This is a genomic window from Heyndrickxia sporothermodurans (assembly GCF_003055045.1).
GTDB classification, from domain to species: domain Bacteria; phylum Bacillota; class Bacilli; order Bacillales; family Bacillaceae_C; genus Heyndrickxia; species Heyndrickxia sporothermodurans.
The window spans coordinates 1-48,813 of sequence record NZ_NAZB01000026.1 but is presented as its reverse complement, the minus strand read 5'-3'; the positions used below and the strand labels follow the sequence as shown (position 1 = coordinate 48,813).

The following is a 48,813-nucleotide window of genomic DNA, read 5'->3' as shown; positions in this document are numbered from 1 at the left end:
ATAAATAGTATATTTTGAAAACAATTTACTTTGAAGCTAAATAATACTGAAAACCAAATTTTTGTAGTAAAAGTTATATGGTATTAACCACTGACGGTGCAATGATTGAAAGAATAAAAAAGGATTTTTGAAAACCAAAGAAAAAGAAAGAATAAGCCCCTAATCCCCACTAAATCAAAGATTTTGAAGGGGAATGCGGCGCTTCTTTTTGTTCAAACGTTATTTTAGAGCCTTCTTGCAAAATAAAAAAATAAAATTTTCAGAAATGCATAGAAAATTCAACCAATATATTTTATAATCATTTTTATATTATTTATCAAATGTTAGAAGAATATGAATTATAAATTAACATTTGAAAAATAATATCCATTTATTGATTTCATATTGTATGAAAATAATTGGATATTGCTTTCTTTTCACCAATTCTGTTTAGAAGTTTTTATCCGAATATTTTAAACCATTCATCAAAGGAGAAGATTACATGACGATTAATGAACCAGTATTTGCAGCAATGTTAATTCTCGCGTTAGTAGCTGTCGGTGAAATTATTTCTGTGGTAACTCGCGCAAGAGTACCTATGTTGCTCGTTGCTATTCTTGGATTTCTCGTACTTGTTTGGACAGGAATTTTCCCAAAAAATATTGTTGATACCTCATCCTTCAATGGTATTGGTACGTTATTAACAGGGCCATTAGTAGTCCATTTAGGGACGCTCATCCCATTATCTATGATGTCTAAACAATACAAAGCAGTCATAATATCCCTAGGGGGAGCGTTAATTGCCTTAGTACTTGTCCTTCCCATTATCACTTTACTGTTCGGTTATGAAACAGCAGTGGCCGGAATGGGCCCGATTGTTGGAGGAATTGTTGCTTTTCTCGTTACTTCCACGGAATTAAAAGAGCTAGGTTTCGAAAGTTTAGTAGCAATCCCCGCCTTAGTTTTAGCGATACATAAACTATTTGGTATGCCGGTTGCTTCTATTTTCCTTCGAAAATATGCTCTAATTTTACGCGATAAAACGGACCTTCTTGAGCGACACAAACAAACTGCTGCCACGTTAGAAACAACGATGAACCATTCAACCGCTTTAACGAAGAAAAAAAAGAAATACGAATTTAATACGGCCAATGTTCTACTATTTAAACTGTTTCTAGGAGCCTCTATTGCCACAGTTATTGGAAACGTAACGGGTGTGAGCTCAACTATTTGGTGTCTAGTCATCGGTGTCATAGGAGCAAGAGTAAAATTTTATGATGAAAATATTATGGATAAGGCAAAAGCTTCAAGTATAGCCATCTTAGGTACAATCTTTATCGTCATCGCTTCGATGAGTACCGTTAGTCTAAAAGAATTTTTACATTTCATCCCACAAATTCTAGCCATTATTGTGATTGGACAAATTGGCATTGTCTTAGGTGGATATCTATTTTCAAAACTAACAAAATGGCATCCTTACAAAGGGATGTCCCTAGCGTTAACGGCCATGTTTGGCTTTCCAGCAGACTATATTCTTTGTCAGGAAGTAAGTAGAAGTGTCGGACGAACTGAGGAAGAACAACAAATCTTGCTTAATGAACTATCACCACCTATGCTTATTGCAGGCTTTACAACTGTCACCGTCGCATCAGTTATTATCGCCAGCATTCTTGTAAAAACATTATAAAGAAAGAGGGGCTTTATCCCTCTTTTTTATTTTAGGCGGAAATTAGATGGATCTAATTTTGTCTACATGGAAATTTATGACGTCGCTGATTGTTTCATTTGCAGTTATGTTTGTTGGGATTCTTTATCTTGGAGCTCCTTCAACGATTGTTCTAATCTTTCCCGGTGTATCGGTGATTATTTTATCTGTTGTATGGGGAGTACGATGGAAAAAGATTGAAGATGATTTATTACATAATTTAAAGGCTATGCTTCAACCGATTCTCATCCTTTAGCAGTTGGCATGTTAATAGATACACGGATGATATCTGGAAACGATTCCTTTAATTGTTTAGTATGGGCTTTTAAGATTATCCCTATGTATTTTCTCATTCTTACAGCAGTTTATTTGTTCCATTATGTCGATAATTTTATATCCCACTACGTTCAGATAAAACAATATTAATGCTAAAGTTATCTCGCAAAATATGCTTGCTTTATATCCCACTACGTTCAGATAAAACTCAACAGGATATAATACACCTGAAGAACATTTTTATCTTTATATCCCACTACGTTCAGATAAAACATAAGTGTCTTTTTATATTAAATTAAAAATTATTAGGCTTTATATCCCACTACGTTCAGATAAAACAGAAACGCTCAATTGGTTATTAGAACAAGCTGAAACTTTATATCCCACTACGTTCAGATAAAACTGAACACCCTGCATTTATCAAAAAGAACAAAGGCGGACTTTATATCCCACTACGTTCAGATAAAACCAGGCACTAAGTGCCCATCTTTCTTGCGTGTACGTGAACTTTATATCCCACTACGTTCAGATAAAACCGTAAGGCAGGAAAGAGCAAGCGTATTCACATTAAGCTTTATATCCCACTACGTTCAGATAAAACTTAAAAATATCGATTTTTCAAGAGATAATAAACTTCTTTATATCCCACTACGTTCAGATAAAACTGGTTTTGGTTGCTTTGGCGCTTCAACTGGTTTGGACTTTATATCCCACTACGTTCAGATAAAACTTAAATGTTGTTGATCTTTTGCCTCCTCCCATATCCACTTTATATCCCACTACGTTCAGATAAAACTTTTCACCTACCCATGCTGTTTGCGCATGAGGTAACTTTATATCCCACTACGTTCAGATAAAACAAAGAAGGATTGGTACTATTCTCTGATTGGCACTTCTTTATATCCCACTACGTTCAGATAAAACTCAGTTGGTACCCACTTGCCATCAACTTTTTGACTCTTCTTTATATCCCACTACGTTCAGATAAAACTTAGCTGCTTGTGGTGATAGCGATAATGTAAGTACAACTTTATATCCCACTACGTTCAGATAAAACTGTTATTGAAATAGAACTTATCGAAGAATCGCCGGCTTTATATCCCACTACGTTCAGATAAAACCTTCGCTCATTCGCTTCATGCCGTTATCATAAGCATCTTTATATCCCACTACGTTCAGATAAAACTCGGAAAGTTTGATTCCTTTCATACGGTGGTTAACTTTATATCCCACTACGTTCAGATAAAACTTGCCGAATGCTTGAAAGGAAACGAAATCCCTAATCTTTATATCCCACTACGTTCAGATAAAACCCCTTACCAACAGACATCCTAAAAACCCAATAATAATCAGTATTAGAGACGACTTTATAAAACTACCTTTATTACAAATTTTGCAGTCAGCCCTCAATCATAAAATTTTAAAATTGGTAATATGTATTAATATACTATATATATCAAGGTTTGAGCTACTTTTTAAGCAAAATAGCTTTACTGCAAATTTATTGAAAGTGGATGGTCTTCCCTTCTAGTTATAAAAATAATTCGTCAAATCCTTTTTCTTGTCCCAATATTTTCTTTTGAATGTGATAAGGATTTTCCACTTGATATAAATAAACTGAGTCTTCCTCTGGATTCGTTATTTTTTGAATTTCATTCAAACATTTCATTAAATTTCCTTTTGTGATTTCCCCTTCAAAGACTGAATTCTGTGTCCATCTTAAATAAGCTCTTAATTTTTTGCAAACTTTACTAACTCTTTTTTCTCCCACGTCATAAGTAATAATTACAAACATGTTACCACCACGCTTTCAATGGTTTATATTTTTCATCCCCGATAAAATGCTTCATGAGCTTATAACACTCCAGTCGGATAAAATAACGATAAGAAACTTTTCGATTTAGGGAACGATGTTTAACAGTTGTTGACAATTTTCTTTCCCATTCAGAGATAAACTTTTTCTTTCCTTCTTCACCTAGATGGACAATACCATCCGTTTTTTTAAAGTCCTCAATTTTAATCATTCGATTATTTATTAGTGAGAATATCACCGGATCAACTAGCAAAGGTTTGAAAATTTCCGCAATATCTAAAGAAAGAGAAAATCTTCGGCTGGATGGTTCATGTAAAAAACTTATGGATGGATCTAATTGAGTTTTATAGATTTCAGATAATACAGCTGAATACATCAAGCTATTACCAAAAGAAATTAACGCATTTAATTCATCTAAAGGCGGGCGCTTGCTACGATTTTCAAAATAATATTCACTGCGGATTATTTCATTAAAAGATTTGTAGTAAACTTTGCGGATTTCCCCCTCAATCCCCATCAAACTTTGTACATTCTTCGATTCCTCAATTAAAGGAACAAAAGACATAATTGTGTCAAAATAGTGGTTAGTCTTCTCTTTATGTCTACGTAAATTTCTTAACATATGGAACGACGCTCCTTTAATAAAAGACTGCGCCAAATAGATTCTTTGATGGATATCCAAGTAATGGGCACTTTGATAAACCTTAACAACACCGGAAATCTTCTTTGCCCTTGGATAAAACGAACCAGAATAATACCCATAATAATTATAAAAATGTAAGACTATTTCATACTTTGCAGCAAAGTTTAGGAACATTGAATTCATATCAATTTGACCGAATACATGAAGGCTATCCATTTGTTCTACCGGTAAATACGTGATATTTTCTTCTTTATCAATAAAACAGATTGTATTATTTTTTCTTTTCAATCTTCCATTAGAAAAAATATATTGCTCCTTTTGCATTAATCCTCACCTCCAGCAATATAACAAAAATCATAATATGCACATTTATGACAATAAGGTAGGGTGGGAATTTTTGGTGGACTAGGCCTTGCTAAAATATTATTGATTTCACTTATACTGTTCTCAACATACTTTCGATTTTCATCGCATAATTCAATCTCTTCAATTCTTTTTTCCTTTGGATATTGAATTCTTCCTTTTTTCTTCACTCCTTTTTGGTCTAATTGGTATAAATAAAAAAGCATCTGCAACCTATCCGCTTTTTCCATTTTGCTAGAAATTTTAATTTCACTAATATAATCCCCATCAATCATATCTATTTTTGATCGCTCTATATCTATCTCTCTTTTTCTTTTTTGAGGGTATGATCTTTCGTGCAGTATTTTTCCCTCGAGCACTCGATCGTTATTCGATTCCATCGTTAATCCATTCGAATATAACCATAACTTTCTCTTACAAACTTCCAAATAATTCATTTGTAAACCGGTTATTTCCATTTTTCCATCTCCCATTCTTTTTACCTATTAGGATTTCCGAAAGAGATGTCTTTTATCCTATAAATTTATATACAAAATTCGAGAATCAATGTAGAAATTTGTAGGATGATTAATTCCTCATTTACAAAAAAAAAAGACCACACATTATCGTGTCGATCTTTCTATTATTTTCATTATTACTCTACTTTTTAAACTAACCCAATCTGTTCACTATATTCTCGGTCAATATAATACAAACCTTTAATCAAAGGAAAATCGGATAGCAATCCTCTATTTTTCTTACTATATAAATTCACTGGTACAGTAAACTGTTCAATAATATAGCGAGCTTTTCGCTTTTCCGTTTTTGTAGAAGCTTGTTGCCACTTTATAAATGCATCTTTAATATCCGCACAATCTTTATATCGAATAGGTATAGCTTGAACCTGTTGTATATCACGCAGCAAATCTTGTGCCTTACTTTTCCTAATCTCATATAAAGGCCTATCCCTTAATTGTTTTAATGTATCATCAAATTCCTTTTTAAATTTAGTTCCACTTAAAGACTCCTCATTATATAGTTCATATATCATCATTTGCTTCGTTGACTCTAGTATTACACCTTCCCCCTGTTGGTTTAGTATGGTACAACTTCTACTATAAATTTCATCATAATAAACATTGCCAATCCCACTGACATCTTTCATACAAACTAAAATATTCGGTTCGCTTATTGACTTCTTTCCTTTGCGATTACAACGGCCATAACGTTGAAACTGACTATCTAAAGAAGACATTTCTGTGATTAAAAAGTCAAAATCAATATCTAAACTAGCCTCAACGATTTGCGTTGTTATCCAAATTCCAGGTGTATTATGATTTTCTGCAAATAATAATAGATTATCTTCTAATTTATTGCGATCCTTTTTCGTAAATTTGGAATGCAGTAAACATACATTTTTATTTTTTTCAAAAATAGATTGATATACTTCTCGAGCTCGTTTAATCGTATTACAAATTATAATTACTTTTCGAACCTCCCCTTCCTTCACTGCTTTGTCTATGATAGTTGAATCGATAATAGATAAATCTTCAATTTTTATATTATGTCTTTTCTTCGAATCATCAATAAAGCTTTTATAAGCAATTGGGGTTCTAGGATCTTTCATTTCTCTTTGGAGAGCTTTAAAATAAAAATCCGGAAGAGTGGCGGTCATTATCATAAATGATCCACCGAATTGATCAATTATAACCATTGCTCTAATCAACATAGCAGCAATTCTCGGATTATAAGCTTGCAACTCATCCACAATAACTTTAGCTGTTGCCACTGTTGCTATTTCCTTTTCAAAACCTAAATAATAGAAAGGAAATTTTAAAATCTGATCTATAGTTGTTATAATTAACTTATTAGCAAATTCTTTGGATTGGGAATGTACTTTTTCTAACACCTGATCATTTGCTTCTTCTTGATCATATAAATAATCTAGACTTGTTGAATGTAAAAGACCTGTTGCCATTTCTCCATACTCTTCATTTCGTTTTGAAATAGCAATCTTTGTCGAATCAACGATTCGTTGATACATAGAATTAATACTCACGCGTAATGGTAAAGTAAAAAATCCTTTCCGATTCCCTAGCCAAAGCAGTCCTGCTTCCGTTTTTCCCATTCCTGTCTGTGCAATGACAACTACATGTTCCTTTTGATGGTCCTTTGTAAACTTTTGAAGTTCGTTAATTCCTAATGGAAAGGTCTTTTGAATAAAACTCTGAACGTATACACCGATATCCATCTCATTAGCCAATTCAATTGGAACATGTGCTGAAGCCGCATGATCAAGACGATGTAATAATCCTTTTAATAGTACGTACCGTTTAAATAATATTCCATCAATAGGCAAAATTCGTTTTTGATGTTTAATAAAATATAATTTACTTAAACGTATTTTTTCATCTATTACAATATGTAACTCTTTTTTTATTACATCCCTATAAGGTAAAATATTCAATTTGTAGTTTTTTTCAATTTCAGAAAATTTAGGTTCGCTTCCCCTTTCATGATGAAAAGCAATCACTTGCGATAAAAGCCTCCCTTCTTCTCCTGAAATTGCAAAATCTTGAAAAGGAATGGCTATAACGGATAAGAAATTATGTTCCACTTGGTAATTTGCTTTAGCCTCTAGTAATGGCTTGTTCAATTTTTTTCGTATTTTATTTTGAAACACGATATCCGTTTTTCCAACATCATGGTACTCAACAGCTATTTTTAATATTTCCCAATCTCTTTCACTCAATGGTAGGACATGCTTATACAATGATTTTAATGTCTCGTATCGAATGAGCAATTGGTCCGTATGTTCTTTTATTGTTTCAACTGGATCTGATTTAGCATAATAAATCATTTAAAAACCTCTCTTTCAATTAAAAAGAAAAAGGAGAAGACTAGACAATATCCTTCTCCATTTCATTCGGAAACAAAACACAATCTCCATATTCATCTATCAAAACATTATCGAATTCATCGATAGGTGAACCCGCTTCTACGTATCCGACTTTTATCCGATTCCAAGCACGAACACCATTTACTATTCGGTAAGTCCAATTTAATTGATAAGGAAAATAAGTCATTTCTCCAAGCATACTTTGCGGAACATATGCATTATATGCTAGTACAGGTTCATCTTTACATTCTTTAATTTCAACTAATTGACATTGTTCAATTTGAACAAGATCTTCCCAACGTCCTAAACTCAAATGTGAACTTAATGATTGTATTTTTTGATAGAGTTGTTCCAAAACCTCCTTATCTGCTTGTATATGAATAATTAGATTTACATCATAAAGCATATGTGTATACATTGGCATCGTTGTAATATTCTCTTGTTTTTGCTGTATCCCTAATCCATCCATCGTAATTGCTAGCTCAGTCATTTTATCTTTTTTATAAAAATAATGAGTTTGATAATCTGTTACTAATGTGTCATATTTTCCTTGTATACTAATTTTCATTGGAATAAACGAATTAGCCTTAAGTAATGCATGAAGCATTCCCTTTACTGTTGAATACGGAGGTAAAGGATATGTTTCGGAAACCTTGAAAGCAAAGGGCTTCTTATAACATGCAGTTTGTTGATATAACTGAAGCCTTAACACTTTTGTCATTACATCGTCACTCCAAAATAGGAAGAAATTTGTTCTTTTAATTTTTCAAAAAACTGTTCTACTGTTCCAGTTTTGACAGGCAATGAATTTATTTCCTCTTCGTTATGAAACATTCCTGATACATAACCAATCGCCGTATCTTCATTTATTTTATTTCCCAAAAAGGTTGTCTCCAGTACATCTTTTAAAGCATGTACAGAAAGATTCCATGTTTTTAAATTTTGTTCGATATTTACACGTCCTAAGAAAAATGGATTAGCGATAGAATAAACGCCACCGATAACAAATAATGGAGCTAAGCTTTCTTGTCGCCCACGTATATTTCTATTTAATAATTTGATGACGTCCAACAATTGATGGAGTCTATTCACCTTTTCATGTGTAGATAGTTCTAAATCCTGATCCACTCCTATACGAGTTAAATCAATTGTTACCGTATAAGCGTACAAACTCTCATGTTGTTCAATATTTGCTAAATTTGCTGTTTCGCCAATTCTTTCTGCAAGACCCATATTATTTAGAAATTCCATATCACTTCGATATGGTTCTAAAGAAATCGCATGTGATAATCGGACGACTGCAGCCCTTTTAATCGATTGTTTTCCTGTTTTTAAGTAGCCAAATAAATCCATTTCAACTGAGTCTTCAATAGTTACATCATCTTTAAATTGGAGCGTGCCTTTCGACTTATCAATTGTATTCAAATTCCACTCAAACCACTCATTTCCTAGGCGAACAATATCATAACGGAGACTTTGACGTGAAGCAAACGATAATACATCCCCATTTCCTCTATGTATTTTTTTTAACTCTGAAATATTCGCAATTCCTTCCCCATAGTTCAATGAATTCGCCTTAAAAATAATCGTAAATGTTAATCCCTTGCCCATTCTTTTATTCCCCCTCTGTTTTTTCTTTATTATTTCCTTGTTCTTCGCCAAGAAGACCGGCAATGAAGGCGCTTGAAATGGTTGTAAAATCTAACCCTTTTTCTTGATAGGATTCTATAAAAGTAGTCGGTATAGCAAGATTCGCAGTTAGATGAACACGAAATAAAGTATCCATAAAAGAATCCCTATCCCCTGCCTTTGATGCGTTTATTAACCGATAAGCAATACTTTCGACTTTTTTTCGTCCCGATGCTTTATAAGGACCACTTATGTCGGACCTAGACTGCGATAACTTATTTCTAAGCTCCGCCCCTCTGGAGTAAATAAACCAAATTTTTTTATCTTGACTTCCCACCTGTCCTTCACCCTTTCTAGCTTCAATAATTCTCCAGCGTTCTCTCGTCGCAATATATGCACCTATGGCATGATTCCCATTTAAAACAGCAATTCGTAGATAAGAACTAATCAATTCTTTCGGATCTAGCCCTTTTAATACCGTTCGTAAAAACTCTTCTCTGCTATCAAGTTGTCGCAACATTTTTAAAGAGTTCCCATAAATTCTTAAATAGTTAATTAAATATTCCGGCATTTGATAGTAATCCAGTAATGTTTTTTTAGTTTGATATTCGGAATAAAACTCAACAAAGGTGAAGCCTTGACTTCTCTTACTTGCTGTATATTGTGATTCACTTAATAAGCCAATGATCGCTTCTCCAAACGTACTTCCTTCATTTCTTAGCGTTTGATACGTATTATTGTCCTTTACTATTTCAGCAAATGGCTTCATTGAAAAAATTACGCTAAAATATCGATAATTTTTTGATACTGTTTCGTTCCCAACTTTCCTATTATAGGTGGTAAATCCAATAGGCGTAAGAAAAAATAGCAATCTTGCAACAGCACTTATCGGGATTGGCTGCTTCTTGTTAAAATTCCAATTAAAATTTACCGCCTTATCCTTTGATAAACCTAAAGGGGAAAAAACCATTTCTTCAAACGACTGGGTTGCTAAAAGTTCAGTTATAAATGAGCATCCTAAAGTATCCTTTTTTAAAAAATTCACTATTTCTTCAAATGTTTTTAATTTCTTTATTTTCGTTAACCAATCCTTAAATGGCTTATATTCTTTGTGTTCGTCGAGGAACTGTTCAATCTCCTCTTTTGATGAGGCAGAATGAAGAACTTGATGAAAAAGCATTTCCTTTTTGGCTGGTTCAACAAAATCCTTGTTCATTTTCTCAATATGTTCTTTAGTAGTTTTTGAATTAAAAGATGGCTGTAAAAATGAAGGTTGACCAAATATTGGACCTAGAATTATCGTTTTAGTATAATTTAATGTTAGTTTTTCGTTAATAAAATCTGTAGACATAATTCGTTTATAGGCAGAAAATGACTCATAGACAATATTCACATCATTTTCAGACTTAACATTCCTTAATGCCTCAATAACCTTTTTTAGTTCCATACATTCTTTTGTTGTCGGAAAATATTTTTCTACTTTCTTTAATTGCTCGGTCATCGTTTTTCTTAATTCACTAGCGTATTCTTTGACCTTATCATTGTTTGTATTTAAGCGGTTGATGTACCATTCCATCCGTTTGACATCCCTATCAACTACACTATATTTCCTCAATAAGTAGTCAAAATATTTATCAGCCAATGTATCTAAGTGGTCAGTCCTTAATTGTATCCCCGTAGAAGTTATACTATTTGGATCGTCTTCATAAAGGCGGGAAAATCCAATTAATCCTGCCATAAAACTCCATTCATCCGTTGCAATCTGAAGTGGTTCCGCCACTTTATTCCACCTCCTCTTTTACCAAATCTAGCAGGCCAAATGATTGTGCATTTCTTTTTCCAATCCCTAACAAATAAATCAACTGAAGATCCTCGGGATGCCCTTCTATTTTTAATAAGCCTCTATAGGCTGTGTAATAAAGAAAAGGTGAGTGACCAGAAGATTTTCTATAGGTAGAATTCGTTTCTTTAATGACTGTTTTTTTCATTGAAACTGGTGTAATTCTTAGTAGCTGATAAAGTTCACGTTTAGCAAATTTACGTGCTTTTAATGCGGCATAATAGTTTATTTCCTTTTCATAGTTTTCATCAATTGGATGTAGTGGTTTTCCCGATCTATCTTCCACTAAAATTGGTGACCGAGTAGAAAATAAAACACTGCTTGTCCTGATCTTATCCTCTTTCACCAATTCCATATCCGTTCGAATCCATGTTTCACCAGATGTTTGGTAGATAGCAAGTTGTTGAAGTCCATTAAATAGATGAATCATACATTCGTTAGAGGCACTTATCGTGATGGTTAATTCAGACAGGTTAATTTTATTTTCACAATAGTTAAAATCTTTTAAATACACAGCGGTAGTAAACGGTTTCATTTCTTTCCTATTTATTTCGAACAGACACGTATAATAAGCTACATCACTGCGGCGAATAGCTTCTTTCAATAAACTCAATACAGTCATCCTATATCCAATCGAAATACTATTTACTTTATAAGAAACTTTTAATCTCATTTTTTCACCTCCTAAATGAATTCCTTGAACAAGTTCAAAAGAATAGTTAGCGTTAATTAGTACTATTATACTACATTTACCTATTTTTTCTACAATTATTTATAATATGTTAGTGTCTACTTCAATAAAAAATCGGGCTATTACAGTAGCCTCTACATCCAAAAGCTAACCACATATTTTTATCAATCTATTAGGTTTGCAACTTTAAAAATCAAAAAAGGAAGTACATTTTCGCTTTTCTTTTTCATGATAATAAAATCATAACTTTCATAAAAGCTAATTGAGTTTTCTGTTGCTTCTAGTCCAATAAACATACATCCTGATTTTTCTGCTACTTCTCTAACCATTTCAAATACATACCCTATTAATATGTCACTATATTTCATACCTTTTACCATCTTCCCTTGATATTGATTATCAATAGCAAACTGATGAAGACGTATAGCCGGAAAAATATCATTGTCCTTTGGTTTATATATAATAAATTTTTTATATTTAAATCGTTTCATTAGTTTATTACTAATTAGAATTTCTTCATTATATAAAGAAAAGAACCCAATTACCTTATTTTTCTTGTCGTTTAAAAGTAAGTAGGTTCTAATAAGTTGATGTATATGATGCATGTATGCTTCTTCTGTTAGAAAATGATTAATTTTCTCATGATCCCGCCTAAGCTTTTCCTGCTGTGCTTTATATTCAGATAATAAACAAGAGAAATGCTCTATAATTTGTTTATTTACACCGGTTATTGGTAACAAATGCATTTTTATCATCCTTTGTTTCCTATACGCGTTTTCTGTGGTGAGTTATTAGTTCTCATATTCCTTTGCGCTAGGTGCATAGCTTCTCTTGCTTTATTAATTCCTTTGGATGGTTCATCCTTCGTAAATGCCCAATTTTCAAACTTTTCCTTTTGGTACTTTCCAGCCAATTTTATAACAGTTGGTTTTCTTTTCAAGCCTAGAAACACCTCCAAAAGTCCTCTTTTTATACAACTATTTTACCATTGTAATGGGAATTTCTCAAACAGAGGGACAAATATGTTTAAAACAACTAAAAAGGATAGCAAGCAGCTATCCTCTAAAAAGTTTAGTCATTTTAAATAAAATAACCTATTTTCTTCATGGCTGAAAAATTTCATTTCTTCAGTAAAAATCACCGGTTCTCTTCCAACTCCCTTGTCCTTTTCAAAACTATCGATTCAAAGCAAACAATGAAATATCATGCTCCGTTTTCCCATTCACAGCTAACTGACTGAGCACTTCACCCATGACACTCGCAAATTTAAAACCATGTCCAGAAAATCCACATGCCAGAATGACCTGATCATTTTCAGGGAGTGTGTCGATAATAAAATGATGATCACTGGATTGGGTCATTAAGCAAGTCCTTCCTTCGACTAGCGATCCATTTGCTTCAGGAAGATAAGTTTGCAGAAAATCTCGAAGCTCCCCTTCATCCGATTCATAGGCTCCAAAATTTTGAGAATGTTGATCAGGGTCGATCGGTTGCCCGCCGTCTGTTCTTCCCAACTTGATTCCCGTGCCATCAATATTTGGAAAACCATAGAACATTTTATCGACATCATCTACGTAAAAGGATGGGAAATGGCCAATATCAAATTTGCCTTTTGGTGTTTTAAACCAACTTACTACTTTCCGTACGGGTTGAATCGGAAGCTTTAGATTTGGCAAAAGCTTCGATGCCCATGCACCTACTGTTACGATGATTTTTTTTGCGTAGAATTCCTCATCAGCTGTAATCATCTTAATCCCATTTTCATTATCCATTTCGATTTCAAGGACAGGCGAATTCGTGACAAGTTTGGCTCCGTTTTCTAAAGCCATTTCTTTATATGCCTGAATAGCCTTTTCACTATAGACAAGTCCTGATTCTTTTTCAAGACAACCAATATAGTGTTCAGGAAGGTGAATTTCGGGCCATTTTTCTTTAATTTCGTTTCCGGATAAGACTTCCAGTTGCAGATTATACTTCTTTGCTGCTTCGATGGTTTCATGAAGGAATACCGAATCTTTCGGTCCCAATCCTAGCACGCCCGTTTTTTCAAATATTTTATACCCACTCTGCTCTTCTAACTCGGTCCACAATTGCTGGGCTCGTTGAACTAAGGACACATACTGCCGGCCTTCACCGTATGCATGACGGATCATCCGTGTCCCTCCGTGGTGACTGCCATGATGATGGGGTGGATCAAAGGCATCAATCAGTAAAGTCTTTACCTGTTGCTTAGCTAAAAAAGCACCCGCAGCCATTCCCATCGTTCCGGCACCGATAACTGCGACATCAAAAAAGGATTCCTGTTTCATCTCGTAATCTCCTAACGATCAATAGATAAGGGCTGTTTAATAGAAATAAACAGCCCATCGTATCATTTTAGTTTTGTTTATAGTCATCTAAATAAGAAACTGGTTTAACAACCGGAACTGCCGCACCTTTGAAATGATCTTTGATGAAGCTTGTCACCTCGTCATCGTGATAAATATCCACAATTTGTTGTAAAGTCTTATCATTTTTGCGTTTCGTTTGGGCAGCAATAATATTTACATAGGCTTTATTGCTGGCATCTTCACCAAATATCGGGTCCTTGGAAGGATTTAATCCGGCATTGATAGCCATATCACAGTTGATAATTGATGCTGTTGCATCGTCTAAGCCACGAGCTGTTTGTCCTGCATCAACCGGTGTAATTTTAAGATTCTTAGGATTATCAACAACATTTTCTACTCCGCCGGCGCCAGTAAAGCCATCTTTTAATTTAATAAGACCAGCTTTTTGCATAAGCAAGAGGGCTCTTCCTAGATTCGTAGGGTCTTTCGGGATGATAATTTGGTCCCCATTTTTGATTTCATTAATGTCTTTAATTTTTTTAGAGTACATTCCCATTGGCCAAATGCTAGTCGTCCCGATTGCGGATAAATCTAATTTACGATCCTTTTTGAAGCTATCAAAATAGACGACGGTTTGAAATGCATTAATATCAATTTCTCCACTGTCTAAAGCGAGATTAGGCTGAACATAATCATCAAATTTTACAATTTGAATATTGATTCCTTTATCTTTTGCCAGTTTTTTAACGAGATTCCATGTTGGAACTTCTGCTGACGATGTACCTACTTTCACTGTTTTGCTGTCCCCGCTTTTTCCTGAACTACTGTTTGATCCACACCCGGCGAGAATAATTAGTAAGCCGAGTAAAATAATTGCTAGTTTTTTCATACTCCTGATTCCTCCATGTAGTTTTTTATTATAAAAAGAATGACCTTTTACAATCGTTGATGTGGTTTATTTTCGTCTTAACTTTTTCGCAATAATATTTCCTAGTGATTGAACGAGTTGAACCAAAATGATTAGTGTGACGACGGTAATAATCATTACTTCGGTCTTAAACTGGTTATATCCGTACGTAATCGCTAAATCACCGATTCCTCCACCACCAACAGCTCCTGCCATAGCTGAAGCACCAATTAATCCAATGGTCGCAATCGTTAAGGCTAGAACTAACGAGCTTCGGGCTTCGGGAAGTAGAAATCTCCAGATAATTTGCCACGGTGTTGCACCCATCGCTTGTGCTAATTCGATGGTACCGTGATCCACTTCTAGTAAAGAGTTTTCAACTAATCGACCGATATAAAACGCTGTATAGAGAACAAGTGGGACAATTGCTGCCGTCGTCCCAATCGACGTTCCGACCACTAATCGGGTGAAGGGGATAATGGCCACGACTAGGATAATGAACGGTACGGAACGAAAAATATTGATGATGACATTAAGAATATTGAAAATAATTTTGTTCTCAAGAATCCCATTTTCTCTTGTAATAACTAACACAACCCCGATGGGCAAACCAATAATAATCGAAATAATTAATCCGACTATTACCATATAGAAGGTTTGATTTATAGCTGTCAAAAATTCCGGCCAGAACCAGCTCCAATCAAAAGCCATCTTCTGTCACCTCCTTAATTACTGCATCATGCTCTTGTATGTAATGGACGGCACGATGGATTTCATCCGCATCTCCTTTTAGTTCTACAATTAAATTTCCAAAAGGTTTCCCTTGGAGCTCCGTTACCATTCCATGAAGAACATTCAAATCGATTGAAAACTGTTTAGCCGTATTTGATAACAATGGTGTACTCGTTGATGCACCTTTAAAAATAATCCGATAAATGCCATGCGGGTTCGCTTGGCTGCTTTCTTCAATCAGCTTTTGTACTGATTTAGGAATCGTATCATTCAAAACAGTACGCACAAAGCTTCTTGCAATAGCCGTTTTTGGTTCAGTAAACACGTCGATTACCGAGCCTTGTTCAACAATGATTCCTCTTTCAATGACAGCTACCTTATCACAGACATCGCGTATTACATTCATTTCATGGGTGATCATTAAAATGGTAATGCCTAATTCATCACGTACCTTTCGTAATAACTCCAGTACGGCCTCCGTCGTATTCGGATCAAGGGCTGATGTTGCTTCATCACAAAGAAGAATATCGGGATCAGTTGCCAACGCCCTTGCGATTCCAACCCTCTGCTTCTGCCCTCCAGATAGTTGTTCGGGATATTTATCCATGTGATCCTCTAACCCGACAAAGGATAATAATTGAGTGACTTTCCTCTGAATTTCATCCTTCGGTTTCCCTTCTAAAATGAGCGGCATTGCCACATTGCGGAAAATGGTTTTCGAATGCAATAAATTATATTGCTGAAAAATCATCCCGATTTTCTTTCGTTGTTTTCGTAATTCACTTGGTTGTAGGGATAAGAGATCCACACCATTGATTAACACTTTTCCAGCAGTAGGTCGTTCTAATAAATTCACACAACGGATGAGAGTACTTTTTCCAGCACCACTAAATCCTACAACCCCAAAGATTTCCCCTTTCTCTACTTTCAAATTAATTCCTTTTAATGCATGAACCTTATTCTCTTTTCCATACGATTTATGGATATCTTCTAGTACAAGCATGTTGTTTTCCCCTTTCAAAAACCAATACGAAAAGCGTAAGCGCCTTGCTTAGCCCCGACAAGCAAATGTTCTTTCAGGTTGGTTGCGCTAGACAATAAAAAAAACCACAATCATCCGAAAGTGGTTAGCGTCTATCTAAACCTTATCTTTCAGAATGATAACATTCTGCAGGAATTAGCACCTTTCATATATAGAAGGTTGCTGGACGTCATCGGGCCTGTCCCTCAGTCTCTCTGGATAAGTTATTCAATTTAAAATTTACTTAATACTATAAAATTAATCATTAATTGTCAATACTTTTTTTGAATAAGAGTGATAGGCTTTCTTTGGTAATACAAAAATATTAAACTATTCTTGCATAACCAATGAATATATATTACAATTGGTTGTATAAAAATTCATATCAATTATTTAAAAAGGAGTTTACAAAATGCCCAACACTCTTCTTCAATTTAAACCAAAAAATCAGTCCCCTCCTCAAGATCAGGAGAAGAACGTTAGAAATATCAATGCTTTTGTCCTTATTTTCTTCGTGATTATTATTGCTGCTGTATTAACATACATTGTACCTGCGGGGGAATATGATCGAGTAGATAAGGATGGCCGAACGATCGTTGTTCCTGATTCGTTTCATTTGACGGACTCGTCTCCGGTTGGCTTTTTTAAAATATTCACTAGTATTCATACGGGAATGATTCAAGGTGCTGGAATAATCTTTTTCGTATTAATGGTCGGTGGTTCTTTCGGTATTTTAAAGGCGACAGGTGCTCTTGATGCATTGATACTGACGATTTCAAAAAAGCTCGCCAATCGTGAACTGCTACTTATTCCTGTTCTTATGTTGTTCTTTGCAGCAGGTGGGACCTTAATGGGTATGGCAGAGGAAACTATCATCTATATAGCGATTATCACCCCACTGGCAATAGCCTTAGGATTCGATGCAATGGTCGGATTTGCGATTGTTTCTCTCGGAGCAAATATTGGATTTATGAGTGCCATAATGAATCCATTTAATGTTGGGGTCGCACAAAGCATTGCAGAATTACCAACATTCTCAGGCATTGGCCTCCGACTGGCATTGCTTGCTACATTTTATATCGCAGGAGTCCTATTCGTTTACCGCTATGCCAAAAAAGTTAAAGCACAGCCTGAACTACGGTTCCTAGGAAACTTCCAAAAAGGAAACACAATTGCATCTGATGTAAAGTTAGAAACTCGCCATAAGTGGGTCCTTACTGTTTTCTTACTTAACTTTGTTGTATTGATTACAGGGGTTTTAAAATTCGGTTGGTATATTACAGAAATCGCCGGTTTGTTCCTATTGTTCGGTATCCTCATCGGAATCATTGGAAAATTAAATCCAAACAAAATGGCGGATAGCTTTATGGATGGAGCAAAGGAAGTAATTGGTGGCGCATTAATTATCGGTTTCGCACAAGCCATTCTCGTTGTATTCCAAGATGGAAAATTAATGGATTCCGTTTTGTATTATGCTTCTTCCCTTTTAAGTCAGTTATCACCCGCATTAAACGCAGTAGGAATGTTTTTTGTCCAGCTTTTCCTTAACTTTCTTGTTCCATCTGGAAGTGGACAAGCCGCGCTTACGATGCCTATCATGGCTCCGCTATCTGACTTAGTTGGTGTAACTAGACAGACAGCCGTATTGGCATTTCAGCTCGGGGATGGCATCACCAACTCTATTTTTCCAACGGCAGGGGTATTAATTGCCGGCCTTGCTATCGCGGGCATTCCATTTACGAAATGGTTCAAATGGGTACTGCCATTTATTTTTATCGAGATCGGAATCAGTGTCGTATTCCTACTCATCGCCCAAGCAATTCATTATGGACCGTTTTAAAATAATATCCATGAAACAGGAAGAATTGCACCTTATGTCTAATTAAATACTCAATAAAGAATTTCGGAGGGTTCATCATGTTACAGACAAAACTAGTAGATTCAGCCTTAAAAGCTTGGACAATTGAACAACGCAGGCATTTTCATATGCATCCAGAACTGTCAGGTCAGGAGTTTGAAACTGCCGCTTATGTAAAGGAGAAATTAGCTGAGTTCGGCATTCCCGTCGATTCACGTTTCTCGGAACCAAATGTAATCGCCTATTTTAAAGGCACCGAAGGAAAAAAGACGGTTGCACTTAGAGCCGATATGGATGCTCTTCCTCTTTACGAAGAGGGTGACAAGCCATACATATCAACCGTTCCCGGTGTTATGCATGGTTGCGGACACGATGGCCATACAGCGATATTACTCGCCGTTGCGAAATGGATGAGTAGCCATCCCGACCAAGTGAAAAACAATATTGTATTTATTTTTCAAAGTTCCGAAGAAGCGTCACCAAGTGGGGCACAACAGCTTGTCAAGGAGGGAGTATTAGATGGAGTCGATGTGATTTATGGTATTCATTTAATGTCAAGGCTTCCGCTAGGCAAAATTGGCTTTGCATCCGGCTTTGCCATGGCCTCCAGTGATGATTTCGATATTACGATTGAAGGTGTTGGCGGACACGGTGGCCAACCACAAGACGCAGTGGACCCAATTTATATCGCGACACATCTGATCCAAGCCTTTCAGTCCATTGTCAGCAGAAATTTACATCCATTACATGCCGGCGTGATCTCTTTCGGTGGAATGCAGGCCGGAAATTCCTACAATGTTATTCCGTCTGAAGTGAAACTACAAGGGACGATTCGAGCAATGACATTCGAGGCTGCTGAACTAATGAACAAAAAAACAGCTCAATTAACAGAGTCCATTTGTGCAAGCTTTGGGGCTAAGGGGCACTATCAATTTATCGAAGGGACACCACCATTGTACAATCACCCTGAAGCATGTGAATATGCGTTAAAGGTGATCCAAGATATATTCGGTGAAGAAGCGTTTGAACCAATGGAACCATCCATGGGGGCTGAAGATTTTTCGTATTATTTAAAGGAAAAAACAGGTGCCTTCATTAATGTAGGCATGCAAAGTGAAAAAAGCAAATACCCGCATCACCATCCTTTATTCGATATTGATGAAGATGCGATCCCTACCGCCATTGAGTTGATGATTCAATTGGCATTGAATGGTGAATAGATTCATATTGAAGCACACTCTTCCTATCGAGTGTGCTTTTCGTTGTTTTAGTAGTCCCTTGTTTTAGTAGTCCCTTGCTTTAGTTTCCATTTTTCTTATCAATCGTTTCTTTAATTTTTTTGTTTCCCTCATCTACAAATTTCCTCCACTCATCATTGCCATTATCGACAACTTCTCTCCACATAAGGTTACCTGTATCGACTGCATACTTCCATTTACTATCCCCATAACTAACAATTTTAGAGAATAATTGTCTAGCCGGATGACTGTAATCCTCAAATCGCGTTTTTAAATATTCCCCTGCTTGTTTCATTCGTTCTTTTTCACGAATGCTTTTTTCTTTCATGCTTTCCTTCGTGTTTATTGCTAATGTTTTCTTTTCTTCTTTTAAGTCAATTGCTTTTCTTTTTCCTTCTTCCTTCCATTCGATCCATGCTTTTTGAATTTCTTCATATTGTGCTCGTAAATACTTTTTCAAATCACGTTCCGAATTAACATACGTAAATTCACCGTTTCCAGCACTCGCCACATTTTTCAGTAATTTCTGCCCCTTATTATCTACGTCAAACCCAATTATGTTTACAACCGTTTCAATATCTGCCGACACTAACGCTTTTGCGGCCTTGACTGGGTTCCCACCACATGTTTCAATGCCGTCGCTTACTACATATACGACAACCTCATCCGTATTTTTAGGAATATCTTCTTTTACTTTATTTAACGCAAGACCAATAGGCGTCCAACCCGCTGGTTTTACCTTTTTCAATGATTGGTTAAATTTTGACTTGTCAAAGCGACCATTATAAAAATTCTCTGAACTGCTGCAAGACATTTTTTTATCAGAATCACTTCCTGTGCCTTTATGACCATAAACTCGCATTGAAATGGTGGCATTTTCCGGAATTTGCTCAGCGAATTCAAGAACCGCTTCCTTTGCTACTTCCATTCTTGATTTCCCACCAACAGAAGCTTTCATACTCCCACTAGCATCGATTAAAATGGCGTAATGTGCGGTTTTCATGCCCGGTATCTCAACTGACTCATCAGGTCGATCAACAGAAATATTAACAGTAGAATCAAAGTTTAATAATGTTTCCATTTCTTTATGATAATCCTCGCTCAATAAAAACTTTAACTCCTCCATATACTGTTCCTTCGTTAAGTCATCAGGCAACTGATCCAGTGCTTCTTTTACTTTTTCTTCGTCGTATTGATCGCCGCTGTATTTTCCAGGATAACGAAGTAATTCTTTTTCAATATCTGATAATTCACGTTTCGGCATCTCAATGTCATAATACTTAACTTCCTTTGCCGTGTACTCGTTTTCTGACTTTTCCTCTACTTGTTTCACTTCAGTGGACTGTTTTTTGTCTTTATCCGCATTTGGTGACTGTGAAACATCCTTCGAGCATGCCGCCAAAATGAGTGACAAAAATAAGAATACATATAAAAGCTTTTTCACAGTTCATGTCCCCTTCTAAATAATGGATATATATTACCATCATACCTAAATCTATACATTTTTGGGAGAGTTCAAAATTCCTATTTCATTCGTACTAGTTCATATGTATAAACATTTCCTTATGGAGGCTAGCAAACATCAGAAAGGATACAAAAACATTAGTGGCCTATTACACATCAACAAAGCAATAGGCCATCCCCCACTGTTTCCTTCCTCTTAACCTACTGAACTTAAAAAACTTTGAAGGTTTTTTTTATGCCAGCCGGCACCAATCATTACTTTATTAACTTTAAAACTAGTTGAGCCGTTGGCAGTATCAAATTTCACTTTATAACTTGCAAGTTTTGATTTTAATTCAATATTAGTAATTTGATCCTTTGGAATGAAAACATGTGCGTTCTGTACGATTTTTCCGGTAAGATTATCGATTGGAATGATGACAAGCCCTTTATCTGAGTAATTTAAGACATTGAACTTTGTCGAAAGGACTGATCCAGCACCATATAAAACATAATCCAAAGTTGATGGCATAATTACTCCACATACATTTTTGTCTTGTCCAGTTGGATCGTAAAGATCATGTTCTTTTAAATAATTGATAATATCATTTTCCTTTAACATTTACATGCCTCCATATTTACAAATGTGTTCTTATTGTTTCTACGACGAGACTCCAACTTTTATAAATACATATTGGAATATTTCGTCACCTGATATAACGTGATAAAAGGGGGTGATTTGATTTAATCCATTGTGCTCGATATAATCCAATAACATGTGATAAGCTATTTCTGTTTTCTGTTCAAAATGGTCAAATAAACAAATCGAGAGCATGTCCTCAACGTTATAATAACTATGAAAATAGTAATCTTCCATTGTTACAATGCTATCCTCTTTAATAGGCATAAATAATTCAGCATGCACCATTTCGTCCATAGGAACGTTCGTTATTGAATAGAATAATGGTCCCTTTATCCTTGCCTTTTGTTGAATTACTTCATGTAAAAACTGCTTCAAGATGCTATCAATTTCTGTATAGTGGAAATAAACGCGCTTAGATAGGACATTAGTATAACGGATCGCATCTTTAGGATTGATCATCTTATGCCTCCCTTACTATCGGTGCGTAAATATCAATGATCCCTTCTCCGTACACATCTAAATAAATATGGTAAAATGTTTCCTCTAATTTCAGATTATATGCTTTAGCAGAGGCATGAAGTAATTCGTAAGACTCTTCAATGTCATCTTCTACATCTGCATGTCTATACGCTAAACCGTCATCAAACTTCCACAATTCATCAAATCGATATTTGTCATTATCCTCCATTTGTATAGATGTATTCACTGGCATATAAAACGTATAATCAGCCTCACTCACTGATTTATCAAAATGAGAGACTTTGTAAATAATCGGGCCAGTGCTATATAATCCATTTTTAATAATGGCATTTCGAAAGTCTCTTGCTACAATGTGCCACCCGTTTGTTTTACATCTTGCGGAAGTACTTATTACATTATGAAAAATTATCGGACACCGTTTGATTTTCATTTTTTTCCTCCACCGACCTTCTTTTCAGTTGATTTCTTCTTTTGTTTATTATGATGGGTCACTAGGTATGTTTGATTCTTCCTAGTCTTGGTCCGTTTGGTGGTTTTATTTTCTTTAATAGGTCGCTTAGGCATTGGGATGATGAACGAATCAAACCTGAATTTACAATAAGTAAGTAAGAAAAACTCTGGCCAGGCAAAGGCAACGGCGTATTGAAAGACAACACATAATAAAAGAAAAAAATACAATTGTAATAATGGACCAAAGCTGACTGATGAATCGGATAACACCTTGAAAATTGATCCCCCGAGCATCGTAACACCAAATACGATGGGAAAACTGATTTGAGCTTTTGACTGTGCAAAATTATATAATCCTTTTCCACCTTTGCGAAATTCACCTTTTCTAACCCTTTGGATACCTCTAATTGTTGAAACAATCAAATAGATTAGCCCACCAATACATAAAATAATAGCAGTAGTCCTAATGTTATTAGGTACATTTTTTCCCATGCAAAATATTAGAAGAGCTAAATAAAATTCAGTAGACGTTTTTAATGAAATAATACTCAATAATATTGATTGCAATCTTTGAAAACGATAGGCGTATTTTTCCTTTGAATACAAAAATGTAAATAATAATTGGGTTATTAAAAGAACAATACTAACATTCGCAATTATAACCCAAAAAATGCTTGTGACATGGTGGCTACTCCCAAAAATCCCCAAAGCCAGCACGCTTGTTACTACGGCACTTATTGCGAAAGCACCCCAGAAAAATACAGAAATGCCATCAGGGCTTAACCGATCTACTGCTACCATCCTTAACTCATAAAAATCATCTTCAACACACTCTTTTAACATATAAACCTCCAACTTTACCAAAAAATCTTATCAAGTGTTTTTCCGACATCTTTTGCACAGTCCCAAACTTTATCAACAGCTTTATTAGCAATGTCTTTTGTTACTTCGACTACACTTTGTGGCGGTTCTAATATAGGAATTTTTACGTTTGTTACGCCAAAAACTAGAGCACCTGCTACCGCACCTACTACCGTACCAGCAGGAGGTAAGAGCGCTGATCCATACGCTGCTCCAGCTGCCATAGCCCCGGCACCTGCAGCTAGATCAATCGTTGTATCTACTGCGAATTTCTTAATTTGCTTTCCACCCGTATATTCCCACTTACCTGTTTTATCATTATAAAAATTACCTACAAAGTCATCATACACAGTAAGGCCGGTACCTAAAATTCCAGTACCTTTTCCAAGTTTGGTTAAATTTGAAGCGCTTTTCCAACCTTTAAAACTCTCCCAAATTTTCATTTCATCTTTAAATGTTTTGCTTGCAACCTTTAATTTAGATTGATCTACTCGATCTACATAATTTCTTAAATCTTCAAATTGGCTATTCGTAAATTTATTACTATTTGTTCGAAATAACTTATTACCAATCTTATCATAAAGAGGAATTCCTCCATTAACGAGCTCTGTTACCAAGTCACGATTCCATTTCCACTTACCACCAAGGTTTTCTACGAGTAATTTACGATATTTCTCATAATCTCTTATATTTTTAAGTTCCTGACCTTTAATTTTAATATAAATTTTGCCTTTGTGCTTAAACATTTTAAAATGCAAATCACCAATTCTTAGGAGTTTACCAGAATTCATGATGGCGGCACCAAAACTAACTCCTGTGTTTCTAATTAAAGTAACCAGCCCTAAGTCATCAACCATCTTCTGGAATGTATCCCCGCTTAGTGATTCCCCGGCTTCACCAACCTCTTTTTCACTTAAGAATATTCCATTCTTTGTCCAGTTGCTGATTTTCCCTGTATATTGCTGGATTTCCTGCAATTTTTCGGTGGAGGGGTTTAGCTTAGTTGTACTGTTATGATCGAGGTGGTCTAAATCGTCAATTGTTTCACGAAGATGTGCTTTTGCATCGCTTATATATGTGTCAAATGTTCGTGTGTTGAATGTGGGAGCGGCTACCAAATCATTGACCGAACTCAAATGATGCTGAATGTTTTGTAAGGTATTATGTAATCTTTCTTCTACCTTGGTAAGACCGAGCTTGGCATCGTGTTCAATGAAATCCTCACGGACAAGTCCATCCTGGGATTCATAGTGTTCTACGACGTTTTTAATTTCCCGTAGTTCATCGATATAGCGATCAAGGAATTCTTCTAATAATAAAAGAACAGGTATGTGAAGAACCGTGAAATTTTCCCGTATGGCATTTCCGCCTTCGCCCTTTAAAGCATCGTCCAATCCAATAACTTTTTTCACTGCATTATGAATAGCCAGAAGTTGCTTTTTTTCCGTTTTCTTTTTCATAATGATAAGATCAATTGCATGAGTAAGCTCGGATACTTTCAAAATTTTCATCGCACGGTCTCCTTACCAAAAGTACTATCCGCTATTTTATTCTCCGCTTCAATAAACCTTTCAATAGCAGACCATGCTTCATTTTCAGTAGTAAGTAAAAGGGATTTATATTTTTTAAGGAGTTCATAATAGTTCTGTTCAATGTCTTCAATTTTATTAATGACGCTAAGGGTGGACTTTAGGAACTCCGTTTTTGGTTGATTCAAATCTAGCCTATTTGTCACTGCAATTAAATCGCGCAATATAGGTTCTATTTCACTTTTTACTACTTTAATCTCCTGCATTGTTTTCTCCATTCGTCTAATTTCTTAATCCTGATAGTTCTCTCCTTTTTGAAATAACAGAACTCATAAGATGATGATTTTCACTCTCCAATTGTTTAATTTTCGATTCAATGGCATCGATCACATCTTCAACTTGATTATTGGCTATCTGCTTATAACTTCTATTAATTCTATCAAGTATGTTCAAATGCTTAGAAGCATGCCTACCTGCCCAAGTATTAGATGAAAATTCAGGCTTATAAACTTTTTTTTGGTGATGAATAAGCTCCTCTTGATCATTTTCGATGTTGCTCTTTGCTTTCCATAAGCGTTTTATCTTTAATTCATTCTCAGACATTATTCCAGAAAGTCTAGATATCTCATGATTTAAAATGTTGACGGCTTTTTCCACATCACTCATTCTTTCACCTCCGCAATGGATTCACGTTTCCAAACAGATAAGGTTTTCGTTCCATGACGTAATAAACTAGGAAGTTTCAACACTACTGTCGACTGTAAGAAAATTATCCCTTACTTTTGCATCAATTTTCCATTCTATTTAATTTTACTTATGATAAAAACTGAATTCAATCGTGAAAAAGTCCTAAAAATGGAAAGAGCGGGATTGTTCCTCAAGTCAGGTCAAAAAACTAACTAGGAAAAAAAGTGAATGATTAGGAGTGTATGTGATGTCATCAAACATTACACAAAATTTTTTACGTAAAAATGCCAAAAGTCTGGGGTATAAAATTAACAGGAAACATTTACTTTCGCAACGCAGGCGGGTGGATTAATCAACTATATGAAAAATCGGCAAAAATAGTAGTCCAATTCAGGAGGGATGAAGATGATAAATAGAGAAATTACATGCAAGGCTTGTGAAGGGGCCGGTATGCTTTCTGATGTTAAAGGATGACAGTATACATGTAATGTATGCCATGTAACCGGGGAATTAAATACGGACGGGATCAGGAAACCTGCGAAAGTTATGTCCGTGGATGAAACCAATCGTTTACTTGATTAATGTTTAGGGGGAAAGGAAGCAGACCGAAGCGCAATCTTGATTTAGTCGAGTTTGGCGGACACCGGTTCCGTAGGTTCATTTTATAAAAATAACGGATTCAGTGTCCGTTTTTGATATCACATTGTAAACCTCTCCAAAATCTTTCCCACTTCAATCCCCACATCGTGATTTTTACGCTCGTAATGAATATGTTTTTAATACCCTTTGTTAAATAGTCGGAAAAATGGACCGGAACCACTGTCGGCGCCCATACCATTTATTATTTATTGAATACCATTAATAAATAGGAAGGAGAAAAGGAGGGGAATTATGTCTAATCAAAAACGCGAAAAGGTCATCCATGTGGATAACCTTGTCATACATGCAAAAAATGTTGAAGTTATACAGGAGCGTCCTCATCACACTCAACCAGAAAGAAGAAATCCATGGGACTTCTTTTTCAGAGGACAACCAAGAACCCAAGAAAACTTGGAAGGAACCGCTGAAAACATTTCTCAAGAACAAAACGAATAAAAAATCCGGACGGTTCTTCTACTGTTTCATTGAAGTAAAAGTACCGTCCTTTTTTCTGTAATTTCTTGTAAGTAGGAAGGTAGAACATGAAAACCGTCTCCATGTTCCAAAGAGGATTTTTCTGCAGCATTATGGTTGAAGGTTTACGTGGTTAACCTAATTTGCATTTAATATTGTTAATTTCCCTTTCATTCCGTGCTGTTTTTTCCCATATGAAGTCCTGATCAATTTGATAAGATTTCAATTGTTTTACTATTTCTTTATGCCGTTCCTCTCCTTTTGATTGCATTTCTTGCTGGATACGCTTCATTTCTTGTTGTTCTTGTTTCATTTCTTGTTGTTCTTTTTTCACCTCCTGTTGCTCTTTCTTCATCTCCTGTTGTTCTTTCTTCATTTCTTGTTGCTCCGCCCGAATGGATTTAACATCTGATTGAAGAGTTTTTACATCAGATTGAAGGGTTCCTACCATTCTAATTAATTGTGATAGCATATTTTCAACTTTATCAACATTCATTTTCCTATCACCTCCTTCCAACTATTATATAACAAAGAGATCATTTTAAAAATTTCTTTTATTTGTGTCTATAAGACGGGGACATCATACTTTGGGTTTTGTGACGCATACATTGTTGGAAATTCTACCTTTTTTCCGTTTGTGGATCATAGATTTCTATTTGTGACTCATAGGTTCTTGTTTGTACATCATACTTTGGTTTTTGTGACGCATGCCCCGTTTGAAATTCTACCTTTTTTCCGTTTGTGGATTATAGATTTCTATTTGTGACTCATAGATTCCTGTTTGTGCATCATGCTTTGGATTTTGTGACGCATACGTCGTTCGAAATTCTACCTTTTTTCTGTTTGTGGATCATAGATTTCTATTTGTGACTCATAGATTCCTGTTTGTAACTCATACTTTGGTTTTTGTGACGCATACATCGTTCGAGATTCTACCTTTTTTCTGTTTGTGGATCATAGATTTCTATTTGTGACTCATAGATTCCTGTTTGTGCATCATACTTTGGTTTTTGTGACGCATTCCCCGTTTGAAAATACTGCAAAATCGCGTCCCCGATTATAGAAAACGGGACATTGGACTTGTGGTCCGCCGCCCCATCATTATTTAGTGGATATCAAGCATCTTTGCTACTTTTGATGAAATTTTATTCTCTAATTGATCAGTAAATGGCTGCAGTCTCTTCTTAGCCGGCTTTGTTTTCAATGTACCTTCTAAAGTTGGACGATCATAATTTAAGCTTTGTTTACGTAAAATCGACGCCTTTGAAAAGTGTTTATAGATTTTCGCCTTATTTCCTGCTTCTATCGCGAGCTCTGTTCTGATAAATTCAATATCCGCTAATACCATATCTCTTAATGCTTTCACAAAAGGTGTTAACTCTGTTTTCAGCTTTTTATTTTTAGTTTTTGCTAAAAATCCATTCGCAGCATCTGCAATTTTTTTGAGTTCGTTTATCGTTTCCGGCGCAACTTTTTTTAATGATTTTCCGTTATTCAATTTGGATGTGATGGTCTCGAGCAATTCTTTTATATCTTCACTTTCAGAGAGGGTAAGACCATTAGGGTTAGCATCCGACATATGTTTTGCTAATGTATGCAGCTGTTTCGTTGCATTTGGTTCAATATATTTAAAGCTGTCATCCCAACTTTTTTGAGCGTTAAAGTCTTTCGTATTCCATGAATAATCTGCAATCGCAAAAAGAGCGATTTTCGATGCTTCCGCTTCTTGCATTGGATTTGTTACAGCACCGGAAAGATTCTTAATTCCCGGTTGAAGCATTTCTCCTTTTCCTAAAAATACGCGTGACATATCCACATCATTGACTGGCCAGTTTAGCCAGAATAAGGGATCTCTTCTTTCGACACCATCATTGCTCTTATTTTTAAACGTATCAATGGTAGATTGCTCAATTGGTGCACATGTCGTTGACCCAGTCCAGAAGATTTGAATATCTTTAGGAAATCCTTTTTCATAAGCATTCAATTCTGAAGGATTCCAAGCCCAGCTGGAATTGTAGCTTGCTGGACAGTACAAAATATCATAGACATCTCCTTTTGCTTTTGCCCAATCATGTACGGAATTCATTAGGGAGACAACATAATCGGTTGGAAGACTGCCGACATCATCGCCTAAAACACCGAATTGCCGCACCCCTACATCGTATAATTGATCGAATTTAGCCAGCATTTTTTTCGTATTTTCCTTTAGTTTCAACATCGGATCTCCGCCAGATTGGGCAATTTTAGCAACTTCACCTAACGGGGAAATCGTCCAAACAAACCGTGTCTTGTTTTCATTTCCGACTTGTGCCATTTCCTTAATTTCGGATAACTTTTCAGCGGGATATAATTCATCCCATTTTTCCCTATGATAAGGATCATCTTTTGGAGCAAAAATATAAGACGTCATTTTATATTTTCCGCCAAATCTCATCAATGACATTCGGTCTTCATTGCTCCAAGGGATTCCGTAATATCCTTCTATAAATCCTCTAATTTTTGTGTTTGCATAGTCCTGAATCGATAAGTTTCGTACTTTTTTGTTTTTTAGTTGGCTTAAAATAGCATCTAGCGTCACAACGCCATAAAAACTTGCATCCGTGTCTTTTCCTAAAATTGTAATCGTATTATCTTGAATTTCTAGTTGATAGGCATCAATTTTAGAAAAATCCATTCCTTTCCCTTTCAGATGCTTGGAGGCATATTGATCAACGGGACCGTTTGAACTCTTCGTCCCAACCAATAGATTGATTCTATCGGCAGACGGCTTCTTCCCTACTGTCGGGGTTGGATAACCATTTTGTTTCAATATGGTTTTCACCTTTTTTCTTGTTACAGAATCAATCGTATCATCATAAATCACGCGGATCGGTTTATTTAATTTCGTCTCTCCTTTGTGATAGGATACTTTGTGAGGTATAGGGTAAATTTCATACTCTAATGGATACTTTTCTTTTGCGAAGGTCGTAGGTGCTTTAAAGCTAATCACGGTGCTAAAAATCAAAGTGAAAACAATAGTGAGTTTGATCCAATGTCTAAATTTCAAAAATCTTCCCTTCCTTCTTCGCAATTTTATTTTCTATAATTGGTTTGTTCTAATGAAAATAAAAAGGCATAGAAAACAATTGGGACACTCCCAAGTTTGTTTTCCATGCCTAGTCCTGCCCAGTAACATGAAACCAATTATATACTCACATTCTAAAGCGCTTCCAATCCAAAGGTCAATATAATCTGATGAATTTGGTATTAATTTACTAATAGGGCAAGGGACGATTTCCTTGCTTTGCTTCATTTAATGGGTAGTTGGAAATAGGTGATAGCGTAGACGATGGACCATTGTCCCCTTTCTAATAAAAGCCTCACAATGTCCCTCTTTTAACTTGTTCAATCAATACGTCCATATTTCCTTCTATTGTACTCGCTTGTTGGAATAGTTGTTGAATGGTCTTTGCTTCGTTTTCTGAAAGCTGATAACTTATTTCCCTAAATTGAAGTTTCATTTGCTCTAAGATGCTTAATGCAGAGATATTATATATGATGACTGCCTCATATTGAGTGCCATTGAATAGGGCGATTTCGATGTATGGTTTGAAAGACTGGAGAATGTCCGGTAGATGGTCGATGATATTTGCAATAAGCACTTTCACATGTTCACATGTATCAATGGCAGTTGAAACCATCTGATCCATTTCTGAAATTTTCTCCCTCAGTCGATTATCAAAGGAAACAAAAGGAATACGAATCAAACTGGCTTCGAATTTCATGATCTTTACAATTATTTGAGCGTCATACAGGACATTAATTAGCTGATTGGTAATGGATCCTAATTGATTTAAAATTGGGTCCAATTGAGCAATCGTGTTTTTTGAGAATCGATTAAAATTATATTGAAGCTGTTCCCTGCGAATATCCATTCCCGCTTTCAAATAAGGTGATGGCTCACATATCACCTGTAGTGATGGGGTGATTTTCGTAGAAACAGATTCTAATCCGCCCCCTTTTCCATCCTCTATTCGATTTCCTATTTCAGTATCCAATTGTTCGAACATCTCTTTTACTTCTTCAGTTTGTGTTTTAAAATTTGAAACTTGTTTCAATACGGTCGCTTTATTTACGTCTATTTTTTCATAATGTGCTTTTAATTCATCGACAATACCATCTAGAAAATGATTATCGATTCCTTTAAAGAGAAGTGGAATATCCTTTTGGGTGATGGATGTAATGCATTCCTCTAAATCTAAAATTGCTTGACCTAATTGGGCAATTAATAACGGAAGATTCACTAAACATCCTTGTAATCGACTGATGCTGCTTAGGATTGATGTTATTTTTTCAGCAAAAGGGGAATGAAACAAATCTAGCATGAACCCACCGGCTGGGCTCACTTTTTTCAACATTGACATACCCAAACTTTCAACTTTAACAAATGCTAATAATTGATTGAGCATCGGATTGGATCTAAGTAATTCGTCAAATTGAATTTGGAGATTCGTCTTTCGGTCATCTAAATGACTTCCTTCCGATTCCACTGTCCGAATGGAGTGTTGCAAATAATCATCTGCAGTTTTGCACGATGCCATAACTTGCGTTTCCATAGCGGAAGCTAATTTCGCCATACTTTCTTCATTAATTTTAATCCTCTGTGAAGTCCCGACTGATTCATCGGTAAGCGGATCCCCTGTCCAAATATTCGTGCTGATATAAGCATCTGCCATGAAATGAATTTCCCCATATGAAGGAGTTCCCTTTTTTCCAATAGTTATTTTTTCTTTTATTGTATTAGTTTCTTCATCACTCACATAACCTGTATGATTATTGGCGAAAAATTTCAACCAGCTGATACCGAAATTGATTTTGATGTTTTTTCCGGGCATACGATTTTCGTACCCACCAGCCATTTCCGCTAGTGTTAAAGGATCATAGATTCCACAATAATTAGTGATATTCGCATGTTTATAGTCTTTCATTTCCTTTGCGACATCCGCTGGCAACATTGCTGGATCCAAAGTCACAGAGTGAACCTGTTCCTTGACCGCCACATAATTGGCCAATCCGCCTCCGAGTGAATTTCCTGCCACATGATCAATATGCTTATATTTTTTCTTCATTTCTTTATAATAGGCATGGGCATCTCTGAATTGATCAGCGGTTTTATCCGATAAGACTAAGCTTGCATCTGTCAAAACATCAGCATTGTTCTTTTCAGGTTGCGTGCCTTCGTAGATGATGGAGATTTCTCCTGTTGTATTATCAAGAACTACTGCTGCATCAAGGCCGGATGGAAGGGTGTCATAATTTGTGTCTAGAACCTTATATTCGGTTTTGTTAACCTCTACAACACTGTTTCTTGGTGGATGTTTGTAAATACTAAATCCACTCAACTGTACTAAATTCTGGTCAGGTGTTTGTTTTAAATGAATAAAAGTATTTTCCATTTAATCACCTACTTATAAAGTTTAATAAGGATTTCATCAATTCCCGGAGTTGTTCCTTGATAACTCTTATCTAATCCTGTTTTTTTGTTAATTTCATTACTTTGATTAAAAACGGCATAATTTCCAGGGGGTAATCCTTTTGTCTGTTTAAACTCTCGAATAATGTCATTTGCGAGCTTTTTCTCAGGATTACTATTTCTTTTTTTCATATAAAATGTTAATGAAATTTCTATGCAATTCTTATCTGGAGCATATTCACTTTCAAATTGTTGTTTGAATATTAATTCCCGCAAATCACTTTTTTGGATACTATGATTCTTCATATAGGCGTTATAAGCAAGCGGAAAATCCATGGATAATGTGCTTGTATAATAATAAGGGGTTGTATATCCCGTGTCCCTTGTGTTGTTCACGGCCTCTTGCCTCATCCCAACCACAGGGTATTTCTTCGCAATCATTTCACAAAACTCATCCAGCTTTTTAAATTCCTTTTCATACGCCATCACATAAAGCCCTGACATGATAGCCCCTTCCACAGAGCCTTCATATGCGAAAACATCATCGGATATTTTATTATTTTCTATATTCACACCGACTACAACAGATGTATGAAAATAAGGTTCTTGCTTGGATTCAACAAACACGACAACAGCATTTTTTGCTCCAACAAGATTATGGGGTGTTACTTCTAAACCATATTCTTTTTTGAAAAATTGATCGACCACCTTAATAATCTCTACTCGGTGCTTTTTTGCAAATTCGCCTGTTTTTTCACCGTTATCAAATGAAAAACCTTGGCCTGTGTAGTCTTGGACAGGCATAAATATTTCATCTTCTTCTGCTTTTTTGTTATTGGTTTGACTGTTCATAAAACTGCATCCTCCTAACATGAGGCTAATACTGAGTAGTAAACCGATAGATAGTTTCCATCTTCTTATCATTTCTCCCACATCCCACATGTTTTGCTATTATAAATTTTACAGGATAAAAAAGGTAGGTAAAATAGGATAAAAGGCTTGTGGGTATATGGATAGAGGTTCTTAAGTAGAAATAAACATGTTTTGTTTTTTCACTAAAATGCTTTTGATTTTAAGTGGTTGTTATAAATACTGTATACTTAATTGCACTAAATCTTGATTAGGTGAATACGTTAATCGATCTTATATCTTGTAATTTCATCACCTTATTTATAAAGATTGATAATAATATCATCAATACTTGGAGTTGTTCCCTTAAAGCTTCTTTCATTCCCAGTCTTTTTATTTATTTCATTACTTTCTATAAAAATCCCATAATTACCAGGCGGAAATCCCATTTCCCTTTTAAATTCATTAATTACTTTATTGGCCATTTTTTCATCCGGTAAACTGCGAACTTTATTCACATAAAATGACAATGAAATATCTACAGTATCACTTTCGCTATCATATCCATCTTCAAATTTCTGTTCATAAATTAATTGCCGAAGCTCTTTTTTTGATATGTTATGATCCTTCATATAAGCGTCGTATGCCTTTGGAAAATAATTATTTAATGTACTTGTATAAAAGAATGGTGTTGCATATCCCGTATCCATTGTATTGTTCACAGCCTCTTGCCTCATCCCAACCACAGGATATTTCTTCGCAATCATTTCACAAAACTCATCCAGCTTTTTAAATTCCTTTTCATACGCCATCACATAAAGCCCTGACATGATTGCACCTTCAACCGAACCTTCATATGCGAAAACATCATCGGATATTTTGTTATTTTTTACGTCCACACCGACTACAACAGAGGTATGAAAATAAGGTTCCTGCTTGGATTCAACAAACACGACAACAGCATTTTTTGCTCCTACAAGATTATGGGGTGTTACTTCTAAACCATATTCTTTTTTGAAAAATTGATCGACTACTTTAATAATCTCTTCCCGGTGCTTTTTTGCAAATTCGCCTGTTTTTTCACCGTTATCAAATGAAAATCCCTGGCCTATGTAGTCTTGGACAGGCATAAATATTTCATCTTCTTCCGCTTTTTTGTTATTGGTTTGACTGTTTATAAAACTGCACCCTCCTAACATGAGGCTGATGCTGAGTAGTAAACCGATGGATAGTTTCCGTCCTTTTTTCATTTTCTCACACCTAACATGTTTGGCTATTTTAAATTGGATTTTATTATGTTTACAGCTTTAAAAACATTATATCAAGCCAGAAGTTGTTCCTACGCTAGATACTTAGGGACAGTTTTTGAAGAAACAAGAAAATGTCAAATCACTTTCTTCTATTAAAAACTATCCCCTTTTATCGTCTTATAATAATTTCATCGATATCTGGAACTGTACCTTCATGACTTTTCTCTTTCCCAGAACTTTTAATTAATTCATTACTCCGAAGAGTAATCCCATAATTTCCTGGAGGTAGCCCCTTTGTCTTTTTGAAAAGATTGATAATCTCTTTCACCATTTCCTTACTTGGTTGGCCTTGTTTTTCTTCCATATAAAATGTAAGAGTAACAAGAAAATCTTCTTTATCAAACTTCTTTCTGTTAATTATATTCCGAAGTTCAGCTTTTGAAATTTGATGATGATTAGTAAATGCATCGAATGCTTTAGGAAAATCAGATGCTAGTGTACTTGTATAATAAAACGGAGTACTGTAACCCGTATCCATCGTTTTATTTACAGCCTCTTGCCTCATCCCAACCACTGGATATTTCTTCGCTATCATTTCACAAAACTCATCCAGCTTTTTAAATTCCTTTTCATAAGCCATCACATAAAGCCCTGACATGATTGCACCTTCAACAGAGCCTTCATATGCGAAGACATCATCGGAAATTTTATTATTTTCTATATTCACACCGACAACAACAGACGTATGAAAATAAGGTTCTTTCTTGGATTCTACAAATACGACAACTGCATTTTTTGCTCCTACAAGATTATGGGTTGTTACTTCTAAACCATATTCCTTTTTGAAAAATTGATCGACTACTTTAATAATCTCTTCCCGGTGCTTTTTTGCAAATTCCCCTGTCTTTTCACCGTTATCAAATGAAAATCCTTGGCCTGTGTAGTCTTGGACAGGCATAAATATTTCATCTTGTTCTGCTTTTTTGTTATTGGTTTGACTGTTCATAAAACTGCATCCTCCTAACATGAGACTGATGCTGAGTAGTAAACTGATGGATAGTTTCCATATTCTTTTCATTTCTCCCACATCCTACATGTTTTGCTAATTAAAATTTTACAGGATAAAAAAGGAAGGTGAAATAGGAGAAAAGATTCGTATGTATATTGAAGGAGGCTTTTGACAGGCATAAAATAGGGGAACGGTTCCACTGTTTTATAAAAACAAATATACCGTTCCCGTACTTATGTTAAATTTAAATCACCTTTTTCTCATTTAAAAATTTGGAATCACTTTTAACCATGACTTCAGTAAAATGATCTGGAGCTACTTTAGCTTTTATTTTCATAGCCAGTATATAGACAAGTCCAGAAACGATAATGGATTGAACAGCTGGTAGACCAAATGAATGAACATATTGTGTATAGTATCCGACAAACGTTCCCACTACTAAAGCAATTGTAGCCATCCAGTTCCACCCTTTATGATCAACCCATTGATGCTTTCTGATAAAAAAGAAGTCAGCCATCATAACACCACCAATAGCTGGGTATATAAGGGCGGTCATATAAAGGAAATCCGTAAAATAATCAAGAATACCAGCAAGGGCGATGACAATCGCAATAAGTGTTCCGGCTAAAGTAAGCAAGGCACGACCTTTATTTGAGTTAACATTTAACATATTAGCCAATGCAAGTCCCATACTATAATTATTCACTAATTGACTCGTCCAAGTAGCTAACCATAAAATGAGAAATCCCCACACTGGAAAGCCAAGATTCATCATAACATTTACTATATCCGCATCTCCAACACCAATCGACATAATTGCACCAACATAAAAGAGTGGGAAACCCACGGCAATAATACCTAATGGGATTAAGACATTATCCTTTACACGTGGCTTGGCATATCGCGTATAGTCAGATGCAATCACCCATTGAGAAACATTGATTCCAATAACTAGACTAATAGCAGCTAGTATGGTCATTTGGGGTTCTGGGCTCCAAGAGGCAATTGTATGCCAGCCTGTATTTTTTAATGCATAAAAAATTCCAAAAGCAATCAATAAGAGACCTGCTGGTACCGCTAAATAGTCTGTCCACTTCATCGATGAATAACCGATAATAGATGGAAGAGCGAAGAATAAACCTGCAATAACAGTTACAACCGCCCAAGGGAACCATTGTGTCTGATAATCGATACCAATCATGGCAGAAATGGCATTCCCTGCAACAGCCGTTTGCAATGCCCACCATCCCAATGATACGATAAAAATAGTTAAACCTACGATAAATCTAGCTTGATTAGCCCCAAAACTAGTTCGTGCAATAACTGAAGAAGTTCGTCCTGTTTTCGCCCCAATATATCCTTGCAAAGCATTACCAATCCATTGAAAAACAAATAAGGCAATGAGTAAAATCCAAAATATTTTACCTAGTCCAAAGCTGGCAGCTAACGAAGCCCCCACCATTAATACGGGAATAGTAAATTCTAGTCCACCAAAAATAACTGCTGGAGAAATCCAATGTTGCCTTTCATTCAAAGGCACTGCCGAAAGCGCCTCATCTTTTCCGCCTTTTTTTAATGATACGTCCTCCATCTTCTTCAACCCCTTAACCATATTTGACGAACATCTTCCTATGAAAATAATTAGCAATATTCTGTTAAATTATAGTGTGAAAAAAACCTTGTCAAGCAAGGTCTTTTTCCATAGGTTTCTATCCAACTAGCACCCATACAATTTCACAATCTTCATCTCCATCATTATAGGCAATATGTTCTTGCCCAGCTGGAATGAATGTTGCTTCACCACTTGTGACTTTAAACGTTTTACCTATTGTTTCAGTAACAATGGAACCTTTTATCACAATTGAATACTCATTTTCTTGATGATTTGAAACACCTGTCAATGGCACCCGCTTCCCCGGTGGAATAACGACCGTACCCATTTTCATTGATCCCGACAAAGCTTCGTGAGAAAAAACTGTTTTTAATGGAACGACAGCATTTGGATCAGCTGATAGGTTTTCAATTTTCATGACTTCCATACTATGCACCCCTTTGTTTGCGTTTATCTGTTAAATCTTCAACTGTAAAATCTTTTTCATTAATAATGACACCATATTCATCTTCGGCTTGTTGTATTGAAAGATATCCATTTCGCACATCTCTAGCTACTTTTTCTGCCGGTCGTTTGAATGGATCGCCATATCCACCCCCAGTAGCAGTGACTAATTTCACAACATCACCTTTATTTAATGGATACCTTGGAAAAATTCCATATGGTCCATCAACTTCACCATTTGCTTTTTCAATAAAAAATTCATTAGCTGAACCACTTTTTCCACCATTAATACCCCATGGCACAAATTTATTACGACCAAACGTTACAGAGACTGTTTGATTATCTGATAGTGCTCGATAAGAGCGTATGACTCCTGAACCACCAATGAATTCTCCCGCCCCTGCTCCATCAGAACGTAAGCTGTATTCATCCACCATTATCCCATAACGAGTCTCTGCTACTTCAACAGGAACATTGTATGTTTCACCATCACCAATACAGAATTGGCCCCTTGCCCCATCTTGTCCATCAGCTCCACCCCATCCTCCTACGGATGGTTCAACGATTAGAAACGGTTCATTTGTGTCTTGATGGATTCCAGATAGGACAACTGAACAAACCGATAATAAATGTCCAGCTGTTAAACGATGTGGTACAACTGGAGCAAGTGCTTTCCAAATCAAATCAGCCCCTGCCTGCATACTTTCCCAATAAATAGACACTGGAGCTGGACGCTCTGCAGATAGGACAGATCTTTTATCAGTAATAATTTCCAAAGGTCTGAACACACCATCATTTGCATCGACTGATGGATTGGTAATAGCTAGAAAAATGGCACGTACGGCTGAAACTAGCGCCGTATAGGAACAGTTTATCGGTCCCGGAACCTGTGGATGACTGCCACGGAAATCGGCAATGAATTTATCCTCAGTAATGGTTACTTTCACTTTTACTTTAAATGGCCCATTCCCAAAACCATCATCGTCTATATAGTCCTCTGATTCATAAGTGCCTTTTGGTAATTTGCTTAGTTCCTTGCGGGCAAGTTTTTCTCCGTGATCTAACAAATAGTCTACTGAAGCTAGAACCATACTTTTTCCATGCTTCTCACATAATTCCTTCACTCGTTTTTCCCCTGTCTTAAGAGCAGCAACCTGTGCCCACATATCACCTAAGGATAACTCTGGGAATCGTACGTTTGCTTGAATCATGTCCACAATGGCTTGATTGATTTTCCCTTCATTAAAGAGCTTTACACATGGGAATTGCAGTCCCTCTTGAAAGATTTCCGTCGCATCATTACTGAAAGAGCCAGGGTCTTTCCCACCAACTTCAGTCCAATGTGCCTTGTTTGCAGAAAAAGCAACCAGTTCGCCATCACTAAAAATCGGCATTACGAGTCCTACATCTGAAAGATGGGAACCACCACCTCCGTAGGAATCATTAATAATAATGATATCTCCTTCCTTTAAATCAGCTGAACCAAACTTTTGAAGTGTCTGTTTCACCATAGCCGATAGCATGCCGATAAAGCCTGTTACTCCATTCCCTTGTGTTAATAGCTGACCCTTTGCATCGAGAAGACCACTCGCATAATCAAGAACCTCATAAATAATTGGACTCATCGATGTTTTTGCTAGTGCGATGAACATTTCATCCCCAATGGCGATTAAAGAATCCTTAACGATTTCTAATGTGAACGGATCAACTTTCGTTTGAAGTTGCGTCATTTTCACTCCCCCCCCGTATCAATGATTAAATTTCCATATTCATCTACAGTCAGTGATTGGCCAGGATATAGAACTGTAGAAGCTGAGGTTTCTTCAACAATCGCAGGTCCCGAAATCTGTACCTCTTTATTCAATAATTGTCTGTGATAGATATTCGTTTCTAACCAACCAACTTCCTCAAAATATACTTGGCGAGTTTCCTTAAGGGCCTGTTCAAGGCTTCCGCTACTTGCCGATAGCTTTTTAAGCTGAGGTTTCATTACCCTTCCAAAAGCGGTTAAATGAAGGTTCACAATTTCGGCCGGTGTTCCTTCTAATTTAAATGTATAATGTTGTTCGTGAAGATCAGCAAAATGATTCACTACTTCTAAAATGGTCTCTTCTGTCCACTGTCCACTTGGTACTGGTACCTTTACTGTATGCTCTTGTCCAAGATATCGAATATCTGCATATCGGGAAAATATGACTCTACTTTCGTCAATATCTTCTTCTTTAAACTGAGTAAGAGATTTCGCTTCTAGCGAATTCCACTCTTTATTCAATTCTTTTAGATCTACCTGCAGAAGTCTCTTAATATATGTTTGAATGTAGTCATGGCGCAGGTCTGTCATTAACATTCCCCATGCAGAAAACACGGGTGAAGCAACTGGAACAATTACTTTCTTGACTCCTAGTTCTTTTGCTAAAGCAGGGGCATGCATTGATCCTCCGCCACCAAATGCGACTAAACTGAAATCACGGGGATTATGTCCCTTACGAATCGAAATTAACTTTAACGCGTTTAGCATATTGGAATTCGCAATCCGAATAATACCTAGTGCTGCTTCCTCAACCGAAAGATCAAAATAATCAGCTACTTTTTCCTTAATCGCAGTTTTTACCTTATCTAAGTCAACTGCATAATCGAAATTATCTGGTGAAAGACGTCCCGTTACTAAATTAGCATCGGTTGTAGTCGGCTCGGTACCACCCTGACCGTAAGCAACTGGCCCCGGCAAAGCACCGGCAGATTGCGGACCAACCTTCAGAGAACCAGCATCATCAATCCAAGCAATGGAACCACCGCCATTTCCAATTTCGACGATATCTACAACCGGTACTTTAATGGGATAACCTGCATTACGTTCGTCTTTTTCAATGAAATACTCAGTAGAGACCTTGACTTCCCCTTTATTGATTAACGAACATTTTGCTGTCGTTCCGCCAATGTCAAAAGCGATAATATTGTCTTCTCCAATAATTTCACCAAGAACGGCTGCACCATATATTCCCGCAACAGGGCCGGATTCTACCATATTAATAGGAGTTTGCTTTGCGCGACTAAAGGTAGTTGTCCCTCCGTTAGATTGCATAATGTAATTTTGACTATGTGTCTCATTTTCGAGTAGCTTTGTATGTAAACGATTCACATAGGATGCAGCAATAGGTTTTACATATGAATTAAGAACGGCTGTATTTGTTCGTTCATATTCGCGCCATTCCTGAGTTACATCATGAGAGGCTGTAACAGCTACCTCAGGCCATAATTCTTGAATCATCTTTACTGTTTCAATTTCATGGACTGGATTCACATATGAATGAAGGTATGAGACAGCAATAGCTTCCACATTCTCTTTTTGAAAATATAAGATAATATCTTTCAATTGCTCTTTATTTAATCGAGAAACAACTTCTCCTTTGTAATTTAAACGTTCATCTATTTCTTGACGTAAGTATCGTTCAACAAATGGCTCAGGTTTTTTATATCGAACATTGAAAAGATCCGGCCTATTTCCTCTAGCAATCTCAAGAACGTCACGGAAGCCTTTTGTAGTAATTAAACCTGTTTTCACTCCTTTTCTTTCCGTTAATGCATTAATGATGACCGTCGTACCGTGGATAAATGTTTGAATGGCTGTTTGATCAATTTGACTTTTTTCAATAACATCGATGACACCTTTTTCAAAATTTGGTGGTGTGGTATGGCTTTTGGCTACACCAATTTCTCCATCTTCATTTACATAAACTAAATCGGTAAACGTTCCACCAATATCTGTAGCTACTCGCATTGACTAATTCCACCTTTCTATGAATAATCAAATTTTCTAGTATTACGTTTTATGAACGGACAAATTGAAGCATTGTCACAAGTGAGCGTTTCCTACTACAACTACCTTGATTCTTCCTGTTAAAAAATCACTGGGGTCAAGACACTAAGAAGTATCGCTTCCTCATTTGATGGGTTTTCAACAGTATGTGGAATCGTTGAAGGGAAATGAATAGAATCTCCTTTTCGAACTAAATACTCTTCACCTTCTAATTGAAAAACAACCATTCCTTCTACTACGTAATAAAACTCCTCACCAGGGTGGCCAAATTTCTGTGTTTGCTTTTGATTAGGTGTAAGCGTGACTAAGATTGGTTCTAGTAATCTACCAGCAAACTCACCATTCTTTCTTACATAAGTAAACTCTGAGCCTTTAATATTGAACGGATGATGTTCATTTGCCTTAACTACATATTTTTGATTCGATGTTTCTTCAAAAAATTCTGCCATTTTTGTGTTTAATGCATCCGCAATTTTCTTTAAGGATGTAATAGCTAGAGATGTAGTCCCCCTTTCAACCTGAGATAAGAAACTAATGGAAAGCTCTGTCCGTTCACTAAGATCCTTCAAAGTTAATCCCTTTTGAATTCTCAATTCCTTGATTTTTTTATTAATTTCTTCCATGTTAAACTCCTTTTAAGAAATACAGGAAAATTACACTGATACTGAAATTTAATTAAAGTATTACTTTAATTGATTATATAGTATCACATAACATTTAGAATCAAAAGAAGATTCAGTTAATATTTTAAAAATTTTTTAAAGAATCTAGGATAAGGTATTTTATTTAGCTTTGCACAAGTAGGAATAATAATTAAAAATTATATTTAATTCTAGAAATGCCATTCAACATGCCCTTGGATACCTTGAAAAAGTCCCATTGCTTCAACTAGATATTTTTCATAGACTATAAATGAATAAGAAAATAACAGAATAGATGATTTACTGGAGGGAAAAAATTGATAAAAGCGATAATTTTTGATTTTGATGGATTGATTTTAGACACCGAGACCATTTGGTATGAGTCTTATAAGGAAACAATGAAATCGTATAAATGTGACTTACCGTTAGAACAGTTTTCTAAATGCATCGGTTCAGATGATACGGCATTATACGCCTATTTCAAGGAGCAACTTGGAGATGATTGCGATATTCAAGAAATTGAAGATGCCGCTAAAACCTTTTATGAGAAAAAAATGACGGCACCCGTAGCCCGCGCAGGAGTAAAGGAATATTTAGAGGATGCTAAGAAATTAGGATACAAAATTTCCTTAGCAACAAGTTCGTCCAAAATGTGGGTAACGAATTATTTATCGCAATTAAACCTACTGCACTATTTTGACATCTTAATTACAAAGGATGATGTCGATAAAGTAAAGCCAGCACCAGATTTATACTTAAAAGCAGTGGATTCTTTAAACATTAATCCTTCTGAAGCCATTGCATTTGAGGATTCACTTAACGGTCTGCAAGCAGCACTTGCTGCAGGTTTAAAATGTGTCATCGTACCAAATCCCGTGACGGAACATCTTGCTTTTGAAAATCATCATTTACGTCTGCAGTCAATGGCAGATATGAGTTTGTCTGAGGTTATTAGAAAGGTAGAGTAGCAGTTCTTTGATTCCATTCCTATAGTTACGACCTCTAATGACCTTTTTTACAATAACCTTCTTTCCCAATATAATGTAGAAAAGACCCACTCTTCGTTTGTAACGATGTTGAGGGTCTTTTTTGTACTACTTAACTATTAATATGGAAAATTCACAATTAGAAATTTAACATTCAACTACATCCGATCCGATTTATAACCTATATTCAACAAGTTCCTTGTGCTTTGCATTCAGCTGATTACTAATTCTCTCATATACTTTCAACTTGTTTAAAAGTAATCCCTTTCTGCCAGCAATCATTCTTGTTACCTCATCCGAGCTAGGACCACCTTGGATTTTTCTTATTTCCACAAAATATTCTGGAGAAATGATCTTCTTCCACTCTTCTTCAGTTAACGCTACATCGAAATATTCCTTGATAATCTGATTAATTTCTTTACTATCCCAATCATAAAGTTCTTTTTTCTCTTTAACCGTGACTTTCGAAATATGGCTAGCTATAGAATGGGCTTTTCTGAATGGAATATCAAAATCTCGTGCTAATGTATCCGCTAATTCCGTAATTGTAATGCTAGATTTTCTGGCCATCTTTGCCATATGTTCTTTGTTTACCTTCAATGTGCTAATAACGGCATACATGAGTCTCAATACTCGATTTGCATTATTAAAGGCACGATATAAATGTGGCTGCAGATCATCCTCCGTATCAACAATATCACCAAAAGGGGTATTGTGAATCATGTTCATTGCAGCTAGAGCATCCCCATAGGCACTACTTGCGATTGAACGAGAATGCTCGATGGAAACTGGGTTTCTTTTTTGAGGCATAATACTGCTTATTTGTACATAAGGATCCGCCACAATAAATGAGCCGAATTCTCTTGTTACGTGTTGCAAAAAGTCCTGAATCCATCTACCCGTATTAACCATTAATGTCATCAATGATGTTGAGGTTTCTAATATATAATCAGCACCAGCAATTGAATCATAGGAGTTTTCAATCACACGATCAAACCCTAATAATTCACATGTTCGATCACGGCAGATTGGAAAGCCTGTAGTCGTTAAAGCAGCTGCACCAAGTGGTGATTGATTCACCGTTTCAAAAGCCGACCATAAGCGTTTAATATCTCTTTGCAATACATCATAGACGGCTAATAAATAATGACCAAGTGTCGTTGGTTGTGCTGGTTGTGTATGTGTATAGCCAGTCATATATGTTTCAATATGCATTTCAGATAGATCTAGTAACGCTTCGCTTAATTGGTAGGCATTTCTAAGCGTTGTGAGAAGATGCTCTCGCAATACTAATCGATACATTGCAACACCCATATCATTTCGACTTCGGGCAATATGAATTTTCCCTGCTAATTCTTCACCAATTACATCACCGATTTTTGCTTCCATCATAAAAAATAAATCTTCAAATTGTGGTTGATAACATAAAGAAGCCGTATCCGTTTTTGCCACTTTATTGATCCCATCTAGCATCACCTTTGCCTCTTCAACACTAATAATCTTTTGTTCAGACAACATAATCACATGTGCGCGATGAATATCAAACATAACATGAAATAAGTAATCCCTTTGGTCATTAAATACAGGCTTTAATAGCTCTTCGACATAAGTTTTTCCTGGAAAAACATTACCTTCCTCTTTAATAAATTCATCCAATTTATTCATGTTAACACTCCGATTTCGTTTGCATTATTATTTTACCTATTTCACAAATCTCACTAGTTATAACGATTGCTCAGCTTTTACACCGAAAAACTTATTGGAGATAAAGAGCACAAGTGCAATAAGAATGATTTGAAACATTCCATATGCTGCTGCTTGCCCCATGTTAAACATTCGCAGTTGGTTCATAATTTCAATTGAAATTGGTCGGTTCGATAAGGTATACAAGAGAACCGATGTTGGGAATTCACCTACAGATTCAACGAACGCAAGCAATGTTCCTGACATTACCCCAGGCATAATAATCGGTAATATCACCTTCCTAAATGTATAAAACCATTTAGCTCCTAAATTTCGGGAAGCTTCTTCCAATGAATCATCCAATTGCTCTAAAACAGCATTCGTAGAACGAACGACCAACGGAATATGCCGGACAAAATAGGCTAAAGGAAGAATCCAGAAAGTCCCGACTAAAATATTTCCGAATGAAAAGATATTTGGTTCATTGAAAGCAAATATTAAATTCATCCCGATAACCGTTGCTGGCAAGGCCCACGGAATCATGACTAGAATGTCGACAAAGCTCTTCCCTACAAATTTTCGTTTAACTAATAAGTAAGAGGCAAAAACACCAAACACTAAATTTCCAGCAGTTGCAAGGATAGCAAGCAATAAACTATTTTTGATTGGTTTCCATATATTTGGATCGTCTAATAATAGACGATAATTTTCAATGTTAAACACAGTCGGATATGTTTGCCATGTCCACGTACCATCTGGAACGAGAGATAGTAATAAAATAGTCAAATGCGGAAGCAATAATATAATAACAGCGATGACTCCAGATACAACAAGGATCCATTTAACAAACGGATTTTTCACCTCACTTCGATGGGCTCCTATTCCCTTTGTTGCCATTCGATAGTCCTTTCGATTCTGATACCATCTCATAAAAATTAGGAAACTAATCGATACAATGGATAAAATAACCGATTGGGTAGCGGCAATTTCCATATCCCCATTGATTTTGGAAAAATATATCTGTAAGCTTAACACCCGATAACCACCTGCAAGCAGGAATGGGGCACTAAATGAAGCCATTGATATCATAAATACAAGAAGGGATGCGGCAACAATAGCTGGTGTTAATAATGGAAAAGTAACTTTCCAAAACACTTTAAACTTACTCGCCCCTAAGTTATAGGCAGCCTCCTCTAAACTTGGGTCAATTTTATTGATGGCGGACGATACAGTCATGTAAAAATACACGTACATCGTATAGGCATGGACAATCAATATCCCCGATACTCCCCCAAGCTTAAAAGGAACCTTTTCTAAACCAAACAAGTCCTTAATGCCATTAGGAATTAAACCCGTTTCACCATATAAAAACATAAATGCCATTACACCTACCAGTGAAGGTAAAACCATTGGCATGATGGCTGCCGTTGAAAAGAAACTCCTTCCAGGAAAGTCATATCGATTAAAAATGATTGCCAATGGAATCCCTATTAAAGCACTGACAAATACACTTAAAAGAGAAATATAAACTGAATTCCACAAAGCCTCTAAATTTGTTTTTGATTCTTGAACAAAAAAGTCAGAGTAATTCGCAAATGTAAAAGTTTCTCCCTGATATAAGCTCTCGATCAATGTCTTAATGGATGGATAAAGAACATAGGCAATTAAAATCAATAAGATTGGAATTAATAATAAAATCGTTAGACGATTATTCCTATTTTTTATCATTTTATTTCACCGCTTATCTTTGGAATAATACGGATACTTTCTTCCGGAAGATTGATCCAAACATTCGTGCCTTTTTGAAGATGTGACAAATCATTCGAATTTAACATATTTACTTTGAGCATCAAACCATTTACATTGACTAACACTTCAATCATTGAACCAAAAAATTGAATCAGCTCAAGCTTCCCTTCCAGCGCATTCACGCTATCAAATCGATTGGGTGATAGTTTAATAGATTCGGGTCTAATTGAAAGAACAACATCCTCGTTTTCCTTAGGTTCTCGGTAATTAAATGGGGTATGGTTCACATGTAACCTTTTAGATCCATCTAGGATACTCACTTCAATCGTTTGCTCGTCTGTTTTTTCTATTTTCATTGGGATAAAGTTAATTTCCCCTATGAAGCTAGCAACAAAATCATTGGCTGGTTCATTATATATTTCTGAAGGAGTCCCTACTTGATGACAAACCCCAAAATTAAAGACGGCAATGCGGTCACTCATTGATAAAGCTTCTGCTTGGTCATGTGTCACGTAAATCGTTGTTATATGATAATCACGTTGTAGTCGCAAAATTTCTGTTCTCATTTCATCCCGTAATTTTGCATCTAGATTACTTAACGGTTCATCCAATAAGAGAATTTCGGGTTCAATTACTAATGCCCTTGCCAGTGCGACACGTTGCTGCTGCCCTCCACTTAATTGACTCACTTGACGATCACTATATTTTTCTAAACGAACTTTCTCTAGTACTTCTTTAACTCTCTTTTTTATTTCACTTGATGCGACTTTTCTAACTTTTAATCCGAATGCTACATTTTCGAAAACCGTCATATGAGGAAACAAGGCATAGTTTTGAAAAACCATGCCTGTATTTCTTTTTTCGGGAGGAACACGCGTCATGTCCTTTTCTCCAAAACGAACAACACCTTTAGATGGATAATAAAAACCGGCAATCATTCGAAGAGTTGTCGTTTTCCCACAGCCACTTGGTCCTAAAAAGGTAAAAAACTCCCCTTCGTTTATTTTTAAATTTAGCTGATCTACAGCAACGACTTTTCCAAAGGCTTTTTGGACGTTTTCGAGATTAATAGACGCCATTTCTAGTTCACTTCCTATTCTTTTATCTGTTTATCGCCATTTTTAATATTTTCATCCCAGTATTTCATCCATTCATCCGATTTACTTTGGAATACTTTCCAATCAATATCCATCTCTTTTATTTCTGTATTTTTAATCCAGTCTGGTAAATCGGTTACATCATTTCTCGTCGGAATACGATAATGTTCTTCCGCTAAAATTTTTGCTGCCTCAGGTGTATTGACAAATTCATAGAATGCTTTTGCTGCCTTTGGATGTGGAGCGTTCTTTATCATCGCTATACCTTCTGTTAAAACAGGTGTACCACTTTCAGGAATAATAAACTCAAATGGGTATTTCTTTTGTTCTTTTAACATAACAACATCAGGCATATCCCAAACAGTGACAGTCCCTTCCCCTTTGGCCACTTTGTTGTACATCATTTCTGGATTAGCCGAATATTCTTTTGTATTGTTATCCAGTTTTTTCAACCATTCATAGCCTTTAGCAGGATCTTGAGAATCTTTAAAATCACGATAAATCATCGCTGAAAAAATGGTTCTCATTGTCCCAGAAGCTAGTGGATAACGAATAATAACCTTATCCTTCCATTTTGGATCAAGAAGATCATCCCAATCTTTTGGTGCATCTTCTTTTTTCAGAAGCTTAGAGTTATACATAATCACTTCCGGTGTTTGACTCGTACCAGTCCAGTACCATTCAGGATCATGGAAACCTTCTTCGAGCGTCTTCGCATAAGACGGTTCATAAGGCTCTAATAGATCTTCTTCTTTAGCTTGATCAAAGCTTGTCGAAGGTGCTCCCCACCATATATCTGCCTGAGGATTATTTTTCTCTGATCGGACACGGTCCAACACCTCTTGTGAGCCCATGTCGAGCCATTCTACATCAATTCCATATTTATCCTCAAACAGCTTTTCAAATTGACCTAAAATATCTTTTCCATGTGGTGAGTAAACAACAATTTTGTCTTCTAAATCTTTTGCTTTTCCCTTATTAGTTCCGGAGCTTTTTTCTCCGGAGCTACATGCTGAAAGAATCAAGGTTGCAGATAATGATAATGTTGCTAATAAAGAAACAAATTTTTTCTTCTTCATAATTCTCCCCCCGTTTATGAATGCGTTTTGTCAAAA

At 36.0% G+C, this 48,813-nt stretch carries 43 protein-coding genes, 1 CRISPR repeat array and 1 riboswitch; of the genes, 6 read left to right on the top strand and 37 right to left on the bottom strand.

The window, feature by feature from the left end:
- Positions 1 to 481: 481 nt before the first annotated feature.
- Together B5V89_RS12650 and B5V89_RS12645 are read left to right on the top strand one after the other, a co-directional pair.
- Positions 482 to 1,666 (top strand): hypothetical protein, encoded by a 1,185-nt coding sequence (locus tag B5V89_RS12650; protein WP_108072306.1) that lies wholly within the window; start codon positions 482 to 484, stop codon positions 1,664 to 1,666.
- A 46-nt stretch (positions 1,667 to 1,712) separates the two neighbouring features.
- Entirely contained in the window at positions 1,713 to 1,940 is a 228-nt protein-coding gene (locus B5V89_RS12645) for a hypothetical protein (RefSeq protein ID WP_108072304.1), read from the top strand.
- A 133-nt stretch (positions 1,941 to 2,073) separates the two neighbouring features.
- Positions 2,074 to 3,273: a CRISPR direct-repeat array (repeat unit 29 nt; unit sequence CTTTATATCCCACTACGTTCAGATAAAAC).
- 218 nt (positions 3,274 to 3,491) lie between these two features.
- Here B5V89_RS12645 and cas2 read toward each other — a convergent pair.
- The 14 genes from cas2 to B5V89_RS12575 all read right to left on the bottom strand — a co-directional run bounded on the left by cas2 (position 3,492) and on the right by B5V89_RS12575 (position 16,789).
- Positions 3,492 to 3,755, bottom strand: coding sequence for a CRISPR-associated endonuclease Cas2 (gene cas2, locus B5V89_RS12640; protein WP_066228052.1), 264 nt, complete (start codon positions 3,753 to 3,755; stop codon positions 3,492 to 3,494).
- A 1-nt stretch (position 3,756) separates the two neighbouring features.
- Positions 3,757 to 4,740 (bottom strand): type I-B CRISPR-associated endonuclease Cas1b, encoded by a 984-nt coding sequence (cas1b, locus tag B5V89_RS12635; protein ID WP_108072302.1) that lies wholly within the window; start codon positions 4,738 to 4,740, stop codon positions 3,757 to 3,759.
- On the bottom strand, positions 4,740 to 5,237 hold the full coding sequence (gene cas4 / locus B5V89_RS12630) for a CRISPR-associated protein Cas4 (protein ID WP_108072300.1): 498 nt from the start codon (positions 5,235 to 5,237) through the stop codon (positions 4,740 to 4,742). The genes cas1b and cas4 overlap by 1 nt, the downstream gene beginning before the upstream one ends.
- A 188-nt stretch (positions 5,238 to 5,425) precedes the next feature.
- On the bottom strand, positions 5,426 to 7,618 hold the full coding sequence (locus B5V89_RS12625; protein WP_066228060.1) for a CRISPR-associated helicase/endonuclease Cas3: 2,193 nt from the start codon (positions 7,616 to 7,618) through the stop codon (positions 5,426 to 5,428).
- A 40-nt stretch (positions 7,619 to 7,658) separates the two neighbouring features.
- On the bottom strand, positions 7,659 to 8,378 hold the full coding sequence (gene cas5b / locus B5V89_RS12620; RefSeq protein WP_066228063.1) for a type I-B CRISPR-associated protein Cas5b: 720 nt from the start codon (positions 8,376 to 8,378) through the stop codon (positions 7,659 to 7,661).
- On the bottom strand, positions 8,378 to 9,268 hold the full coding sequence (gene cas7i, locus B5V89_RS12615) for a type I-B CRISPR-associated protein Cas7/Cst2/DevR (protein ID WP_066228066.1): 891 nt from the start codon (positions 9,266 to 9,268) through the stop codon (positions 8,378 to 8,380). The genes cas5b and cas7i overlap by 1 nt, the downstream gene beginning before the upstream one ends.
- A 4-nt stretch (positions 9,269 to 9,272) precedes the next feature.
- On the bottom strand, positions 9,273 to 11,066 hold the full coding sequence (gene cas8a1 / locus B5V89_RS12610) for a type I-B CRISPR-associated protein Cas8b1/Cst1 (RefSeq protein WP_108072298.1): 1,794 nt from the start codon (positions 11,064 to 11,066) through the stop codon (positions 9,273 to 9,275).
- Between the two features lies 1 nt (position 11,067).
- Positions 11,068 to 11,799, bottom strand: coding sequence for a CRISPR-associated endoribonuclease Cas6 (gene cas6, locus B5V89_RS12605; protein ID WP_108072296.1), 732 nt, complete (start codon positions 11,797 to 11,799; stop codon positions 11,068 to 11,070).
- Positions 11,800 to 11,981: 182 nt separating this feature from the next.
- Positions 11,982 to 12,563 carry a hypothetical protein gene (locus B5V89_RS12600; protein WP_142406526.1) on the bottom strand — a complete coding sequence of 194 codons (582 nt, stop codon included), beginning with the start codon at positions 12,561 to 12,563 and terminating at the stop codon, positions 11,982 to 11,984.
- Positions 12,564 to 12,568: 5 nt separating this feature from the next.
- Entirely contained in the window at positions 12,569 to 12,757 is a 189-nt protein-coding gene (locus tag B5V89_RS12595; RefSeq protein WP_066228079.1) for a hypothetical protein, read from the bottom strand.
- 235 nt (positions 12,758 to 12,992) lie between these two features.
- Positions 12,993 to 14,126 carry an N-methyl-L-tryptophan oxidase gene (gene solA / locus B5V89_RS12590; protein ID WP_108072294.1) on the bottom strand — a complete coding sequence of 378 codons (1,134 nt, stop codon included), beginning with the start codon at positions 14,124 to 14,126 and terminating at the stop codon, positions 12,993 to 12,995.
- A 67-nt stretch (positions 14,127 to 14,193) separates the two neighbouring features.
- Positions 14,194 to 15,036, bottom strand: a complete 843-nt coding sequence (locus B5V89_RS12585; RefSeq protein ID WP_066228086.1) for a MetQ/NlpA family ABC transporter substrate-binding protein — start codon at positions 15,034 to 15,036, stop codon at positions 14,194 to 14,196.
- A gap of 66 nt (positions 15,037 to 15,102) precedes the next feature.
- Complete coding sequence (locus tag B5V89_RS12580; RefSeq protein WP_066228089.1) at positions 15,103 to 15,765, bottom strand: methionine ABC transporter permease; 663 nt, start codon at positions 15,763 to 15,765, stop codon at positions 15,103 to 15,105.
- Positions 15,755 to 16,789, bottom strand: coding sequence for a methionine ABC transporter ATP-binding protein (locus B5V89_RS12575; protein ID WP_108072292.1), 1,035 nt, complete (start codon positions 16,787 to 16,789; stop codon positions 15,755 to 15,757). Before B5V89_RS12575 ends, B5V89_RS12580 begins: the two co-directional genes overlap by 11 nt.
- Positions 16,790 to 16,928: 139 nt before the next feature.
- A riboswitch (SAM riboswitch) is annotated at positions 16,929 to 17,033 on the bottom strand.
- Between the two features lie 186 nt (positions 17,034 to 17,219).
- On the opposite strand from B5V89_RS12575, the gene B5V89_RS12570 reads away from it, so the two are divergent.
- Together B5V89_RS12570 and B5V89_RS12565 are read left to right on the top strand one after the other, a co-directional pair.
- Entirely contained in the window at positions 17,220 to 18,647 is a 1,428-nt protein-coding gene (locus B5V89_RS12570; protein WP_107920487.1) for a YfcC family protein, read from the top strand.
- Positions 18,648 to 18,724: 77 nt separating this feature from the next.
- Complete coding sequence (locus B5V89_RS12565; protein WP_107920488.1) at positions 18,725 to 19,885, top strand: M20 metallopeptidase family protein; 1,161 nt, start codon at positions 18,725 to 18,727, stop codon at positions 19,883 to 19,885.
- 79 nt (positions 19,886 to 19,964) lie between these two features.
- Here B5V89_RS12565 and B5V89_RS12560 read toward each other — a convergent pair whose 3' ends face one another.
- The 8 genes from B5V89_RS12560 to B5V89_RS12525 form a co-directional block, all read right to left on the bottom strand.
- Positions 19,965 to 21,347: a vWA domain-containing protein gene (locus B5V89_RS12560; protein ID WP_108072290.1), complete on the bottom strand. Its 1,383-nt coding sequence runs from the start codon at positions 21,345 to 21,347 to the stop codon at positions 19,965 to 19,967.
- A 216-nt stretch (positions 21,348 to 21,563) separates the two neighbouring features.
- Positions 21,564 to 21,968, bottom strand: coding sequence for a hypothetical protein (locus tag B5V89_RS12555; RefSeq protein WP_108072288.1), 405 nt, complete (start codon positions 21,966 to 21,968; stop codon positions 21,564 to 21,566).
- A 39-nt stretch (positions 21,969 to 22,007) separates the two neighbouring features.
- Entirely contained in the window at positions 22,008 to 22,448 is a 441-nt protein-coding gene (locus B5V89_RS12550; RefSeq protein WP_108072286.1) for a DUF5085 family protein, read from the bottom strand.
- A gap of 1 nt (position 22,449) precedes the next feature.
- A complete protein-coding gene (locus B5V89_RS12545) occupies positions 22,450 to 22,899 on the bottom strand; it encodes a DUF5085 family protein (protein WP_066228107.1) in 450 nt (149 codons plus the stop codon).
- Positions 22,896 to 23,762, bottom strand: coding sequence for a hypothetical protein (locus B5V89_RS12540; RefSeq protein WP_066228109.1), 867 nt, complete (start codon positions 23,760 to 23,762; stop codon positions 22,896 to 22,898). Before B5V89_RS12540 ends, B5V89_RS12545 begins: the two co-directional genes overlap by 4 nt.
- A gap of 14 nt (positions 23,763 to 23,776) precedes the next feature.
- Positions 23,777 to 25,291: an LXG domain-containing protein gene (locus tag B5V89_RS12535; protein ID WP_066228112.1), complete on the bottom strand. Its 1,515-nt coding sequence runs from the start codon at positions 25,289 to 25,291 to the stop codon at positions 23,777 to 23,779.
- The gene (locus B5V89_RS12530) at positions 25,288 to 25,575 is read right to left on the bottom strand and encodes a DUF5344 family protein (RefSeq protein ID WP_108072284.1); all 288 of its coding nucleotides are present in this window, start codon (positions 25,573 to 25,575) and stop codon (positions 25,288 to 25,290) included. The genes B5V89_RS12535 and B5V89_RS12530 overlap by 4 nt, the downstream gene beginning before the upstream one ends.
- Before the next feature lie 16 nt (positions 25,576 to 25,591).
- Positions 25,592 to 25,975 (bottom strand): YwqH-like family protein, encoded by a 384-nt coding sequence (locus B5V89_RS12525; protein ID WP_066228116.1) that lies wholly within the window; start codon positions 25,973 to 25,975, stop codon positions 25,592 to 25,594.
- 912 nt (positions 25,976 to 26,887) lie between these two features.
- Between B5V89_RS12525 and B5V89_RS12520 the strand changes: the two genes are divergently transcribed.
- A complete protein-coding gene (locus B5V89_RS12520; RefSeq protein WP_066228119.1) occupies positions 26,888 to 27,091 on the top strand; it encodes a hypothetical protein in 204 nt (67 codons plus the stop codon).
- 151 nt (positions 27,092 to 27,242) lie between these two features.
- On the opposite strand, the gene B5V89_RS12515 is transcribed toward B5V89_RS12520, so the two are convergent.
- The 11 genes from B5V89_RS12515 to B5V89_RS12465 form a co-directional block, all read right to left on the bottom strand.
- The gene (locus tag B5V89_RS12515; protein ID WP_066228120.1) at positions 27,243 to 27,605 is read right to left on the bottom strand and encodes a hypothetical protein; all 363 of its coding nucleotides are present in this window, start codon (positions 27,603 to 27,605) and stop codon (positions 27,243 to 27,245) included.
- A 609-nt stretch (positions 27,606 to 28,214) separates the two neighbouring features.
- Positions 28,215 to 30,155: a glycoside hydrolase family 84 protein gene (locus B5V89_RS12510; RefSeq protein ID WP_142406525.1), complete on the bottom strand. Its 1,941-nt coding sequence runs from the start codon at positions 30,153 to 30,155 to the stop codon at positions 28,215 to 28,217.
- Positions 30,156 to 30,468: 313 nt separating this feature from the next.
- On the bottom strand, positions 30,469 to 32,544 hold the full coding sequence (locus B5V89_RS12505) for an SA1320 family protein (RefSeq protein WP_108072280.1): 2,076 nt from the start codon (positions 32,542 to 32,544) through the stop codon (positions 30,469 to 30,471).
- Between the two features lie 8 nt (positions 32,545 to 32,552).
- Complete coding sequence (locus B5V89_RS12500; protein WP_181294668.1) at positions 32,553 to 33,413, bottom strand: DUF1672 family protein; 861 nt, start codon at positions 33,411 to 33,413, stop codon at positions 32,553 to 32,555.
- A gap of 314 nt (positions 33,414 to 33,727) precedes the next feature.
- Positions 33,728 to 34,660: a DUF1672 family protein gene (locus B5V89_RS12495; RefSeq protein ID WP_108072277.1), complete on the bottom strand. Its 933-nt coding sequence runs from the start codon at positions 34,658 to 34,660 to the stop codon at positions 33,728 to 33,730.
- A gap of 169 nt (positions 34,661 to 34,829) precedes the next feature.
- Positions 34,830 to 35,666, bottom strand: a complete 837-nt coding sequence (locus tag B5V89_RS12490; RefSeq protein WP_181294667.1) for a DUF1672 family protein — start codon at positions 35,664 to 35,666, stop codon at positions 34,830 to 34,832.
- Positions 35,667 to 35,913: 247 nt separating this feature from the next.
- On the bottom strand, positions 35,914 to 37,260 hold the full coding sequence (locus B5V89_RS12485; protein ID WP_066228135.1) for a purine-cytosine permease family protein: 1,347 nt from the start codon (positions 37,258 to 37,260) through the stop codon (positions 35,914 to 35,916).
- A 118-nt stretch (positions 37,261 to 37,378) separates the two neighbouring features.
- A complete protein-coding gene (locus B5V89_RS12480; protein WP_066228137.1) occupies positions 37,379 to 37,708 on the bottom strand; it encodes a cupin domain-containing protein in 330 nt (109 codons plus the stop codon).
- Between the two features lies 1 nt (position 37,709).
- Positions 37,710 to 39,455 (bottom strand): hydantoinase B/oxoprolinase family protein, encoded by a 1,746-nt coding sequence (locus tag B5V89_RS12475; protein WP_066228140.1) that lies wholly within the window; start codon positions 39,453 to 39,455, stop codon positions 37,710 to 37,712.
- Positions 39,456 to 39,457: 2 nt separating this feature from the next.
- Positions 39,458 to 41,503, bottom strand: a complete 2,046-nt coding sequence (locus tag B5V89_RS12470) for a hydantoinase/oxoprolinase family protein (protein WP_066228142.1) — start codon at positions 41,501 to 41,503, stop codon at positions 39,458 to 39,460.
- Positions 41,504 to 41,622: 119 nt separating this feature from the next.
- Positions 41,623 to 42,165, bottom strand: a complete 543-nt coding sequence (locus B5V89_RS12465; protein WP_066228145.1) for a helix-turn-helix domain-containing protein — start codon at positions 42,163 to 42,165, stop codon at positions 41,623 to 41,625.
- Between the two features lie 338 nt (positions 42,166 to 42,503).
- Between B5V89_RS12465 and B5V89_RS12460 the strand changes: the two genes are divergently transcribed.
- Positions 42,504 to 43,151, top strand: coding sequence for an HAD family hydrolase (locus B5V89_RS12460; RefSeq protein ID WP_181294669.1), 648 nt, complete (start codon positions 42,504 to 42,506; stop codon positions 43,149 to 43,151).
- Between the two features lie 192 nt (positions 43,152 to 43,343).
- Here B5V89_RS12460 and argH read toward each other — a convergent pair whose 3' ends face one another.
- Genes argH through B5V89_RS12440 form a run of 4 tightly spaced genes read right to left on the bottom strand, consistent with a single transcriptional unit; the run spans position 43,344 to position 48,777 of the window.
- Positions 43,344 to 44,834 (bottom strand): argininosuccinate lyase, encoded by a 1,491-nt coding sequence (gene argH, locus B5V89_RS12455; protein ID WP_066228154.1) that lies wholly within the window; start codon positions 44,832 to 44,834, stop codon positions 43,344 to 43,346.
- A gap of 57 nt (positions 44,835 to 44,891) precedes the next feature.
- Positions 44,892 to 46,580, bottom strand: coding sequence for an ABC transporter permease (locus B5V89_RS12450; RefSeq protein WP_066228157.1), 1,689 nt, complete (start codon positions 46,578 to 46,580; stop codon positions 44,892 to 44,894).
- Entirely contained in the window at positions 46,577 to 47,680 is a 1,104-nt protein-coding gene (locus tag B5V89_RS12445; protein ID WP_108072274.1) for an ABC transporter ATP-binding protein, read from the bottom strand. The genes B5V89_RS12450 and B5V89_RS12445 overlap by 4 nt, the downstream gene beginning before the upstream one ends.
- Positions 47,681 to 47,694: 14 nt before the next feature.
- The gene (locus tag B5V89_RS12440; RefSeq protein ID WP_066228164.1) at positions 47,695 to 48,777 is read right to left on the bottom strand and encodes an extracellular solute-binding protein; all 1,083 of its coding nucleotides are present in this window, start codon (positions 48,775 to 48,777) and stop codon (positions 47,695 to 47,697) included.
- Positions 48,778 to 48,813: the final 36 nt, after the last annotated feature.

What these genes read in the sequence shown, in the direction of transcription:
- B5V89_RS12445 (WP_108072274.1), bottom strand. Translation starts at nt 47,680, where the DNA reads ATGGCGTCTATTAATCTCGAAAACGTCCAAAAAGCCTTTGGAAAAGTC.
- B5V89_RS12450 (WP_066228157.1), bottom strand. Translation starts at nt 46,580, where the DNA reads ATGATAAAAAATAGGAATAATCGTCTAACGATTTTATTATTAATTCCA.
- B5V89_RS12470 (WP_066228142.1), bottom strand. Translation starts at nt 41,503, where the DNA reads ATGCGAGTAGCTACAGATATTGGTGGAACGTTTACCGATTTAGTTTAT.
- solA (WP_108072294.1), bottom strand. Translation starts at nt 14,126, where the DNA reads ATGAAACAGGAATCCTTTTTTGATGTCGCAGTTATCGGTGCCGGAACG.
- cas6 (WP_108072296.1), bottom strand. Translation starts at nt 11,799, where the DNA reads ATGAGATTAAAAGTTTCTTATAAAGTAAATAGTATTTCGATTGGATAT.
- B5V89_RS12540 (WP_066228109.1), bottom strand. Translation starts at nt 23,762, where the DNA reads ATGTTAAAAGAGTGTGTTGAAGATGATTTTTATGAGTTAAGGATGGTA.
- B5V89_RS12465 (WP_066228145.1), bottom strand. Translation starts at nt 42,165, where the DNA reads ATGGAAGAAATTAATAAAAAAATCAAGGAATTGAGAATTCAAAAGGGA.
- B5V89_RS12555 (WP_108072288.1), bottom strand. Translation starts at nt 21,968, where the DNA reads ATGTTAAAGGAAAATGATATTATCAATTATTTAAAAGAACATGATCTT.
- B5V89_RS12475 (WP_066228140.1), bottom strand. Translation starts at nt 39,455, where the DNA reads ATGACGCAACTTCAAACGAAAGTTGATCCGTTCACATTAGAAATCGTT.
- argH (WP_066228154.1), bottom strand. Translation starts at nt 44,834, where the DNA reads ATGAATAAATTGGATGAATTTATTAAAGAGGAAGGTAATGTTTTTCCA.
- B5V89_RS12500 (WP_181294668.1), bottom strand. Translation starts at nt 33,413, where the DNA reads ATGAACAGTCAAACCAATAACAAAAAAGCAGAAGAAGATGAAATATTT.
- B5V89_RS12545 (WP_066228107.1), bottom strand. Translation starts at nt 22,899, where the DNA reads ATGAAAATCAAACGGTGTCCGATAATTTTTCATAATGTAATAAGTACT.
- B5V89_RS12565 (WP_107920488.1), top strand. Translation starts at nt 18,725, where the DNA reads ATGTTACAGACAAAACTAGTAGATTCAGCCTTAAAAGCTTGGACAATT.
- B5V89_RS12525 (WP_066228116.1), bottom strand. Translation starts at nt 25,975, where the DNA reads ATGAGTGATGTGGAAAAAGCCGTCAACATTTTAAATCATGAGATATCT.
- B5V89_RS12575 (WP_108072292.1), bottom strand. Translation starts at nt 16,789, where the DNA reads ATGCTTGTACTAGAAGATATCCATAAATCGTATGGAAAAGAGAATAAG.
- B5V89_RS12495 (WP_108072277.1), bottom strand. Translation starts at nt 34,660, where the DNA reads ATGAAAAAAGGACGGAAACTATCCATCGGTTTACTACTCAGCATCAGC.
- B5V89_RS12625 (WP_066228060.1), bottom strand. Translation starts at nt 7,618, where the DNA reads ATGATTTATTATGCTAAATCAGATCCAGTTGAAACAATAAAAGAACAT.
- cas1b (WP_108072302.1), bottom strand. Translation starts at nt 4,740, where the DNA reads ATGCAAAAGGAGCAATATATTTTTTCTAATGGAAGATTGAAAAGAAAA.
- B5V89_RS12515 (WP_066228120.1), bottom strand. Translation starts at nt 27,605, where the DNA reads ATGAATGTTGATAAAGTTGAAAATATGCTATCACAATTAATTAGAATG.
- B5V89_RS12650 (WP_108072306.1), top strand. Translation starts at nt 482, where the DNA reads ATGACGATTAATGAACCAGTATTTGCAGCAATGTTAATTCTCGCGTTA.
- cas7i (WP_066228066.1), bottom strand. Translation starts at nt 9,268, where the DNA reads ATGGGCAAGGGATTAACATTTACGATTATTTTTAAGGCGAATTCATTG.
- B5V89_RS12505 (WP_108072280.1), bottom strand. Translation starts at nt 32,544, where the DNA reads ATGGAAAATACTTTTATTCATTTAAAACAAACACCTGACCAGAATTTA.
- B5V89_RS12535 (WP_066228112.1), bottom strand. Translation starts at nt 25,291, where the DNA reads ATGAAAATTTTGAAAGTATCCGAGCTTACTCATGCAATTGATCTTATC.
- B5V89_RS12645 (WP_108072304.1), top strand. Translation starts at nt 1,713, where the DNA reads ATGGATCTAATTTTGTCTACATGGAAATTTATGACGTCGCTGATTGTT.
- B5V89_RS12530 (WP_108072284.1), bottom strand. Translation starts at nt 25,575, where the DNA reads ATGCAGGAGATTAAAGTAGTAAAAAGTGAAATAGAACCTATATTGCGC.
- cas2 (WP_066228052.1), bottom strand. Translation starts at nt 3,755, where the DNA reads ATGTTTGTAATTATTACTTATGACGTGGGAGAAAAAAGAGTTAGTAAA.
- cas5b (WP_066228063.1), bottom strand. Translation starts at nt 8,378, where the DNA reads ATGACAAAAGTGTTAAGGCTTCAGTTATATCAACAAACTGCATGTTAT.
- B5V89_RS12580 (WP_066228089.1), bottom strand. Translation starts at nt 15,765, where the DNA reads ATGGCTTTTGATTGGAGCTGGTTCTGGCCGGAATTTTTGACAGCTATA.
- cas4 (WP_108072300.1), bottom strand. Translation starts at nt 5,237, where the DNA reads ATGGAAATAACCGGTTTACAAATGAATTATTTGGAAGTTTGTAAGAGA.
- B5V89_RS12570 (WP_107920487.1), top strand. Translation starts at nt 17,220, where the DNA reads ATGCCCAACACTCTTCTTCAATTTAAACCAAAAAATCAGTCCCCTCCT.
- B5V89_RS12600 (WP_142406526.1), bottom strand. Translation starts at nt 12,563, where the DNA reads ATGCATTTGTTACCAATAACCGGTGTAAATAAACAAATTATAGAGCAT.
- B5V89_RS12520 (WP_066228119.1), top strand. Translation starts at nt 26,888, where the DNA reads ATGTCTAATCAAAAACGCGAAAAGGTCATCCATGTGGATAACCTTGTC.
- B5V89_RS12585 (WP_066228086.1), bottom strand. Translation starts at nt 15,036, where the DNA reads ATGAAAAAACTAGCAATTATTTTACTCGGCTTACTAATTATTCTCGCC.
- B5V89_RS12485 (WP_066228135.1), bottom strand. Translation starts at nt 37,260, where the DNA reads ATGGAGGACGTATCATTAAAAAAAGGCGGAAAAGATGAGGCGCTTTCG.
- B5V89_RS12490 (WP_181294667.1), bottom strand. Translation starts at nt 35,666, where the DNA reads ATGAACAGTCAAACCAATAACAAAAAAGCAGAACAAGATGAAATATTT.
- B5V89_RS12440 (WP_066228164.1), bottom strand. Translation starts at nt 48,777, where the DNA reads ATGAAGAAGAAAAAATTTGTTTCTTTATTAGCAACATTATCATTATCT.
- B5V89_RS12480 (WP_066228137.1), bottom strand. Translation starts at nt 37,708, where the DNA reads ATGGAAGTCATGAAAATTGAAAACCTATCAGCTGATCCAAATGCTGTC.
- B5V89_RS12550 (WP_108072286.1), bottom strand. Translation starts at nt 22,448, where the DNA reads ATGATCAATCCTAAAGATGCGATCCGTTATACTAATGTCCTATCTAAG.